This window comes from Myxococcus sp. CA039A (genome assembly GCF_013336645.1).
GTDB classification, from domain to species: Bacteria; Myxococcota; Myxococcia; order Myxococcales; family Myxococcaceae; genus Myxococcus; species Myxococcus llanfairpwllgwyngyllgogerychwyrndrobwllllantysiliogogogochensis.
Map to the genome: position 1 here is coordinate 1 of NZ_JABUMQ010000059.1, position 40,499 is coordinate 40,499.

A 40,499-nucleotide genomic window follows, 5' to 3' on the forward strand; every position below is an offset into this window, starting at 1 on the left:
GGGCGGGTGGGCTACCGCGTGGTGGCGCAGCTGAGGGAGATGGAGAAGGACGTGGTGGTGGTGGAGAAGCGCGAGGACGCGGCCTTCGTCTCCGCCCTGCGGGACGAGAACGTGCCGCTGCTCATCGACGACACGCGCAGCCCGCTGTGCCTGCCGCGCACCAACGTGAAGGACGCGTCCGCCATCGTCTGCGCGACGGACGATGACCTGGCCAACCTCAACATCGCGCTGGATGCACGGAGGATGAACCCGAACATCCGCGTCGTCATCCGGCTGTTCGACGAGGACCTGAGCGGCAAGGTGCGCGACACCTTCAAGGCGGAGGCGCTCTCCAGCTCGTCGCTCGCCGCGCCCGCCATGGCGCTGGCGGCCCTGGACCCGCGCATCATCCACTCGTTCCACCTGGGCAAGCACCTGATGGTGGTGTCCAACTTCGAGGCGCGAGAGGGCCTGCCCGGCCTGACCATCTCCGACATCCGGGACAGGTTCGGCGGGCTGGCGCTGTCGCTGCTTCGCGGCAGTCACGAGCGGCTGCACCCGGTGGGCGAGGAGGTCATCCGCCCCGGTGACATCCTGGCCATCCAGGCGTCGTATCCGGAGTACCGCCGCCTGCGCGCCTTCGCGTGCGAGGCGGAGCCGCCCACCTGGTCCCACCAGGACCCGCCTCCGCTCCCGGGGCAGCGCAAGGTGGGCTGAGTCCCGGCGTCACACCGTCCTCGCTGTCGCGGGGCGGGTGGCGCTGGTGGACGCGAGCGCGGCGCCGCCGTGCTCCAGCGCCGAGGGAAGCGCGAGGGCTCGAGTGAGCAGGGCCGCGAGGGGCTCCCACTCGACGAGGAAGCCGTCGTGGCCGTAGAGGCTGGACAGCTCCGCGTGCTCCGCATGACGTCCGAGCGCGCGCAGTCGCCGGGCCAGGGCCTCCATGTGCTCGGGGAAGAAGAGCTGGTCCCTGTCGATGCCCACGCACAGGGCGCTCGCGCGGATGCGCTCCAGTCCACCGTGCGGCGCACGGGCGAGGTCGTGGTGGTCCATGGCGCCCAACTGCGCGAGGTAGGCGCGCGCGTCGAAGCGGGCCTCCAGCTTGCGCCCCTGGTGCTCCAGGTAGCTCTGCACGGGGTAGAGCGCGCGGGAGGACCACGTGGGTGGACGCTGCTGACTGGCTTCGAGTCCGGGCTCGGCGCGGTAGGTGAGCATCGCGAGCTGTCGTGCCAGCTCGAGGCCGCGGTGGGGTGCCTCGGGGAAGCCGGGGTCCAGGAGCAGCGCCTGCCGCGCGACGTGGTTGAGGCCCACCACCCATGAGGACGCGGCTTCGGCGGTGGCGATGGGGGCCATGCGCGCGAAGCGCTCGGGAGCGAGGGCGGCGAGGCAGAGGACAATCATCCCACCCAGCGAGCCGCCGGTGACGAGGTCCACCTCCTGGATGCCCAACGCGTCGAGCGCGAGGAGGATGCTGCGGGCCTGGTCCCACGGCGTGACGGTGGCGGGAAGGTGTTGCTCGTCTTGTCGGAGGTCCCCCTTGGCGAGTGTGGGCGCGGGGCCGAAGCGCGTGTCGTCCGCGCGGCGGGGGAAGCCTTCGTCGGCGGGGCCCGTGGTGCCGTAGCAGGAGCCGAGGTTGTTGAAGCACAACAGCCGCACGCGCGTCGGGTCCAATGCGCGGCCAGGGCCGATGACGGGCTCCCACCAGCCGCCTTCGCCTCCCGCGCGCATGTCTCCGGTGAGCGCGTGCACGAGCAGCACGGTGGGCACGCGCGCGGAGGGGCAGGTGGTGCTTCGACGGCGTACGCGTTCGACGGCGTGGTGTTGCTCGGCGAGGGTGCGACGGACGACGCGCGGCGAGGTGGCCTGGGCTTCTTCGTCCGGGAGGAGCCGGGCGCGTGCGTGGAGCCACGGCAGGTCGTCCTCGGGGCCCCACCACCAGCCGCGCACGAGGTGGGGTGTGAGGCGGGCGCCTGCTTCCAGCGTCAGGTCCGGCGTGGTCACTTCAAAGAGGCGCGGCGTGGGCGCGCAGGGGAGGGAGGCCAAGGGAGACTCCGGACAAGCGGGTGTCGTCGCGGGCGCGCGGGGGCGTCCGGGAGGGAACGAGGTTCAGCTCGGGCGTGACGGGCTTCGCTCGGCTCCTACGGGGTGGAGCGAGGGCGCTGAAGGAGGGCCAGAAACGACGAAGCCCACCGACCCTCGCGGGGTGGGTGGGCTCGGTGGCTCGCCAGGGTCGGATGGACGTCAGCCGACACGGGCGGGCGGGAGCCCACCTGTCATCGACATTCGACGCATGGCGAGAAGGGACGTCATCGCCGCTAGGGATAAACGCTCGCCCCACGCGAGTCAAGCCGACCCACCGTGCCAGGGCGCGGCGTGAGAGGCGTGTGACACTCGCAGCGCCACGGTGTCGTGGGATTCCACGACGGCGCGGGAATCCCTCTCACGGGTTCGTGACGTGGGCGTTCGCGGTGTACGGGGCGAGCGCGCCGATGTGGCCGGGGCGGGCCTTCACGCGCGCGAGCCAGGCGGACACGGCGGGGAAGTCCCCCAGGTCCAGGCCCACGTCAGGGGCGACGTGGGTATAGGCATACAGGCCGATGTCGGCGACGGTGGGGCGCTCGCCCACGAGGAAGGTGTGGTGCTGGAGGTGGCGCTCCAGGGACTTGAGGGCGTTGCGGCCCGCCTCGATGCGCAGCAGGAATGTCTCCGGGTGGCGAGGGGCTCGGCCCGTGAGCTTCCAGAAGCGCGCGGTGCCGATGTTGGGCTCCACGGCGTTCTGCTCGAAGAAGAGCCACTGGTGGACCTGCGCGCGCTCAAAGGCATCTTGAGGGAGCAGCGGGGTGCCCTCGGCGAGGAAGAGGAGGATGGCGTTGGATTCGGCGAGGAAGCGCCCCGGTTCGGGCTCCAGGACGGGGATGCGGCCATCCGGGTTCTTGTGGCGGAGGAAGTCCTCCGTGCGGCTCTCGCCCGCGAAGATGTCCACGGGGACCAGCTCGTAGGGCCTGTCGAGCCAGGACAAGAGGAGGCGCAGCTTGTAGCCGTTGGCGGAAGGCGCGTAGTCGTAGAGGCGCATGCGAGGCTCCGGGTGGGGGCTGATGGGTGGCAGCGTAGGCCCCTGCCTCCAGGCGAGCGACCCGGTCCTTGCGGCCCGTGGCGTTCCGAGAGGGCGCAAGAACCGGGTTGAAGGGGCGGGGTCCGGGGGCCATACCGAGGGGAGGACACACCTTTCAACCAGGAGCCGGGACATGGCGACCAGCGACTACGCCCGAATCGAGCAGGCGATTCTCTATCTCGATGCGCATGCGCGCGAGCAGCCGTCCCTGGACGACGTCGCGGCGCACGTGGGGCTCAGCCCCTTCCACTTCCAGCGCCTCTTCACCCGCTGGGCGGGCATCAGCCCGAAGCGCTTCCTCCAGGTGCACACCCTCAGCTCGGCGCGTCGGCTGCTGGCCGAGCGGCGCAGCGTGCTCGACACGTCGTTCGCCGTGGGACTGTCGGGAGGTGGGCGACTGCACGAGCTCTTCGTCACGCTGACGGCGATGACGCCGGGGGAGTTCAAGCTCGGGGGCGAGGGGCTCACGGTGCACCACGGAGTGCATGTGTCGCCCTTCGGAGAGTGCCTGATTGCCGTGTGTGAGCGGGGCATCTGCGGACTGCACTTCCTCACGGGGGCGTCGGAAGCGCAGGCGCTGGCGGAGCTGCGAGCACAGTGGCCGAAGGCGACCTTCGTGGAGTCCATTCGGGAGACGGCGCCGTGGGTGGAGCGCATCTTCCCCGAGGCGCCGCCGAGTGGGCGCACGCCGCTGTCGGTGCTGGTGAAGGGGACGCCGTTCCAGGTGCAGGTGTGGCAGGCGCTGCTGCGCGTGGCGCCGGGAGAGGTGGCGACGTACGAGGACCTCGCCCGGGCCATTGGCAAGCCGAAGGCGGTGCGCGCGGTGGGCACGGCGGTGGGAGGCAACTCCGTGGCGTTGCTGATTCCCTGCCACCGCGTGCTGCGCAAGACGGGCGTCTTCGGGGACTACCGCTGGGGACCCGCGCGCAAGCAGGTGATGCTCGCGTGGGAGTCGCTGCGGTACGGGGCGGAGAACGAGGACGGCGAGCTCCGCGTCGAGGCCGCCCGGTCCGAACTGGCTTGAGTCGACGGGGAGCTAGGCGGCTTCGTCGAGCGGCAGCTTCTCCGCGAGCTCCTCGATGAAGTCGTCGATGACGTAGGGCACCGATGCGTCGCGCTCGGGGCCCTTCCGCGAGGGATGGTCGAACTCACCGGCGAGATGGCCAACGACCTCATGTCCGAGATGCGAGGCCAGCTCCGAAGGGCTCATCGAGTCGAAGGCGTCCACGTACGTATAGACGTCGTTGGTTTCCGGAATGCGCCACCCGCGAACGGATGACAGCTTCTTCCAGATGGGCCGCTGCACGAGCTCGTAGTCGAAGAAGACGAGTCGCGGCACGGCGAGGGCACCCAGCGGCGGCGTGGGTTGCCCCCAGATGAGCCGGTTGAGAATCTGCTCGTTCGTGAGTCCTTCGTTCCAGGTGTAGGCGGAGTGCTCCAGGACCCGGCGACGGAACGACTGGGAGTTCACGATGCGCTCGAGGATGTCGAGGGCCTCGCGCAGTCTGGCTCCGCGAGAAGCGTCGATGTTCACCTGCCGCTTGACCTGAAAACGCACCATGTTTCCTCCTGGGTTCTTTCAGCGAGAGGGCTCAGCCCAGCGCCGCGAGCGCCGAGACCTTGGCGATGATTTCGGGCGCCGAATGCACCAGGCTGGCAATCAAGGTGATCCACCCGATGACGCCCGTGGCCGCGCTTGCGACCAGTCGGATGACCAGTGACAGGACGGCCCCCGCCAGCCCCAGCGCGGCCGTCACCCGCTCCAGGCGCCGCAAGAGGCTTCGCGCCTCCTCCAACGGAGCCTCCTGGTCGATGAGCAGGACGGTGTCGCAGTCCATGTTGAGCCGGCAGCCCATGTTCAGCCGTGGGGCAGGGGGGAGCAGCTCTCCGCCCAGGAAGATGCCGATGCCGTCCACGAAGGCCGTGGCGGCTCGGCTCACCGCGCCGAGCACCTCGTTGGCGACGCGGAAGAGTGAGCGAAAGACATTGCGCGCCAGGGTCCTGACGAAGTCACCGACGGCCTCGAAGATGGTCGACAGGGACTGTCCGAGTCGCACGACCTGCCGCTTCAGCCATTTGAAGGTGCGCTTGATGCCGTCCCAGAGAAAGAAGTCCGAGTTGTCGACCTCGCTCGTCCAGTAGTCCTGGAGCTCGGCTTCGTTGGCCCGGACGAAGCCGAGGATGTCGTCGCGAGAGACATCCTCTTCGCGCTGCTGGCGTGCGAAGTCCTCGAACAGCTCCGGGGTGACCTGGTGGGTGGCGCTCTCCATGGCGGCCACGGTGAGGGGCCTCTTCGGATTGTTTCGCCAGTAGAGGTCCAGCGCCTTGAGCATCTTCTGCTGGGTGGCGGGCTCCCGAATGTCGCCCAGGGGATAGCCGTTCAGCCACAGCTCGTTGCGCGCGAGTCGCAGGAGAAAACGCCGTGCGGCGGAGAGGTTCTGTTCGGACAGTGCCAGCCCCTCCAGCGCCTGACGCACGGGAGGGGCGGCCTTCGCCACCTTGTCCACGAGGGCATCGTGAGACAGCACCAGCTCCATGGCCTGGCGCTCGGAGATGTTGCTGGAGGGGATGAGTCCCAGCTCGGCGGCGACGGCGCGGAAACGGGCGAGCTGGATGCGCAGGTTGTTCGTGTCGCTCGGGTCGACGGGGACGTTGGGGCGCAGGCCCAGCGTCGTCAGGCGGAGCTGGACGGCGCGCACGAGCACGGGACGCGCCATTCCACCGACGGGGTACCACTTGTCGATCTGGAGCGGGTCCTCCAGCGTGACGAACTCCTGGAGCGCATCCCACGTGGCCTGCTCGATGGTGGCGCCACTCGCCTCCAGCCCGATGTCCCTGCGAAAGACGTTGAGCCCCTTGAGGAGCTCCGCATTCATCTTGTCGCTCGTGGGGTCTCCCACGGCGTAGCCGAGGTGGCTCAGGCGCAGACGGACGGCGCGCACCACGAGCTGGTACCGCTCGTAGTTGGCTCCCTGCGACGAGGGCGTCAGGGCGGAGAGCGGGACGAGCCCCGTTCGCTGCTCCAGAATCTGGAGGTTCTCTTCCAGGTTCAATGCGTTCGCGAGGGGCTCTTCCCCACCGGCTCTCAGCGGCACGCCCTGCGCCGCGGAGAGTCTGCGGGGGCCATTGAACAGGGCCGCGACATGACCCTGTGTCGTCGATGGAGGCGGCATGTGGGAGCTCGGCCGGGGGCTCAGGTCTTGGAGACAATCTCCTTGAGGGTGTCGGCGAAGAAGTCCACGACGGCCTTCCGGGCAGCGAGGCTGGTCTCCACGGACTTGCGGTGCACGTCCAGCAGCTCCTGAAGCCGGGGAATGTCCTGCTCATCCGTCTGGAAGAGCTTCGTGTCTCCGTCGAACTTGATTTGAGTCGCCGCGACCAGCTTGATGACTGCTTCTGTCGTCACTCCGTTGACTGTCTTGGGCAGCGCGCTCTGCGTCAGGCTGTCCCAATTGATGACAGGATTGCCTTTGCTGTCGTTCTGGATGACGTGTTTGACCTGGCCTGTGTAGGTGATGACCTCCAGCGTCACGAGGTCATCGACCGCAGCATTGAGCTTCTCGAGCGCTTGCCTGAGTCCCATGTGTTTTCCCCCAATAAAGCTCGCGTCGACTCGCGGAGCCTGATGCTGGGATTCTACAGCGAGTCCGAACAGCGCCGTCAAGGCGAGGACTCAGGGGGCTTGTAGCGCACGGGTCGCGAAAGACCTTTCCGGTGGCCCGCATGGCGTTGAGCCGAGGGTGGGGATTTTCGCGGGCTTGTCTGTATTTGGAGTCCGTCGACGGGCGCGTTCTTGGGTGCGGTCGGACCCCATGAGGTGTCAGGATGGAACGGCTTCGTCATGGCGTTCCTGGCCCTTCCTCCGCATGCCGCGCTCTCTCCCCTGGTGATGGGGTACTGGTTCATCGAGGACCTGGAGGGTTCGTACGAGGGCAAGCCCATCCGGACGACGCCTCACGCGGGCGCCGTGCTGACGCTCAACTTCGGTCGGCCCTGTGCGAGTGAGTTCGCCGCGGGAGCGCCCCGCGCCTCGCTGCTGGGCATCCAGAGTCATCCCCGGAACTGGAGCTCCGGAGAGGGCTGCTCCTTCGTGATGGTGATGCTGCGACCACCGGGGCTCGCGCGTCTCTTTCCCGCCTTGGGGAAGGACAGCCGCGACGACATGTTGGAACTCGGTGGCGTCCTGGGGGATGGCGCCGCGCGGCGGCTCTGCGATGACCTCGCCGCCGCGTGGGCTCCACGTCGTGTCGCCGCGCGCCTGGATGACTGGTTGCTGCGACGCTTGTCCGCGAGCCGTGCCCTTGTCGGTGTGAGCCAGTTGGGACATGCCTGGGCGACCCTGCTGCGGACTTCGCGTGTGGACGAGGCCGCGAGAGAGGTGTCTGTGTCCAGACGGCAGCTCGAGCGCTGGTTCAGCCTGTACGCGGGGCACACGCCCAAGCAACTGCTCGGGCTCGACCGGATTCAATCCAGTCTCCACGCGGCCCAGACAGGGAAGGGAGACCCGCTCCAGGGCTTCAGCGACCAGGCCCATCAGATTCGACAGTGGCGTCGTCACCTGGGGATGACGCCAGGAAGGTACTCGCGCGCTTCGAAGTCGATTCTCGCCGAGTACTTCGCCCAGGCCCGGGATGCCGCACCCGAAGGACTGGCCCACTTCTTCTGACGGATGCTCTCTCGCTCCACCGTGGCAAGTGCGGGGGCTTGTCGCATTCGTTCAATACGCTCGCGGGACGGCGCTCCAGACTGTCTTTCCTCTGGATGAGAGAGGAGCCAGCGCGATGGGGCAGGGGACGTTCGTCGAGTATCGAGAAGGCGGGACTGACTGTGAGGCGTACGTCACCTGGGACTCGCGAAGCGATGCCCGTCGACCTTGCGTCCTGCTCGCTCACGCGTGGGATGGGCTGAACGCCCCGATGCGGGAGAAGGCGGAGGAGCTCGCGGCGCTCGGCTACGTGTGCTTTGCCCTGGACGTCTATGGCAAGGGCGTGAGGGGAGGCGTGGCCGATGACAACTCTCGCCTGATGGCGCCGTTCATGGCGGACCGCGCGCTCTTGCGCAGGAGGCTGTTGGCGGGATTCGAAGCGGCGCTCCGTCATCCCCTCGTGGATGCCGACCGGGTCGCCATCATCGGCTACTGCTTCGGTGGCCTGTGCGCCTTGGATCTCGCGAGGAGCGCCGTGCCGGGCCTGAAGGCCGCGGTGAGTTTCCATGGAGTCCTCAAGCCACCGCGGCTCGAGCCTCAGGAGCCCATCTCCGCCAAGGTCCTCATCCTCCATGGCTGGGAAGACCCGACCGGACCGTCTCCCGACGTGCTGGCAGTGGCACGCGAGCTGACCGAGGCCGGAGCCGACTGGCAGCTTCATGCCCATGGCCACGCCATGCACGCCTTCACCTATCCGGGGTTGCACAACCCCCAGGCGGGGCTCCAGTACCACCCGGCCGCGGCGAGGCGCTCCTGGGCCGCCATGCGGACCTTCCTCGACGAAGTCTTCGAGCCCTCGCCACGGTAGCTCCTGCCGTGGGGCCATGAGCGGCTCACGGAGCGAGGAGCCCGGCGGCAGGACTTGCTTCGCCGACCCTGGGCGCTCGCTTCGCTATTCAGTCGGTGCTTGCTGGAAGGACTTCCCACTCGGTCCGCTCAGGACATCCGGGCGACGAGCTTGAGTGGCAGGTTGCGCAGGAAGAATCCCACCACGGTCCACGGCCAGCCGGGGACGTAGGCGCTCACCGGCTCGCGCTCAATCGCCTTCACCAGCGCACGAGAGCCCGTCGCGGAGTCCACGGCGAAAGGCAGGTTCTTCGCCCCCGCGTTCAGCTCCGTGTGGATGTACCCGGGATAAATCGTCGACACCTTGATGGGCGTGTTCATCAGCTCCGCGCGAATGCCCTCCGTCAGCGTCGCGAGGCCCGCCTTCGTCGCCGCGTACACGGTGAGATGCCGAGGCAGCCCTCGCATCGCGCTCATGGACGAGATGGTGACGAGGTGTCCCTGGCCCTGCTTGCGCAGGATGCCCACGGCCGCTTCGCACTGCGCGACCGCGGCCACGAAGTTCGTCTGCGCCGTCTTCGCGTTGGTGGCGAAGTTCCCGGTGCCAATCCGCTTCCCCACGCCGATGCCCGCGTTGATGATGATGCGGTCCAGGCTGCCGAGGTCCTTCGCGAACGCCTCGAAGACCTCGAACACCTGCTCGTGCTCGTTCACATCCAGCGCGCGCACGGAGATGTGCAGGTCCGGATGCTTCGCCAGCAGCTCCGAGCGCAGCGCCTCCAGCCGGTCCGTGCGCCGGGCACACAGCGCGAGGTTGCGCCCCCGCGCCGCGAACTCGCGGGCCATGCCCTCACCCAGTCCGGAGCTGGCGCCGGTAATCAGGATGTTCTTGCGCATGGCGGTGTTCCTCAGCGGTAGGTGATGAGGGCGCGCTGAGGGCCCTCGAAGTGGGCGTGCTCGTTGAGCGTCGACATGTAGCGGCCCCGGTCACTGTAGATGACCTTGGTGATGCCACAGTTGGCGAGCGTCCAGTTCAACCGGAACGCGTGCTCATCTGGAATCTGGAGCAGGTGCTGGCAGATGGCCGTGACCGGGCCGCCCGAGGTGAACACCAGCGCTGTCTTCGACGGCCCCAGACCCTGGATGAGCGCGTCCAGCGCTCGCACACAGCGCTCCCGGAACTTGGGCCAGGGCTCCGTGTACTCCGCGTCGTGTTTCCCGGCGACCCAGCGCCCCACGGCTTGGGTGAAGAGTTCCTGGAACGCCCGGCGCGGGTCCGCTGCTCCCAGGAGGTCCTCCGCCAGGGCCGCGTGATTCGCGTAGCGCGGCGTGTGCCGGGCCACGAGTTCGTCGTGGTCGAACTCGTTGAATCCCGGCGTGCGCGTGGGCAGGAGGCTCGTGCCCATCGCGGTGAGGCACGTCTCCGCCGTCTGCCGGTGGCGGGTGAGCGTGCCGGTGACGACCGCGTCCACGGTCAGCCGTGGCTTGAGCGCCTCACCGAGTACTCGCGCCTGGATGTAGCCCGTCTCGGAGAGCTGGTCATAGTTCTCCGCGCCGAAGGACGCCTGACCATGACGGATGAGATACACGACGCCCATCAGCGGCCACCCTTCCGGATGAGGCGCTTGCAGCGCCAGTCGAAGTACGTCACCAGCGACCAGAAGTTCTTGAACGCCGGATTGCGCGTCTGCTTGTGGTGATAGCGGTAATAGATTTGCTGGATGATGCCGGCGAGCCGGAAGATTCCGAAGACCTCATAGAACGTCCAGTTGGCGGGCTTCAGGCCGGAGCGCTGGAGGTAGTAGTCGACGACCTCCTGGCGGCGCAGCATGCCGGGCACGTGCGTGGGCTGGCGCCGCGTGGCGCGCATGAAGAAGTCGTCATCGGCCTGGACCCAGTAGGCCAGCGCGCTGCCCAGGTCCATCAGCGGGTCGCCCAGCGTAGCCATCTCCCAGTCGAGCACGCCGATGACATGCGTGGGGTCTCCCGGGTCCAACACCACGTTGTCGAAGCGCCAGTCATTGTGGATGACGCAGGTGGCGACGTCGTCGGGGATGTGGTCCTTGAGCCAGGCGCGCACGTACTTGAAGCTCGGCACGTTCCACGTCCGGGCCTTCTCGTAGCGGTCCGACCAACCCTCCACCTGGCGCCTCGGGTAGCCGGCCCCTTTGCCGAGCGACGACAGGCCCACGGCCTGGGCGTCCACGGCGTGCAGCTCCAGCAGCCGGTCAACGACGTTGAGGCAGAGCTTGCGCGTCTCCGCGGGGCTGAGGTTCATGCCCCGGGGCATGTTGGCGCGAGGGATGATGCCCTCGATGCGCTCCATGACGTAGAAGTCCGCGCCGATGATGGCGGGGTCCTGGCACAGGCCCACCATCTCCGGCACCCACGGGTAGGTGGGCTTGAGCGCCTTCTGCACGCGGAACTCGCGCGACATGTCGTGCGCGGACTTCGCCTTCGTTCCCGCGGGCGGCCGGCGAAGGATGAGGTCTCGGTTCGGGTACTTGAGGCGGTACGTCCAGTTGGACGCGCCCCCCGAGAACTGCGTCACCGTGGGCGAGCCCTCGAGCGTGGGTACCTGCTGCTTGAGCCAGGCATCGACGGCGGCGACGTTCAGCTCCTCACCGGCGCGGATGGAGCCGGGTGCGTCGAGCGAAGTGGAAGGCGTGGCGTGGGTTGCCATGGTGGGTCACTTCCTGGAGAAGCCGCGCTTGGCCAGTTCGATTCGGGCGATGACGCCCTTGTGCACCTCGTCCGGACCGTCCGCGAGCCGCAGCGTGCGCGCCTGTCCGAAGAAGCCCGCGAGCGCCGTGTCATTGGACACGCCCGCGCCGCCGTGAATCTGGATGGCGTCGTCGACGATGCGCTGGAGCATGCTCGGGGCGACGACCTTGATGGCGGAAATCTCGGTCATCGCGCCCAGGGGGCCCACCTGGTCCATCTTCCACGCGGCGTAGAGCGTGAGCAGGCGGGCCTGGTCGATGGCGATGCGGGCCTCGGCCACGCGCTCGCGGTTGCCACCCAGGTTCATGATGGGCTTGCCGAAGGCCGTGCGGTTCATGCCCCGGTCAATCATCAACTCGAGCGCCCGCTCCGCCGCGCCGACACAGCGCATGCAGTGGTGGATGCGGCCGGGGCCCAGTCTGCCCTGGGCAATCTCGAAGCCCATGCCCGGACCGCCGATGATGTTGGAGAGCGGCACGCGCACGTTGTCGAAGCGCACCTCGCCGTGGCCGTGGGGCGCGTCGTACTCGCCGAAGACGGGCAGCATGCGCTTGATGGTGACGCCCGGCGCGTCCAGGGGCACGAGCACCATGGAGTGCTGGTGGTGACGGTCGCCCCCGGCGTCGGGCGTGCGCGCCATGAAGATGGTGACCTTGGCGTTGGGGTGCCCCAGGCCGGTGGACCACCACTTGGTGCCGTTGAGGATGACCTCGTCGCCTTCGACGACGGCGGTGGCCTCCATGTTGGTGGCGTCCGAGGAGGCCACTCCAGGCTCCGTCATGCAGAACACCGAGCGGATTTCACCCGCGAGCAGCGGCTTGAGCCAGCGCTCCTGCTGGGCGGGGGTGCCGTACTTCCACAGCACCTCCATGTTGCCGGTGTCGGGGGCGTTGCAGTTGAAGACCTCGGGGGCCATCAGGCTGCGCCCGGTCTCCTCGGCGATGGGGGCGTATTCGAGCGTGGTGAGGCCCGGGGCCAGCTTCTCGTCCGGGAGGAAGAGGTTCCAGAGTCCCTTCGCCTTGGCGAGGGCCTTGAGGTCTTCCATGACGGAGGACACCGGCCACGTTTTCCAGTCACCGCCACGGGAGGCCTCCATGACCTCCTGGTAGTAGCGCTCCTCGGCGGGCTCGATGTGCTCGCGCATGAACTGCTTCACGCGCTCCAGGTAGTCCTTGGCCTTGGCGCTCGGCTCGAAGTTCACGGTGCAGCCTCCTCTCACGAGAGGAGGCCATCCTTGGCACCCGTCTCTTGTTGAATCCACTGAATGTTGGTCATGTGTCGTCATGAGCCCAGTTCACGATTCAGCGCGACGGCAGGGGGCCCCCGACCTCAACCTCTTCAGGGTGTTCGACGTCGTCTACCGGGAGCGCAACCTGACGCGCGCGGCGGAGGTGCTGTTCCTCAGCCAGTCCGCGGTGAGCCATGCGCTGACGCGCCTGCGCGAGCAATTGGGGGCTCCCTTATTCGTCCGGGAGGGGCGCGGGGTGGCGCCCACGCCGCTGGCGGAGCGACTGGCACCGGAGATTCGCGAGGCGCTGGCCCTGCTGCAGCAGGCGGTGCATCACACCCGGGGCTTCGAGCCCACGCGGGACGTGGGCACCTTCACGCTGGCGATGAGCGACATGCTGGAGCCGTCCATCGTCCCCCGGCTCGTGGCTCGGCTCCGGGAGCACAGTCCCAAGGCCCGCATCAGCAGTGTGCGGCTGGAGCGGACGCGGCTGGAGCGAGACCTCGCCTCCGGCAAGTTGGACCTGGCCATCGACGTGGAGCAACCCACCAGCGCTCAGTTGCGGCACACGGCCTTTACCCATGACGCGTTCTGCGTGGTGAGCCGCAAGCGCAGGCGATTGGACGTGGCGGCGTACATGGGCGCGCGACATGTCACGGTGTCCTCGCGGCGCACGGGGTTGGCGGTGGAGGACCTGGTGCTCAGCCGTCTGGGATACCAGCGCGAGGTGACGGTGCGCTGCCGGCACTACGAGACGGCCTGCCGCATCGTGTCCGGCTCAGACTTGATGTTGACGATGCCCCGGCGCCGCGCGGAGGAGATCAACGCGGAGCTCGACAACCACCTGTTGCCCATGCCGCTCGCGCTGCCCCGACTGGAGCTGCACCTGTACTGGCACCGCTCCGAGGACAGCGAACCGCGCAGTCAGTGGTTGCGAGCGGAGCTTCAATCCCTGGCGAAGGTGTTGATGGACGCGAGGCGTGGCGCGTGAGTGGATGACGGCTTACTCCGCTTCGAACGTCGCGAGGTCGACCGTCGCGGCGCGCAGTTGTTCGACGACCCGGGGTTCGGGCCACGCGACGGTGCGATAGCGCGTCGGCCACAGGTCCGGCACCAGCTCAAAGCACTCGGGCGCCAAGCGCCTCGCCAGGGGGAAGGACACGATGAAGGGGGCCCCCTCGTCGTCGTCGATGCTCACCAGGTCCGCTTCGGGAAGCAGCATGTCCTGGTCCTTGATCCACATCGTCCAGGCGAGGGGATACCCATCCGTGTTGCGGGTGTTGAGCGTGAAGTCGGAGAGGAGCGTGTCCACGCCCTCCGCCTCATGCCAGGCCTGGAGGCTCTCCTTCTGGAGTTCGTACTCCCTCAGCGCGAACAACGCGTGTCCGTGGCGCACGCGTCGCGCGAGCTCATTATTGCCACGGCGGAGATAGGGAGCCACGCGGCCCGCGCTGTCCAGGGTGTAGAGCGCGGGTGAGATGGCGTGTGGGTTGGACTCGAACTCCAACTGCGCCTGCTCGCACAACTGGGTGACCCTGGCTTCATCCTGACCACCAGTGACGATGAGTCTGGAGCGTGTGGGAACGCTGATGACGGGACGTCCGCTGACCTTGCCAGCGCAAGACGCGAGGAAGCCAGGGTCCAGCAGCCGCGAGGATTCGTAGACGTCATCTTCTGAGTCAGCGACACGGGCGAGGTTGGCGAAGGCGGCCGCGAAGGCCTCCTCCTCGGAGATCTCCCACCTCGCCAGGTGCTCATGCCACATATGCGAGGTGGAGTTGGGCAGCTCCATCACCAGCAGCACCCGCAGGAAAGGGATGGGACGTCGCTCCACCAGGGCGTTGGCCACCTCCCTCGAGGCCCTGGGCCCAAAAGAGGCCGGGCGAACCACGGGCATCACCTTCTCCCGGACGTCCGCCCAGGAGTCCGGGAGCGACGCTGGCATCGTGAGGGCGGTGAAGAACTGCCGGACATGGTGGGAGCGCTCTTCCGGCGTCATGTCTTGCGTGGCCAGCAAGAGGCTCTCCAGGTTCATCCGGGTGGAGGAACCATTCACCCGGAACCCCACGGCAAACTCATCCACCACTCGTTTGACGCTGAGCACATAGGGGAGGGAGTACAACACCGCCTCCACCTCGAGCAGCAGCACCTCACGGGTGCGCGAGGTCGCGGAGGCTTTCTTCTCCAACCCCAGAAGTCTTTTGAAGAACTCCATGGGCGGAGGGTTATAGCGCACCGGACTCCATCCGCGGCCACAGGAGCCAATCACTGTCGATGCCAGGCTCCGTCATGGGGGCTGGTCGGACGACCAGGGGGCGTCGGACCTGCCTGGGAGCAGCTTCATCCCGCGGAGCTTCCGGAACCAACCCCAATCACCCTCCTTCATTTCGAAGACCTCCCCCGTCCACTCCCCCAGCACGACCTGCGCACAGCCGGCCAGCTCCACCTCCGCATAGGCGACAGCCGCCTTCGAGCATCGCTCCCCGAGCACGGACAGGTCGGTCACGAGAGAGATGAGCTTGTGGCAGGGGCCCGTGCCCAGACCCCCATCCGACGCCAGCTGGCCCCGTCCGTCGCGGCCCCTCTCCGAACCTCACCCCTGCGATGCAGGAGCTGAAGCGCATCGGCTGAACTCTCTCACGCGACAACTACCTTGACGCTCACCGGCAGCGGCCTCAGCCATGCGCGAGTTCGCCGCTCGGCTGATGCCACTACCGTGAGCACCCGAGGTCACGCCTCGATGTCGAACGCGAGTGACGCGCGCTCACCGGGCTCCACGTGCAGCAGGCCCTCACCGGTGGCCAGTGCTCCGGCAGCAGCCGTCCACGGCTCCACGCAGACGAAGTCCTTGCCGCGAAGGGTCCACACCACCAGCATCTTGAACTCCGGGCTCCACGACAGGTGCACGGGCCTCAAGCCCGGTCCACGTCCCAGAATCGTCCCCGGGCCCGAGTGGTCCCTCAGGTGCAGGTCCACCTCGTCCAGCGTCAGGTCGAACCCGGTGAAGGGCACCTCGCGCTTGTTCCGGTTGTCCCACGCGTGTGTCGCGTCCGTGTCCACCGTGGCCACGGCCTTCGCCGCGTCCGGCACCCGGAAGTACGGATGGAAGCCCAGGTGCAGGGGCAGGGGACGCGTGTCGCGGTTCTCCACGTCGAAGTCCAACGTGAGCCGCGTGCCCACCAGGGAGAAGGTGAGCTGCGCGTCGAAGGCCCACGGGAACTGGCGCAGCGTCTCCTCGGTGGAGGACAGCCCCAGCACCAGCAGCGAGTCCTCCGCCTGGCGCACGGTCCACGGCAGCCTGCGCGCGAAGCCGTGCTGCGACATCGTGAAGGACTTGCGGTCCGCGGGGTACGTGTCACCCGGAAGGGGCCCGGCGATGGGGAACAGCACGGGGATGCCACCGCGCACGTTCTTCGCCGGGTCCGCCACGGTGGCCTCGTCGAGGTAGAGCACCTCGTCGCCGTCCACCGTCATCCTCGAGACGAGGGCCCCGCGTGAAGGAATCACCTCCACGCGGCACCCACCGTCCACCAACGCGTACGTCTCCAACCCGGCGATGCCGGGGAACACTCGGCTCATACGAGCCTAGATACCCCCATCGTGGGGGTCGCTGTCCATGAAGGGATACGGCACCTTCACGGGCGGCGCGAAGTTCTCCTTCACCGTGCGAGGGCTGGTCCACCGGATGAGGTTGAGCAGCGAGCCCGCCTTGTCGTTGGTGCCCGACGCGCGCGAGCCGCCGAAGGGCTGCTGGCCCACCACCGCGCCCGTGGGCTTGTCGTTGATGTAGATGTTGCCCGCGGCGTGGCGCAGCTCGCTCATCGCCGTGTCGATGGCCTTCCTGTCACGGCCGAAGATGGCGCCCGTCAGCGCATACGTCGCGCTCTGGTCCACCTCGCGCAGCGTCTCCACGTACTTCGCGTCGGGATACACATACACGCCGACCAGCGGCGCGAAGATTTCCTCGCGCAGGATGCGGTGACGCGGGTTGGTGAGCTGCACCAGCGTGGGCTTGACGAACCAGCCTTCCTTCCGGTCCGCCTCGCCGCCCGCGACGATGCTCGCCTCGCCGTCCTGCTTCGCCAGGTCGATGTACGAGGAGACCTTCTTGAAGGACTTCTCGTCGATGACGGCGCCCATGAAGTTGCGGAAGTCCGTCACGTCGCCCATGCGGATGTCGCCGATGAGCCCCTGGAGGCGGGACTTGAGCTTGGGCCACAGGGACTCGGGCACGTAGACGCGGCTGGCCGCCGAGCACTTCTGCCCCTGGTACTCGAAGCCGCCCCGGACGATGGCCACCGCGAGCGCGTCCACGTCGTCCGCCGCCGACGCGTGCGCCACGATGAAGTCCTTGCCGCCCGTCTCTCCCACCAGTCGCGGGTACTGCTTGTACCTGCCGATGTTCTCTCCCACCGTCTTCCACATGGAGTTGAACGTCGGCGTGGAGCCGGTGAAGTGGATGCCGCCCAGATGCGGGCTCGCCAACGTCGGATTGCCCACCGTGGGGCCGTCGCCGTTGAGCATGTTGATGACGCCGTCGGGCAGGCCCGCCTCGCGCAGCAGCTCCATGAAGTACCAGGCGCTCAGCGCGGCCGTGGAGGACGGCTTGAACAGCACCACGTTGCCCATGATGGCGGGCGCGGTGCAGAGGTTCATCGCGATGGACGTGAAGTTGAACGGCGCCACCGCGAACACGAAGCCGTCCAGCGGACGGTAGTCCAGCATGTTCCACGTCTGCGGCGAGGACTCCGGCTGGATGGCGAGAATCTGCTCGGCGAAGTGGACGTTGTAGCGCAGGAAGTCGATGGCCTCGCACGCCGCGTCGATCTCCGCCTGGTGGGCCGTCTTGGACTGACCCAGCATGGTGGACGCGTTGATGAGCGGGCGGTAGCGCGTGGCGAGCAGCTCCGCGGCGCGCAGGAAGATGGCGGCGCGCGAGGTGAACGACATGCGCGCCCAGTCCTCCTTCACGGCCAGGGCGGCCTGGATGGCCTGCTCCACGTGGCTGGCGTCCGCCTCGTGCAGCGTGGCCAGCACATGCGAGTGCCGGTGCGGCATGCGGACGGTGTCCGTCTTGCCGCTGCGCACCTGCTTGCCGCCGATGAGCAGCGGGATGTCAATCTGCTCACCGGCCATGCGCTTGAGTGTGGCCTGGAGTTCACGGCGCTCGGGAGCACCGGGCGCGTAGGGCAGGATGGGCTCGTTTCGGGGAGCCGGGACGCGGGGGATGGCGTTGATCACGCGGAAGACCTCGGGACGGGGCGAAGAAAAAGGGCGGGCGAGCATTAACCAACCCGCTCCACCGGGGAAGCGTGGAAGCGGGCCGTCGTCAGCGCCCGGACACCCGCTGTCAACCCCCAGGCAGGCCGGGTATTTCCCACCACCCCGCCTGGCGGCTCATACCGCGCGAGGGGGGCACATTGACCGCGCGACACAGCGCGCGGTTACGATGGGGCATGCGCATCCCGCCCCCGAGCCCCGTGATGCCGCCTGTTCCTGGCCTCGTCGCCCTGGAAGAGGCGCTCCGGAAGGACCTCGAGCGGTTGGAGTATCCCCGGCGCTCCTGGGTGCTCCCTCGCCGCACCCGCGCCGGCAAGGCCGTGCTGGATGTCCTCATCATCGGCGGAGGGCAGAGCGGCCTCACCGCCGCCTTCGGGTTGATGCGCGAGAAGGTGACGAACCTGCTCGTCGTCGATGACGGAGAGCAGGACCTCGCCGGACCGTGGAAGACCTTCGCGCGCATGCACACGCTGCGCACGCCCAAGCACCTCACCGGCCCCGACCACAACCTCCCCAACCTCTGCTTCCAGTCCTGGTTCGAGGCCCAGTACGGCGAGGCCGCCTGGACCTCCCTGGAGCGCATCCCCAAGGAGCTGTGGGCGGACTTCCTCGGGTGGTATCGGCGCACGCTGGGCATCCCCGTGCGCTGCCGCTCGCGCGCGGGTGCGCTGACGTGGAGCGCGGAGGACGACTGCTTCCAGGTGCCGCTGGAGGACCTGCGCACCGGGCAGGTCGAGGTCCTCCCTGCGCGAAAAATCGTGCTGGCCACGGGCATCGACGGCTCGGGACGCTGGGAAGTCCCGGCGGTGGTGGCGGGGCTGCCGCGCGAGTTGTACGCGCAGACGCGCGAGGACATCGACTTCGAGGCGCTCCGGGGGCGCAAGCTGGGCGTGCTCGGCGCGGGGGCCTCCGCGTTCGACAACGCCTCCGTCGCGCTGGAGCACGGCGCGGGCGAGGTGCACCTCTTCTACCGGCGCAAGACGCTGCCCACCGTCAACCCGTATCGCTGGGCGGAGTTCGTCGGCTTCCTCAAGCACCATGCGGACCTGCCGGACGCGGACAAGTGGCGCTTCATCCATCGCATCTTCGAGATGGGGCAACTGCCTCCCGCCGACACGTACCGCCGCGCCCGCGCGTATCCCCAGTTCCACCTGCACGCGGAGAGCCCGTGGGTGGGCGCCGAGGAAGTGGACGGGCAGGTCCGCGTCACCACGCCGCGGGGGCACTACACCTTCGACAAGCTCATCGTCGGCAGCGGCACCGTGACGGACCTCTCGCTACGGCCGGAGCTGGCGAACCTGCACCAGGACATCGCGCTCTGGAAGGACCGCTTCACGCCGCCCTCGGGCCAGGCGCACACGGACCTGCTGCGTCATCCGTACCTGGGGCCTGGCTTCGAGTTGCAGGAGAAGCACCCGGGCCGCGCGCCGCATCTGGCGTCCATCTTCAACTACACCTTCGGGTGTCTGCTCTCGCTGGGCTTCGGTGGCGCGAGCATCTCTGGCATGAAGTACAGCCTGCCTCGACTGACGGCGGGCGTGACGCGGCAGCTCTACGTGGATGACCGGGACGCGTTCTTCAGCGCCCTGGAGTGCTTCGACGAGAAGGAATTCGAACCATGAGCAGTGGTGAGTTCGGGCTGCGCAGCCGTCGCGTCCTCGCGGCGGGAGGGATGCGTGAGGCCGTGGTGGTGGTGACGGACGGTCGGGTGGAGAAGGTGGCGGGGCCGGGAGAGGCCCTCGGCGCCCTGACGGTGACGGACGTGGGCAATCACGTGGTGATGCCCGGCGTGGTGGACTGCCACGCGCACATCAACGAGCCCGGCCGCACGGAGTGGGAAGGCTTCGCGACGGCCACGCGCGCGGCGGCGGCCGGAGGCATCACCACCGTCGTGGACATGCCGCTCAACTCGCTGCCGCCCACCACCACGCTGGAGGCGCTGAAGCTCAAGGCGAGCGCGGCGCGTGAGTCCAGTCAGGTGGACCACGGCTTCTGGGGCGGCGTGATTCCAGGCAACGCGAACGAGCTGGAGGCGCTCATCGACGCGGGGGTCGCGGGCTTCAAGTGTTTCCTGTGTCCCTCCGGCGTGGACGAGTTTCCCCCGGCGGACCGCGCGGTGCTCGACGTGGCGATGCCGATTCTCGCGCGGCGGGGCATTCCGCTCATCGTCCACGCGGAGCTGGAGTCTCCGCTGGCGGAGGCGGACGCGGGCGGCCCTCGCACGTACCGCGCCTATCTGGAGTCCCGGCCTCGACGCTGGGAGCAGGATGCCATCCGGATGATGGTGGAGCTGGCGCGTCAGCACCGCTGCCGGGTCCACATCGTCCATCTGTCGTCGGCGGATGCGCTGCCGTTGCTGGCGGACGCGCGCCGGGAGGGTCTGGATGTCTCGGTGGAGACGTGTCCGCACTACCTCAGCTTCACCGCCGAGGAAATCGAAGACGGGGCGACGCACTTCAAGTGCGCGCCACCCATCCGCGAGGCTGAGAACCGTGAGCGGCTCTGGGCCGGGCTGGCGCGGGGCGACATCGAGCTGGTCGTGTCGGACCACTCGCCCTGCACGCCGGCGCTGAAGCTCCTGGAGCGTGGCGACTTCAGCGCGGCGTGGGGCGGAATCGCGTCGCTCCAGCTCAGCCTGCCGGCCGTGTGGACGGAGGCGCGCAAGCGAGGACATGGCCTGGAGACGCTGGCGCGCTGGATGTGTGAAGCCCCGGCCCGGCTGGTGGGACTGCATGGCACGAAGGGGACGCTCGCGCCCGGCGCGGACGCGGACCTGCTGGTGTTCGACCCCGAGGCCACCTTCATCGTGGAGCCCACGCGGCTCCAGCACCGTCATCCCCTGACGCCGTACGCGGGCCGCACGCTCTCGGGGGTGGTGGAGACGACGTTCCTGCGCGGGACGAAAATCTACGAGCGAGGACAGCCGTTCCCTCGCCCGAGTGGAACCTGGGTGCGTCGCCCGTCCTCGGCGCGCATCGCCGCTTGAAGCCTCTGGAGAGTACACACCATGCATGCACCGGAAGAGGGGAAGCTGCGCGTCGGCTTCACCGAGCTCATCGATTTGGCCGCGGAGAAGGTTGGCGGCAAGGCCCTGCTGGCCAGTGACGAGTTCTTCGCCGGCAAGGAGAACCTGCTCAAGCCCGGCCGGGGCGTCTTCATCCCCGACAAGTACACCGAGCAGGGCAAGTGGATGGACGGCTGGGAGTCGCGCCGCAAGCGCGTGCCCGGCCACGACTGGTGCATCCTCCAGCTCGGCCTGCCCGGCGTGCTGCGTGGCGTGGACGTCGACACCAACCATTTCGTGGGCAACTTCCCCGAGTACGCCTCCGTGGACGCGCTGGAGGTCGAAGGCTCGCCCTCCGCGCAGTCGCTGGTGGACGCGAAGTGGACGCGCATCCTTCCGCAGCTCCGGCTGCAGGGCGGCTCGCGCAACCTCTTCCCCATCCTGAGCGAGCAGCGCTGGACGCACCTGCGCCTCAACATCTACCCGGACGGCGGCGTGGCGCGTTTTCGCGTCCATGGCGAGGTGCGGCCGGACCTGACGCGGCTGACGCATGCGAATGGCTCGGTGGACCTGGCGGCGGCGGAGAACGGCGGCACGGTGTCCGCGTGCAACGATGCCTTCTTCGGGCCGAAGGACAACCTCATCCTGCCGGGTCGCGCCGCGAACATGGGCGAGGGCTGGGAGACGCGCCGCAAGCGCCTGCTGCCGGGCTTCGACTGGATTGTGGTGAAGCTGGCCGTCCCCGGCTCCGTGGAGCGCGTGGAGGTGGACACCGCGCACTACAAGGGCAACTTCCCGGAGAGCGCATCCCTGGAGGGCATCACTCTGCGCGAGCCGGTGGTGGACTTCGCCAACGCGCATGACCTCGTCTGGACGGAGCTGCTGCCGCGCACGAAGCTGCAGGCGGACCACCGGCATGACTTCGAGTCCGAGCTGAAGGCGAAGGGGCCCTTCACCCACGTGCGGCTGAAAATCTTCCCCGACGGTGGTGTCAGCCGGCTGCGCGTCCACGGGCGGCCGGCATGAGCGCGCTGCACCGGCTCAACACGCTGGCCCCCGAGGCGGCCAGGGAGGAACTCTTGCGCTGCTGTGGCTCCTCGCGCTGGGTGGAGGCCATGGTGCGCGCGCGGCCCTTCCGTGACGTGGAGCACGTGTTGTCGGAGGCCGGGTGGTTGTGGGAGCAGACGGGGCCCGACGACTGGCAGGAGGCCTTCAAGCACCACCCGCGCATCGGGGATGTGTCCTCGCTGCGCGCGAAGTTCGCGTCCACCGCCACCTGGTCCTCGCAGGAGCAGGGCGGGGTGAACGGCGCCGCCGAGGCGGTGATTCAGGGCCTGGCTGACGGGAACAAGGCCTACGAGGAACGCTTCGGCTTCATCTTCCTGGTCTGCGCGACGGGCAAGAGCGCGGAGGAGATGCTGGGGCTTTTGCGCGCGCGCCTGGGCAATCCTCCGGACGAGGAGCTGCGCATCGCCGCTGGCGAGCAGGCGAAAATCACCCGCATCCGATTGGAGAAGCTGCTGGCGTCATGAGCACACTTTCCACCCATGTCCTCGACACGCACCGCGGCCGTCCAGCCGCTGGTGTCCCCATTGCCCTGGAAGTCCAGGTGTCCTCCGGCGAGTGGAAGGAGCTGGCTCGCGGCGTCACCAATGACGATGGCCGCGTGCGCGACTTCCTGCCCGCCGGCGCGCGCGTCGAGCCCGGCGTGTACCGGATGTCGTTCGACACCGGGACGTACTTCCGCTTGCTTGGCGTGAAGGGGTTCTACCCGTCGGTGTCGGTGGTGTTCGAGCTGGCCGCGCCCGACGAGCACTACCACGTGCCCTTGCTGCTCAGCCCCTTCGGCTACTCCACGTACCGGGGGAGCTGAGGGGCTTCAGGCCTTGTTGGCGGCCTGCGCGGAGGCAGCGGCCTGGACGGGGCTGCTTCCGCGCCGCAGCAGGGCGTGGATTTCGGCGATGAGCAGCGCCGGCTTCACGGGCTTGACGAGATACGCGTCGGGCACGGGCAGGCTCGGGTCGCTGTCCGAGCGGGGCGCGTAGCCACTGACGAAGACGACGGGGATGTGCTGGAGCGCGGGCTCCTGGCGGCAGCGGCGGCACAGCTCGTAGCCGTCCATGCCCTCCATGTTCACATCCGAGAGGAGCAGGTCCGGCGGCTGGCTCAACGCCAACGCCAGCCCGGCCTCGCCATTGGCCGCCACGGCGCAGTCGAAGTCGCCGGACAGCAGGAGGCGCAGCGTCTCGCGCATCGTCCAGGAGTTTTCGACGATGAGGACCTTGGGCTTCACGATGCTCGGGCTCCTCCGGTGATGGTATCGGGCCCCGTGGGAGACGGCCTCGGGTGGAGCATCACCGCTCGGCGCCCGCCGTAGCAAGGGGTCCTCCCTCACCCCCAGACCCAGGTACAAGGTGGATGCCGACAGGTGCTCCCGGAGCGGTGCGTCGAGGGCAACTCCCCGGGTGGCGGAGCTTCACCAGTCCACGTCGGGATGCCTCCAGGTCTGAGCCTGGTCGCCGCACGCGCGCGGGGACCTGCTCGGACGTGCACGCATCATCCCGCTCCACGCGCACGTGGTCCCGTGGGTAGCCCAGAGGGCGCGGAGATTGGATGCGTGGCCACCATGCTTCATGCCCGCGCGTCGTGTGGGTGTCGCCTGTCCGACGGGCGCGCGGAACTGACGGTGCGCTGGACTCGTGTTGGCGAATATCAGGCGGCCTGGTTCGGACGGCGGAGGAAATGGGTTTCCTCCGTTCCAACGGAGTGTGTCCGATACATGGAAACGTGATATTCCATCGACTTCTGGATTCTGCCGACCTTCCGGTCCCGCCTTCGTGAGCGACGAAGAGAAGACAACCGTCCTTGACGAGCGCAGCCCTCCTCCGAGCTCCTGGGGGGACCGCATCCGCACGCCCGTCACCCTGCCAGGAGACGCGGCCGGAGCGCGCCGCTCGCTGGAAGTGGGGATGGTGGTGACGGGGCGCTACCGGGTGGAGGGACTGCTCGGTGAAGGCGGCATGGGCCGCATCTGGCTGGCGGAGGACCTGCACGAGAAGCGCCGGGTGGCGCTCAAGGAGATGCAGGTCCCCGCGGGGCTGACGGCGGGGAAGACGGAGGAGCTGGTGCTGATGTTCCGGCACGAGTTCTTCGCGATGAAGAAGCTCCAGCACCCGGGCACGTTGAAGGTGTTCGACTGGGGCATGACGGAGGCCGGCAACCGCTTCATCACGATGGAGGTGGTGGACGGGCAGGACCTGAGCACGCTGGCGCGCGAGGCACCGCTGGACACGCGCACGCTGTACCGGGTCCTGCTGCAGATGGCGCAGGTGCTCGCGTTCATCCACTCGCGCCTGTACGTGCACTGCGACATCAAGGCGAGCAACGTGCGCATCACCCGCTCCGGCGCGGTGAAGCTGATGGACTTCGGGGTGATGCACCAATTGGGCACCCCGAGCCCCGGCAAGCTCAAGGGCACGCTCGAGTATCTGGCCCCCGAGTGGCAGCGCGGCGCGAGCATCGACGGGCGCGCGGACCTCTACTCGCTGGGCGTCATGGCGTACTACCTGGTGACGCGCAGGCTGCCCTTCAAGCGCAACACCCCGGCGGCGCTGTTGGCGGACCACCTGACGCGGCCGCCGCCTCGTCCCTCCACGCTGTGTCCGGTGGACCCGCAGTTGGAGGAAATCATCCTGCTGTTGCTGGCGAAGGACCCGCGCGAGCGCTTCCAGGACGCGAGCGAGCTGATGGAGGCGCTCTGCCACGCCAGCGGTGAGCCGATGCCGGAGGAGCCCCTGTCGGCGCGCTCCAGCTACCTGCACGTGCCGGAGGTCGTCGGGCGCGCGGCGGAGCTGGAGGCGCTGATGAACGGGCTCGCGGAGGCGGACTGGGGACAGTCGCGCGCGGTGCTCCTGGGCGCGCCCGCGGGCGTGGGCAAGACGCGGCTGCTCCAGGAGTTCGAGCTGCAGGCGAAGCTCGCGGAGCTGCCCTTTGGCCGGGGACAGTGTCGCGCGGAGGGGCAGGCGCCGCTGACGCCGATTGCCCAGGCGCTGCGCGCGCTGATGCCGCACACGCCGACGGAGGTGATGGAGCGGCTGTCCCCGCGCCTGTCTCGGCTGTTGCCCTCGCTGTCGTCGGCGGAGTCCGCGGGCGTGGCGCAGGTGCCCGGCGAGGAGAAGCTGGGGTTCTTCGGGGCGCTGGCGGAGTGGGTCCAGGCGCTCGGCAAGCGGATGACGTTCGTGCTGTGCTTCGAGGACCTCCACTGGGCGGACACCGCCTCGCTGGAGGTGCTCAACGTGCTGATTCGCGCGCTGCAGGGCACGCGCGGCATGGTGGTGGGCACGTTCCGCTCGGGAGAGCTGAGCCGGCTGAGCCTGGCGTTCCAGACGGTGGACGAGAAGCTCACCTGGCGCATGGACCTGGAGCCGCTGGCCGCCGAGCACGTGGGCACGCTGGTGGGCCTGGCGCTGCCGGGCCTGCAGGTCCCCGAGGGCTTCGTCGCGCGGCTGCACGAGACGACGGGGGGCAACGCCTTCTTCGCCACCGAGTGTCTGCGCGCGCTGGTGGAGGAGGGCGCGCTGACGCGCGTGGGCGGCCGGTGGACGGCGGAGGCGGGGCTGGACACCCGGCCCCTGCCGGAGAGCATCCAGGCCGTGGTGCTGGAGCGGTTGTCGTCCGCGCCCGTGGAGCAGGTGTCGCTCTTGCGCAGGTTGGCTCCGGCGGGACGAAGCCTGGAGCTGCCCATGGTGCGGGCGCTGGCGGAGCTGCCGGAGTCGGAGCTGTTCGCCGTCCTGGACGGCATCGTCGAGCGGCAGTTCCTCCAGGAGGAAGAGGGCCGGTACGTCTTCACGCACGACACCGTGCACCAGGCCATCTACGACAGCACCCAGGACGAGGAGCGGCGGGCCGCGCATGCGCGGGTGGCGCTGGCGCTCCAGACGCTCTACTCGCAGCGGCCGGACCTGTCCCGCACGGTGGGCTGGCACTACCTGCGCTCGTCGGAGCCGGAGCTGGCCATTGGCCCGTTGCTGGACGCGGGCCGCGCGGCCATGGAGGCGCAGGCGCTGCTGGAGGCGACGCTGTTGTTGAAGGAGGCGTCCACGCTGCTGGAGGCCGCGCCGGACTTCCCAGGACGCGACAGGCTGCTGTTGCGCATCTGGGTGACGCTGGTGGAGGTGGGCTACGCGAGCGACCCGCCCAGCTCCCTGGCCTTCTCGGAAAAGCTCTTCGCACACTGGGCGGCGACGGTGGACCTGGTGGAGGGCCGCAGGCTCGCGCTGGCGCAGTTGGACGCGGCGTGCGCGGCGCCGGAGGATGAACGGCCCGCGCGGCTGCGTGAGTTGTTCCGCGAGCGCGCGGCGGACGCGCAGTCGTCGCCCGAGGACATCTTCTGGAAGCAGGCGGAGCTGCGCATCCTCCAGGCGATGGCGCTGGCCATCGTCGGGCGCACGAAGGACCTGGACGTGCTGCTGGAGCGCGTGCGGGCGGAGCAGCCCGAGGTGTCGCCGTACCGTGCGGGCGCGTTGCTGGCTCCGGCGGTGCTCAGCGCGTACACGGGTCGCTCGGCGGGCGTGGTCGAGGCGCAGTTCGAGCAGCTCGCCCGGCTGCGGGGGATGCGCGAGGTGATGGGCCGGCTGCCGAGGCGCCTGGCGTGGGCGCTGGGCATGGGCGGCTACATGATGAACATGAACCTCGCGTTGCGCGGCGAACCGCTGGACGCCCAGGCGACGCGGGACGGCTACGCTGTGGCGGAGGCCCACGGCTTCACCGACGTGCGCGCGTTCCACCTGTTCTCCGTGGTGACTCGCGCGGCGTTCACGGGAGACGGCGCGGCCTTCGTCCCGGCCTTCACCGAGAAGACGGACCTGGTGCGCAGGCTGGGCAACCCCCGGTTGATGGAGCGCAACCTGGCCATCTTCACGCCGCCCTACTACCTGGAGCGCGGCGAGCACGAGCATGTGGCCGCCGTGGTGGCGCGCGCGGAGTCGCTGGCGCGGGTGCTCCCGGAGGACCGGTGGTTGCAGTGCCACGTGCAGACGTATCAGGCGTGTCGGGACGTGCTCTTCGAGGACGCGGCGGCGGTGCGTCAGTCGTTGCCCCGGGCCCTGAGCTCGGCGCGCGAGGGTGGCATCCGGATGGAGACGCTGCTGCGCGTCTACCAGTCCCGCTTCGAGCGGGAGCAGGGGAACCTGGAGGCCGCGCGCGAGGCGGCACAGACGGCGCTCTCCCGCGCGGTGGACCCGGTGCTGGCGAATCCCTGGGATGAAGTGCTGGCGCGGCGCGCGATGGCCGTGCTGCTGCCGGGCGAGGAAGGGTTCACGCACCTGCGTCGTGCGCTGGCGCTGGCGGAGCTGACGGGCAACGTGCTGCAGGTGGGGCTCGTGCATCTGGCGCTCGCGGAGCGTGCGGTGTCCGCGGACGCGGCCGTCGTGGAGCTGGAGGCGGCGGAATCGGCCTTCACGGAGGCGCGGGCGTCCAACCTGCTCGCGCAGGCGACGTCGCTGCGAGGTGCGCTCCAGCGGAGCGCGGAGTCCCGGCAGAGCGCCTGAACGTGGGTCGAGGCGACGTCGCTGCGAGGTGCGCTCCAGCGGAGCGCGGAGTCTCGGCAGAGCGCCCTGAGCGCGGGTCGAGGCGACGTCGCTGCGAGGGGCGCTCCAGCGGAGCGCGGAGTCCCGGCAGAGCGCCCTGAGCGCGGGTCGAGGCGACGTCGCCTTCGAGCGCGCTTCAGCGCGGAGGCGACACAGTGTGCCTGAGGGAACTCCCGCGTTGGTGCGTGAGCCCTCCCCCATGTGTGAGGTGTTCGGGGACCCCGAGGCGCACTTGAGAAGTCGCTCTTTCCGCCAGCCTCCCCCGAGAACGCGGTGCGCGAGGGCGTTAGAGTTCCGCCCATGGCCCTCGCACCCCTGCGCTTCTGTTTCGACTATCTGTCTCCCTACGCCTATCTCGCGTGGACGCGCATGCCCGCGCTCGCCGCCCGCCATGGTCGCGTGGTGGAGCCCGTGCCGGTGCTGCTCGCCGCCGTCCTCAACGCCACCGGCAACATCGGCCCGGCCGAGGTTCCCGCCAAGCGTGGCTACGTCTTCAAGCACACCTTCCGCATCGCTCACGAGCTGGGCGTACCCTTCGGTCCACCCCCCACGCACCCCTTCGTCCCGCTGCTCCCCCTGCGCGTGACGGCCGCGGTGGACGACCTGGAGGCGCGCGGCCGGCTGGTGTCCGCCCTCTACGCGGAGGTCTGGGGCGGAGGGAAGGGCGCCGAGTCGCCTGAGCAGGTGGCCGTGGCCATCCAGGCCGCCGGGCTGGACGCCCCCACGCTGCTCGCCGCCGCCCAGCGGCAGGACATCAAGGACCGTGTGCGCCGGAACACGGACGAGGCCATCGCCGCGGGTGCGTTCGGCGTGCCCACCATCTTCGCGGACGGGGAGCTGTTCTTCGGCGTGGACTCGCTGGGCCACCTGGAGCGCTTCCTCCGGGGCGAGGACCCGCTGGCGTTGGTGGACCTGGCCCGGTGGAAGGATTTGCCGGCCACCGCGTCCCGACGCTGAAGGGGGGCCCTGGGAGCGCCGGTTTCCGCTAGGGTGCCCCGGGTGGATGGGCCGTTGGTCGCCCGCCACGTTCCCAGGTGCTCACCGCATGAACGTTCTCGCCGAGCTGGGCATCGTCGTCGCTGGCCTCGTGCTCGCCATCGTCCTGCTGGCGCTCAACTTCTGGCGCGCCATCCTCTTCCTGTTCCCCCACAGCGTCCGCGTGGAGCCGGAGGCCCCGGCCGACCAGATGGACATCCCCTTGGAGCTGGCCCAACTGGCCATCCAGCTCCAGGGCCTGGGCTTCGTGGCGCTCGGCAGTCACGAGGAGAAGCCCCGCCTGCGGAAGGCCACGCTCTCCTACGACTGGGCCCACCCCATCGAGAGGGTCTTCGCCACCATCTACCAGACCCCGGACGGCGAGCCCCGGCTCTACTTCCTCACCCCCCTGGCGCCGGAAGGCTTCGTCATCACCGCCGGTTATCGCCGCCCCGCCCTGGACGTCCCCGGGGTGTACCGGAGCGGTTCACTGGCGGACGCTTCGCCCGAGCGCCTGCTGCGCGCCCACCTGCGCCGCATGGAGGGCGTCGCGCCCGCCGGGGACTTCTCCTGGGAAGGTCGGGTGGAGGCCGGGCGTTCCTGGTACCGCGGGCTCGGCCGGAAGGAGATACGTCGGCAGAACCTGCAAGGGCTGTTGTGGACGGTGATGGCGCTTGCCATCGTCGCCAGCGCCTTCCTGGGGCGGCGCGCGTCCTGAATCCCCGCCACCCCGTCACTGCGCGCGTGCACCGCGCGCCCCTTGAGAGTAGGTAGACGAGCACCATGAAGAGCGTGTCCAAGACCGAGGAAATCTTCTTTCTTTCCGGCAAGCGCACCCCGTTTGGGACTTATGGCGGCAGCCTGAAGGACCTCAGCGCCACCGACCTCGCCGTGGAATCGGCGAAGGCCGCCTTCGCCCAGGCGAAGGTGTCCCCGGAGCTCGTGCAGCACGTCGTGTACGGCAACGTGGTGCAGACGAGCGCGGATGCCATCTATCTGCCCCGCCACGTGGGCCTGCGCACGGGCGTTCCCATCGCCGTGCCCGCGCTGGGCGTCAACCGGCTGTGTGGCTCCGGCTTCCAGGCCTTCACCACCGCCGCGGAGCTGATGCTCACCGAGCAGGCGAGCTGCGTGCTCGCCGGTGGCACCGAGTCCATGAGCCAGGCGCCCCACGTCATCCGGGGCGCGCGCTGGGGCCTGCCCCTGGGCAAGGGCAACCTGGAGGACATGCTCTGGACGGCGCTGACGGACAGCTACACCGGCCAGCCCATGGCCATGACGGCCGAGCAGCTCGCGATGGACTACTCGCTCACGCAGGAGCAGGTGGACGAGTACGCGGTGCTCACCCAGAAGCGCTTCGCCGCCGCGCAGGAGGCGGGCCGCTTCCAGGACGAAATCGCGCCCGTCACGCTCAAGGGCAAGAAGGGCGACACCGTCTTCGCCAGGGACGAGCACAACCGTCCGGAGACGACGGTGGAGGGGCTGCGCAAGCTGCCCAAGGTCTTCAAGAAGGACGGCGTGGTGCACGCGGGCGCCGCCAGCGGCATCTGCGACGGCGCGGGCAGCATGGTGATGGCCACGCGGAGCTTCGTGGAGAAGCATGGCTTGAAGCCCATCGCCCGGCTGGTGAACTGGGGCGTGTCCGGGTGTGACCCCAAGGTGATGGGTATCGGTCCCGCGCCCGCCATCCGCCAGCTGCTGGAGCGCGCGCAGGCGAAGCTCGCCGACGTGGACCTGTTCGAGGTGAACGAGGCCTTCGCGCCGCAGTACCTGGCGGTGGAGAAGGAGCTGGGCCTGCCGCGCGAGCAGACCAACGTCAATGGCGGCGCCATCGCCGTGGGGCACCCGCTGGGCGCTTCTGGCGCGCGCATCACCACCACGCTCGTCTATGAGCTCAAGCGCCGTGGTGGACGCTATGGTATCGGCTCCGCCTGCATTGGCGGCGGCCAGGGCATCGCGGTGCTGGTCGAGGCGCTCTGATGCCTGCACACGACTTCCAACCGGGACGCGAGATGAGCAACGAGGTGGACGCGAAGACGGCCCGTGAGCGGGCCAAGGCCATCGCCGAGCAGCGCCGCGCGGAGCGCCGCAACCGCAAGCGCAAGTGCGTGGTGTGCGGCGTGGAGGAGAGCGACAAGACGCCGCTCACCGCCCACCCGGAAGGCATTGGCCCGGCCTGCAAGGACGAGGTCTCCTGCCAGAGCCGCAGGGCCGCCGCGGGGCGGTGAACTTCCTGGGGCCTCGCGTCAGTGGACGCGCGAGGCTCCTGGCCCGCAAAGCGCCGGTGTCGGCTGCGCGACTGTGGGAGATGTGCCCCTGGACGTGGGGCCGGGCCTGGGTGGCCCAAATTCGCCCGAGGCCGGTAAATCGGGCCCGTTTCTTGATAGCGGAATCGTCTCGGGGTAAACGTCCAGAATCTCAGCTTGAGACTTGAGACGAGGGTCGGAATGGGCGTTACGAGCTTCACGGGAGTCAAGGTGTTCTCCACCACGCTCGCGCGTGATCGCGAGAACATGGGTGAGAACATCACCAAGTGGCTCAAGGAGAATTTGAACAACGTCGACGTGGTGGACAAGGTGGTGACCCAGTCCTCGGACAAGGAGTTCCACTGTCTGACCATCACGATTTTCTACCGCGCGAAGGCCTGACTCGTCGGCCAGCAACGCGCGGAGTCGATGTGCGAGGGCGCTCTCCCGGGACCGGGTGGGGCGCCCTTCGTCGTTTGGGGTTGCGAAGCGGAGAGGGTTCCACCACCTTTGGTCGGCTGTTGAGCCCGTAGTGGAGGATTGAATGCGACCGATGCGCAGCTTCGGCGGCAGGGGTGGCGGAGGCTGGGGCCTGCCCGGTCTGGAGTCCATGTCGTCCAAGCTGGCGGTGGGGCTGGTCGCGGGGTCCGTCCTGTACCTGCTGCTGCGCTACCAGGGGTCCACGCAGGGCGTGTTGCTGCTGCTGTCGCCCAACACCGTCTTCGGCAACCTCTTCCTCTGGCAGCCGCTCACCTACGGCTTCATCGAGAGCGAGCCCATCAGCATCCTCTTCGGAGCGCTGCTGCTGTGGAGCATTGGCGGCTCGCTGGAGAGCTCCTGGGGCTCGAAGCGGCTGCTCATGGTGGCGGTGGGCTGCACGGCGCTCGCGGGCTACGTGCTCGGCGTGGTGGGCCTCTTCATGCCGCTGCCCATGGGGTATCAGGGCGGCTGGGTGATGGGCACGGTGCTCTGGGTCGCCTACGGCCTGTCGATGGGCCGGGGGCAGACGAACTTCTGGGGCATCCCGCTGTCGGGCAACGCGTTCGCCGGCATTGGCGCGGGCTTCGTCGTGCTGCGCATCCTCACGGCGGGCCTGGCCAGCCAGCTGCCGCACGTCATCGCGATGGTGCTGGTGTTCGCCTACGTGCGCGGCGCCAGCCCCAAGCGGTTCATGCTGCACTTCCAGCACTGGCGTCTGCAGCGTCAGCTGCGAGGCAGGTCCAAGCACCTGAACGTGGTGCCCAAGGACAAGGACCGGCCGGACCGGGATCAGTTCCTCAACTGACCCCCGTCGTGCCGTGCCTCAGTGGGCCGCCTCCGGGTGGCCGTACTGCTTGAGCTTCCGGTAGAGCGTGGCCACGCCGATGTCGAGCTGCTCGGCGGTGCGCGCCCGGTTGCCCGCGTTCTGCGCCAGCACCGCGAGGATGTAGTCCTTCTCCATGTCCTCGAGCCGGCGCGGGTTGCCGGCGGGGATGAGGCTGGGCGGCGCGGCGCGCACTTCCTCGGGCAGGTCATCGCGCTCCACGCGGCTGCCCTCGCACAGGGCCACCGCGCGCTCCAGCGCGTTGCCCAGCTCGCGCACGTTGCCCGGCCAGTCGTAGCGCAAAAGCTGGTCCGCCGCGTCGGGCGCGAGTCCGGACACCTTGCGGCCCAGTCGCTCCGCGGCCTCGGCGAGCAGCAGCCGGGCCAGGGGCAGGATGTCCTCGCGCCGCTCACGCAGCGGAGGGATGCGCAGCTCGATGACGCGCAGGCGGTAGTAGAGGTCCTGGCGGAAGCGGCCCGTGCGCACCTCCTCGCTCAAGTCGCGGTTGGTGGCGGCCACCACGCGCACGTCCACCTTGCGGCTGGTGTTCTCGCCCACGCGCCGGACTTCCTTCTCCTGGAGCGCGCGCAAAAGCTTGGCCTGCATGGAGGCCGGCACCTCGCCCACCTCGTCCAGGAAGAGGGTGCCGCCGTGCGCGGCCTCGAAGAGTCCGGGCCTGTCGTTCGTCGCGCCGGTGAAGGCGCCGCGCGCATGGCCGAACAGCTCGCTCTCCAGCAGGCTCTCCGTGACGGCCGCGCAGTTGACGGCGATGAAGGCCTTGTGCGCGCGCGTGGACTCGTCGTGGATGAGGCGGGCGATGCGCTCCTTGCCCACGCCACTCTCTCCGGTGACGAGCACCGTGGAGTCCACCTTCGCCGCGCGGCGCCCCAGGTTGATGACGCGCAGCATGGCCTCCGCGCGCGCCACCATGCCCGCCGGGTCCTCCGTCACGCCCGCGCGCGCCAGCGACTGCCGCTTCGCGCGCAGCTTGCGCTCGGCCTGCTTCAGCGCGTCCGTCACCTGGCCCAGCACGCCCTCCATGCACTGCGTCTCATAGAAGCGCAGCACCTCCTTGCACTCGGTGCTCCACTCCTCGGAAGGACGGCCGACGATGTGGCACGCCGCGTCCCCCTGGCCCACGCAGCGCACCTCCGTGCAGTAGATTTCCCGCCCGTTGACGTAGCTCATGTAGCCGGACGCGAAGCCGGTGAGGCTCCAGCACACTGGATGGTCCGCGCGGCCCAGGTGCAGCAGGTGCTGCTCGGCTTCATACGAGTCGCGCCACTGCGCCTCGGCGAAGGGCTCCGGGCCCTCCTCGGGCTTGCGCTCCACGCGCTCCACCCGCACCTGCCCTTGCAGCGTGTGCAGCCGTCCGCCCGCGCGGCGCCACAGCGACTCGTCCTTCCACGGCACCGCGCCCTTCATCGCCTCCGCGGTGCGCCAGCCGTGCGCGTAGCCCAGCCGCGTGAAGATGCCGCGCGCGGCCGTCACCCCCATCAGCTCCACCAGCTCCTTGCGCAACAGCCCCAGCGCCACCGGGTCCATGAGGAGCACCCGCTGCCCCGCGAAGTGGATGAGTCCGCCCCCCGGCTCGAAGGACAGCAGCTCCCCCAGCTCCAACGCGTCGAATGGCCCCGCCACGGTGTCCCGCTCCCTTCCAAAGTGATGTCTCTCTCTATCGTTTTGAGAGGTTCCGCGCACGCAAGGATGTTGAGAAGTCGTTATTTCAAGGGGTTGGAATGAGCTGGGCCCTGGTCCTGGGGTTGCAGTAGAAGGCCCCCATCATGGGAGACGGACTGGACAGGCGGGAGGTCTTGCAGGGCGCGGCGGCGGCCGGCGTGGCGGGCGTCCTGGGCGCTGGCTCGAAGGGCGGGCGGGCTGCCGCGCTCTTCGTGTCGCACGGCTCGCCCATGGTGGCGCTGGACGCGGATGCGTATCCGCGCGCGCTGAAGACCTTTGGCGACGGCGTGGCGACGGCGCGGGCCGTCGTCGTGGTGTCCGCGCACTGGGAGACGCCGGGCGAGGTGCGCGTCACCGCGAGCGCGAAGCCTCCGCTCGTCTATGACTTCTCCGGCTTTCCGGAGGCGCTGTACCGGCTGCGGTACGCGGCGCCGGGCGCACCGGACGTGGCCTCCGACGTGGTGGCCCGATTGGGCGCGGCGGGGCTGAAGGCTGTCGCGGATACGGAGCGCGGCCTGGACCACGGTGCGTGGGTACCGCTGCTTCATACGTTTCCACAGGCAACGTTGCCGGTGGTGCAGGTGTCGATGCCGCTGGGCGCGAGCGCGGCGGACGTGGCGAAGATGGGCGAGGCCTTGCGGCCGCTGCGCGCCGAAGGCGTGCTGTTGATGGGAAGTGGTGGCATCGTCCACAACCTGCGCCGTGTGAATTTCCATCAGAAGGATGCGTCCCCGGAGCCGTGGGCGCAGTCCTTCGACACCTGGGTGGCGCAGAAGCTGGAGGCGCGGGATTTCGTGGGCCTCCAGTCATGGTTGGATGCACCGAATGCGAAGCTCGCGCATCCGAGAGCCGAGCATTTGTTGCCGCTGTACTTCGTCCTCGGAGCGGCCCTCCCCGAAGACCGTCTCACTTCAGTTTTCGAGGGCTTCCATCACGGAACCTTGTCCATGCGCAGCTTCGCGCTGCGCGCCTGAACCCGTAGTTCATCGAGGAGCACACCCCTATGAAGACGACCCTGAAGAGCGCGATTGCCCTGCTGGTGGCCCTGCCGTCCCTCGCCCTGGCTTCCACGTGGGACGTTGACACGGCCCACTCCGGCGCCGAGTTCTCCGTGAAGCACATGATGGTGACGAACGTGAAGGGCTCCTTCGGCAACGTGAAGGGCACCATCAACCTGGACGACAAGGACATCACCAAGTCCACCGTCGAGGCCACCATCGACGCGACGACCATCAACACGAACAACGCCAAGCGCGATGAGCACCTGAAGGCGCCGGACTTCTTTGACACGGCGAAGTTCCCGACCATCACCTTCAAGTCCACGAAGGTGGAGAAGGCGGGCGAGGGCAAGCTGAAGGTCACCGGCAACCTGACCATGCACGGCGTCACCAAGCCCGTCGTCCTGGACGTCACGGGCCCGACGAAGGAGTCGAAGGACCCCTGGGGCAACACCCGCACGGGCGTGGAGGCCACCACGAAGCTGAACCGCAAGGACTTCGGCCTGACCTACAACCAGGCGCTGGAGACGGGCGGCGTGGCGGTCGGTGAGGAAGTCACCGTGAACCTGGACCTGGCTCTGACGAAGAAGGCGGACGCCGCGGCTCCTGCCCCGGCGAAGAAGTAGTCGTCGCTTCGTTCATCGACGCTGAATGAAAGAGGGGCTCCCACGGTGGTGGGGGCCCCTCTGTCGTTTCAGGGTGTGCCGCGTGCCTGCCGTGTGGCGCTCAGCCCTCGGCGACGGCCTGCACGCTGGAGCGGTAGATGAAGATGCGGGCGGTGTTGGTGCGCTGGTCCGCGGGGACGACGAAGAAGCCGGGCGTCGTTCCCTTGAAGTCCTGCGAGAAGCCGGCGACCTGGCGTCCGTCGTTGAAGGTGACGCGAATCTTCTGGCCCTCGGCCTGGGGCTGACGCGCGCCCGCGGCGAGCATGAAGAAGATGGCCTTCACGCGCTTGCCGGGAATCTGCTCCGGCGCGTAGCCGCTCTGCTGCTCCAGGGAGATGACCTCGTCGAGCAGGTCCGCGTCGCGGATGGTGCCGCGCTTCACCTGTCCTTCGACGGTGTGGATGATGACGCGATGCTCACCTTCGATGAACGAGGTGATGGGCTCGGTGTGCATCGGCGGGGTGACCGCGAAGAGCGGCTCCCGTGAGGCGGCGAGTGTCTGCGTGCGCTCGGCCAGGGACGCGGAGGCCCGCGCGGTGGGGAGCGGGCTGGCCGTGTAGGGATTCGGCTGGGCCGGTGCGGGGCTTCTGAGCGCGGAGCTCAGCGCCGCCGCGGCCACGGCGGTGGCGGCGAGTGGAGGCGTGGCCTCGGGAGGCTCGACGGCTTCTTCCACCAGTTCGATTTCGGCGAGGTCCTGCTCGAGTTCGACGGGGACCTCCTCCTCTTCGAGGGGCGCGGGCGGCGTGTCGAGGCCGGACTCGGTGGAGGAGAAGTCGTTCACCGGGGCGCCGAACGGATGCGCTTCCTGGGCCTGCCAAGGCGTGGTGGCCGGGGGAGGGGACTCCTCGGACCAGGAGGCGTCTTCGGTTTGGACCTGCTCGGTGGGGAGCGCGTCCTCGGAGGACAGCTCGACCATGGGCTCCACGTCGACGGACGCGTTGCTCCACTCGGTCTGTTGGGCGGTGGCCTCGGCGTAGTGGCCTTCGTGGGCTGTGGGCTCACTGCTCCACGTCGAGGTCGGAGTGGCGGAGTCGGGAGAGCCGCTCCACTCGGACTGGGGGACGGGCTGCTGCTCGGACCACTCGGCGGTGGGCTCGGGCTCCGCTGAGACCCACTCGGGTTGGAGTTCGACGGGAGCGGCTTCGGCCGTGTTCCAGGCGGACGAGGGTTGCGTGCCGGGCGCGGCCCACCCGGCCTGCGCGGGGGCCACTTCCTCCGGGGTTCCAGACCACTCGGACTGGACTGCGTCGGAGGGGAGTTCCTCTGGGGTGGCCCACTCGGGCTGAGCGGTGGCGGTGGCTGCGTCGCCCGTGGTGGCGGACCAGTCCGTCTGGACCGCGTCGGCGGGGAGTTCTTCCGTGGTGGCCCACTCGGACTGCGACGCGGGAGTGCCGGCTGCGTCCGTGGTGGCCCACTCAGCCTGGACCGCGTCGGCGGGGAGTTCTTCCGTGGTGGCCCACTCAGACTGAGCGGTGGCGGTGGCTACCTCGCTCGTGGATGCAGACCAGTCGGTCTGGACGGCGTCGGCGGGGAGTTCCTCCGTCGCGGCCCACTCGGCTTGTGCTTCCGTCGAGGCGGCGTGCTCTCCCGGAGTCTCCGTCGTGGCCCATTCGGCCTGGACGGCGTCGGGTGCGAGCTCTTCGGCCGTGGCCGCCCACTCAGGCTGGGCCGTGGCAACCGGCTCGCCTGTGGACTCCGCGGACCACTCTGATTGAACAGCGTCGGGAGCTAGCTCCTCCATCGCGGCCCATTCAGGCTGCGCGGTGGCGGTGGCGGTGTCACCCGTGGACGCGGACCATTCGGCCTGGACCGCGTCGGCGGGGAGTTCTTCCGTGGCGGCCCACTCGGGCTGCGCGGTGGCGGTGGGTGCTTCGCCCGTGGATGTGGTCCACTCGGTCTGCACCGCTTCGGGCGCAATCTCTTCCGTCGTGGCGGCCCACTCGGGCTGCGCGGTGGCAACCGCTGCGTCGCCGGTGGCTGCGGCCCACTCGGTCTGGACGGCGTCGGCGGGGAGTTCCTCCGTCGCGGCCCACTCAGGCTGAGCAGGGGTGGCTTCGCCAGGAGAGGTGGCCCACTCGGCCTGGACGGCGTCGGCGGGGAGTTCTTCCGTTGTGGCCCACTCGGGCTGCTGAGCGGGAGTGCCGGTTGTGTCCGTGGTGGCCCACTCGGCCTGGACAGCGTCGGCGGGGAGTTCTTCCGTGGTGGCCCACTCAGGCTGGGGTGCGGGAGTGCCAGTTGCGTCCGTGGTGGCCCACTCTGCCTGGACCGCGTCGGCGGGGAGTTCTTCCGTCGTGGCCCATTCGGGCTGCGCAGGGGTGGCTTCGCCAGTGGACGTGGCCCACTCGGTCTGGACCGCGTCGGCGGGGAGTTCCTCCGTCGCGGCCCACTCGGGCTGAGCGGTGGCGGGGGCTGCGTCACTCGTTGCTGCAGACCACTCGGTCTGGACTGCGTCGGCAGGGAGTTCTTCCGTCGCGGCCCACTCGGGCTGCGGAGCGGGAGTGCCGGTTGCGTCCGTGGTGGCCCACTCGGCCTGGACGGCGTCGGCGGGGAGTTCCTCCGCTGCGGCCCACTCGGGCTGAGCGGTGGCAACTGCTGCGTCGCTCGTGGTGGCGGACCATTCGGTCTGGACTGCGTCGGCGGGGAGTTCTTCCGTCGCGGCCCACTCAGGCTGAGCGGTGGCTGCGTCGCCGGTGGTGGCGGACCATTCGGTCTGGACTGCGTCGGCGGGGAGTTCTTCCGTCGCGGCCCACTCAGGCTGAGCAGGGGCGGCTTCGCCAGAAGCAGTGGCCCACTCGGCCTGGACTGCGTCGGCGGGGAGTTCTTCCGTGGCGGCCCATTCGGGCTGAGCAGGGGCGGCTTCGCCAGGGGAGGTGGCCCACTCAGTCTGGACAGCGTCGGCGGGGAGTTCTTCCGTGGCGGCCCATTCGGGCTGAGCAGGGGCGGCTTCGCCAGGGGAGGTGGCCCACTCAGTCTGGACCGCGTCGGCGGGGAGTTCTTCCGTCGCGGCCCACTCGGGCTGCGGAGCGGGAGTGCCGGTTGCGTCCGTGGTGGCCCACTCGGTCTGGACTGCGTCGGCGGGGAGTTCCTCGGTCGCGGCCCACTCGGGCTGCGGAGCGGGAGTGCCGGTTGCGTCCGTGGTGGCCCACTCGGTCTGGACTGCGTCGGCGGGGAGCTCCTCGGTCGCGGCCCACTCGGGCTGCGGAGCAGGAGTGCCGGTTGCGTCCGTGGTGGCCCATTCGGCCTGGACTGCGTCGGCGGGGAGTTCTTCCGTCGCGGCCCACTCAGGCTGAGCGGTGGCGGTGGCTGCGTCGCCGGTGGTGGCGGACCACTCGGTCTGGACCGCGTCGGCGGGGAGTTCCTCCGTCGCGGCCCACTCGGGCTGTGCCTCGGTCGTCGACCACTCCGACTGAGCGGCCTCGGGCGCGAGCTCCGTCGGCGCTGCCCATGCCTGCTCGGCATGGCCTTGCTCGGCCGTGGATGCGGCAGCCCACTCGGATTGGAGCTCGATGCCCTCGGAACTCGCCGGGGCGGAGTCCCCCGTGGACGCGTCGGAGGACACCCACTCGGGTTGCAGCTCGATGGGCGCGCCCTCTTCCGTTGCTCCGACATGCTCCGAAGCGAGGCTCGCGCTGCTCGCCAGGGGCTCCAGGTCACCCGACTGCGTGCCCCATTCGCCCTCGCCGGAGGCGTCGGCCGGAAGGTCCAGTCCTCGCTCATCCGAAGTCGAGAACTGTCCAGGATCGAGGAACTCGCCAGCACTCGCGAGAGGCACGGCCTCCTCGGGATTGCCACTCAGGTCGAATCCATCCTGCGAAGCCGCCGCACTGAGCGACGCCGCTGTCCCCGTGAAGTCGGTCGCCGCGTCGGTGTCGACCTCGATGGTGTCGGCCTGGAGATCGGGCCCGACCTGCACAGCGCGAAGCTCCAGTGAAGGCACCGTGTCCGTGCTGAAGGGCGACTCCACGGCAGACGAGGCTTCCGCCTCCACGCCAAGGTCCCCCACCTCGAAGGTAGGGGGCTCACCCTGAGCCGTCGTCTCCTCGAAGGAGGCGGCGCTCAATCCTTCCTCGGTGCTCACCGGCTCGGCGGAGAGGAAGTCCTCGGACGCTCCTTCGGTGCTCACATCGCCGCCATCGAGCGCAATCTCCTCGACGGCGGGCGAAGTGGCGACGTCGGAGTCTCCCTGTGCGCTCTCTACCGACGGCGAGGCGTCCCAGTTGCTGGAAGTCGCGTCGAGAGACAGCTCCCCGGCATGCGACTCCGGAGCCGTCGCCGCGAACTCCTCCGCCGAAGCGGGCTCGAGCATGTCGGACGCATCGAGCGAAATCTCCGCGCCAGCGGCATCGTGAGCCGCCGCCGTGGAATCCTCGGTGCCAGCCTCCCGCGGCGAGAAGGTGGACTCGCCCACGCCAGGGTCCTCGGAGGACTCGTAGGCCGAGTCGCTCAAGATGCCCGTGTCCTGGGCGGCGAAGTCCAGGTCCGCTCCCGCGTCGTGCGCGGCAGCGTCGCTCGCCGAAAGCTCCTCCGTCACATCGCTCGAGTCGAGCGACATGGGCTCGGCGTTCTCCATCGCCCCGACGTCGATGACGTCATTGGCGTCGGCGAGGTCCGTCGCGGACGACTCCATCGGGTCCACGGCCAGGGGCGCGGAGGCCCAGGCTTCGTCGAGGGACGAAGGGGAATGTTCCTCGGCCAGCATCGGCTCGCTGTCCGCCGTGGCGTCGAGCAGTTCGACCTCCGAGGAGGGAACCTCCACCTCGGACTCGGAGGCGGTGAGCGTCGTTTCCTCGGAAGGCTGTGCCGCGAGGAGCGAGGACGTCGAGGGCTCCTCGGCCGATTCGACCTCCAGGGAGATGTCGGCGAAGGACGACTCGAGCGAGGTCTCCGGCTCACGTCGCGGAGCGGCCTGCTCCACCTGCGTGTCGAGCTCTCCGAAGTCCTCTTCCGCGGCCAGCTGTGATGCCTCGTTCGGCGCGACGTCCTGGTGGCTCAGCGGCGGCTGTCCGCTCTCGAGGTCGTCGGTGGCGTCCTCGAACGCGTCCGTGGTGGGCACATCCGTTTCCGAGACCTCCAGCACGTCCTCGAACGACGAGGCGTCGGACGTGGCCACGGTCGGCGCACCAGCAGGGGGCGTGGGACTCGGGGCCATCCACGGGGCCGGCTCACTCAGGGCGGGGATGTCGATGTCGTCCGCGCTGAGGGCCAGGTTCTCCGGCTCCGGGGCGGGAGG

Annotated in this window: 35 protein-coding genes; 19 read left to right on the forward strand and 16 right to left on the reverse strand. The window is 69.1% G+C overall.

All coding sequences use genetic code 11. The annotated features are described in order from the left end of the window. Nucleotides 1-696, forward strand: a 696-nt coding sequence (locus HR086_RS12590; protein ID WP_174465740.1) for a TrkA family potassium uptake protein, incomplete at its 5' end; no start/stop codon positions are given. Nucleotides 697-705: 9 nt separating this feature from the next. Here the strand turns inward: HR086_RS12590 and HR086_RS12595 are convergent. Both HR086_RS12595 and HR086_RS12600 read right to left on the reverse strand, forming a co-directional pair. Next, on the reverse strand, nucleotides 706-2,019 hold the full coding sequence (locus HR086_RS12595; protein WP_174465741.1) for an alpha/beta fold hydrolase: 1,314 nt from the start codon (nucleotides 2,017-2,019) through the stop codon (nucleotides 706-708). A 397-nt stretch (nucleotides 2,020-2,416) separates the two neighbouring features. After that, a complete protein-coding gene (locus HR086_RS12600) occupies nucleotides 2,417-3,049 on the reverse strand; it encodes a glutathione S-transferase family protein (RefSeq protein ID WP_174465742.1) in 633 nt (210 codons plus the stop codon). A gap of 172 nt (nucleotides 3,050-3,221) precedes the next feature. On the opposite strand from HR086_RS12600, the gene HR086_RS12605 reads away from it, so the two are divergent. Beyond that, a complete protein-coding gene (locus HR086_RS12605; protein WP_141640750.1) occupies nucleotides 3,222-4,112 on the forward strand; it encodes a bifunctional transcriptional activator/DNA repair enzyme AdaA in 891 nt (296 codons plus the stop codon). Nucleotides 4,113-4,124: 12 nt separating this feature from the next. Here HR086_RS12605 and HR086_RS12610 read toward each other — a convergent pair whose 3' ends face one another. The 3 genes from HR086_RS12610 to HR086_RS12620 are packed head-to-tail and all read right to left on the reverse strand — an operon-like array spanning nucleotide 4,125 to nucleotide 6,671. Beyond that, the gene (locus HR086_RS12610) at nucleotides 4,125-4,649 is read right to left on the reverse strand and encodes a hypothetical protein (protein ID WP_141640749.1); all 525 of its coding nucleotides are present in this window, start codon (nucleotides 4,647-4,649) and stop codon (nucleotides 4,125-4,127) included. A gap of 31 nt (nucleotides 4,650-4,680) precedes the next feature. Then, on the reverse strand, nucleotides 4,681-6,261 hold the full coding sequence (locus HR086_RS12615) for a hypothetical protein (RefSeq protein ID WP_174463247.1): 1,581 nt from the start codon (nucleotides 6,259-6,261) through the stop codon (nucleotides 4,681-4,683). Between the two features lie 20 nt (nucleotides 6,262-6,281). Continuing rightward, entirely contained in the window at nucleotides 6,282-6,671 is a 390-nt protein-coding gene (locus tag HR086_RS12620; protein ID WP_174457524.1) for a hypothetical protein, read from the reverse strand. 258 nt (nucleotides 6,672-6,929) lie between these two features. On the opposite strand from HR086_RS12620, the gene HR086_RS12625 reads away from it, so the two are divergent. Then, nucleotides 6,930-7,754: a helix-turn-helix domain-containing protein gene (locus tag HR086_RS12625; protein ID WP_174465743.1), complete on the forward strand. Its 825-nt coding sequence runs from the start codon at nucleotides 6,930-6,932 to the stop codon at nucleotides 7,752-7,754. A gap of 115 nt (nucleotides 7,755-7,869) precedes the next feature. Beyond that, nucleotides 7,870-8,601 carry a dienelactone hydrolase family protein gene (locus HR086_RS12630; protein ID WP_141640745.1) on the forward strand — a complete coding sequence of 244 codons (732 nt, stop codon included), beginning with the start codon at nucleotides 7,870-7,872 and terminating at the stop codon, nucleotides 8,599-8,601. A gap of 128 nt (nucleotides 8,602-8,729) precedes the next feature. Here HR086_RS12630 and HR086_RS12635 read toward each other — a convergent pair whose 3' ends face one another. The 4 genes from HR086_RS12635 to HR086_RS12650 are packed head-to-tail and all read right to left on the reverse strand — an operon-like array spanning nucleotide 8,730 to nucleotide 12,504. Continuing rightward, a complete protein-coding gene (locus tag HR086_RS12635; RefSeq protein ID WP_174465744.1) occupies nucleotides 8,730-9,476 on the reverse strand; it encodes an SDR family oxidoreductase in 747 nt (248 codons plus the stop codon). An 11-nt stretch (nucleotides 9,477-9,487) separates the two neighbouring features. Then, on the reverse strand, nucleotides 9,488-10,177 hold the full coding sequence (locus HR086_RS12640) for a histidine phosphatase family protein (RefSeq protein ID WP_174463250.1): 690 nt from the start codon (nucleotides 10,175-10,177) through the stop codon (nucleotides 9,488-9,490). After that, nucleotides 10,177-11,262 (reverse strand): phosphotransferase family protein, encoded by a 1,086-nt coding sequence (locus HR086_RS12645; protein ID WP_174463251.1) that lies wholly within the window; start codon nucleotides 11,260-11,262, stop codon nucleotides 10,177-10,179. Before HR086_RS12645 ends, HR086_RS12640 begins: the two co-directional genes overlap by 1 nt. Nucleotides 11,263-11,268: 6 nt before the next feature. Further along, nucleotides 11,269-12,504: an acyl-CoA dehydrogenase family protein gene (locus HR086_RS12650; protein WP_373564290.1), complete on the reverse strand. Its 1,236-nt coding sequence runs from the start codon at nucleotides 12,502-12,504 to the stop codon at nucleotides 11,269-11,271. An 82-nt stretch (nucleotides 12,505-12,586) separates the two neighbouring features. Between HR086_RS12650 and HR086_RS12655 the strand changes: the two genes are divergently transcribed. Beyond that, entirely contained in the window at nucleotides 12,587-13,522 is a 936-nt protein-coding gene (locus HR086_RS12655) for a LysR family transcriptional regulator (RefSeq protein WP_174463253.1), read from the forward strand. A gap of 12 nt (nucleotides 13,523-13,534) precedes the next feature. Here HR086_RS12655 and HR086_RS12660 read toward each other — a convergent pair whose 3' ends face one another. From HR086_RS12660 to pruA, 4 genes are all read right to left on the reverse strand, one after another. Beyond that, on the reverse strand, nucleotides 13,535-14,767 hold the full coding sequence (locus HR086_RS12660; protein ID WP_174465746.1) for a DUF1444 domain-containing protein: 1,233 nt from the start codon (nucleotides 14,765-14,767) through the stop codon (nucleotides 13,535-13,537). A gap of 51 nt (nucleotides 14,768-14,818) precedes the next feature. Further along, complete coding sequence (locus HR086_RS12665) at nucleotides 14,819-15,037, reverse strand: hypothetical protein (protein WP_174465747.1); 219 nt, start codon at nucleotides 15,035-15,037, stop codon at nucleotides 14,819-14,821. Between the two features lie 224 nt (nucleotides 15,038-15,261). Next, nucleotides 15,262-16,110, reverse strand: coding sequence for an aldose epimerase (locus tag HR086_RS12670; protein WP_141640740.1), 849 nt, complete (start codon nucleotides 16,108-16,110; stop codon nucleotides 15,262-15,264). 6 nt (nucleotides 16,111-16,116) lie between these two features. After that, nucleotides 16,117-17,772 (reverse strand): L-glutamate gamma-semialdehyde dehydrogenase, encoded by a 1,656-nt coding sequence (gene pruA, locus HR086_RS12675; RefSeq protein WP_141640760.1) that lies wholly within the window; start codon nucleotides 17,770-17,772, stop codon nucleotides 16,117-16,119. Between the two features lie 215 nt (nucleotides 17,773-17,987). Between pruA and HR086_RS12680 the strand changes: the two genes are divergently transcribed. From HR086_RS12680 to uraH, 5 genes are read left to right on the forward strand one after another with little or no spacing between them, the layout of a single operon-like run. Then, entirely contained in the window at nucleotides 17,988-19,433 is a 1,446-nt protein-coding gene (locus HR086_RS12680) for an FAD-dependent oxidoreductase (RefSeq protein WP_174457517.1), read from the forward strand. Continuing rightward, a complete protein-coding gene (gene allB, locus HR086_RS12685) occupies nucleotides 19,430-20,797 on the forward strand; it encodes an allantoinase AllB (RefSeq protein WP_174465748.1) in 1,368 nt (455 codons plus the stop codon). The genes HR086_RS12680 and allB overlap by 4 nt, the downstream gene beginning before the upstream one ends. A 21-nt stretch (nucleotides 20,798-20,818) precedes the next feature. Further along, nucleotides 20,819-21,841 carry an allantoicase gene (gene alc / locus HR086_RS12690; protein WP_141640737.1) on the forward strand — a complete coding sequence of 341 codons (1,023 nt, stop codon included), beginning with the start codon at nucleotides 20,819-20,821 and terminating at the stop codon, nucleotides 21,839-21,841. Beyond that, the gene (gene uraD / locus HR086_RS12695) at nucleotides 21,838-22,347 is read left to right on the forward strand and encodes a 2-oxo-4-hydroxy-4-carboxy-5-ureidoimidazoline decarboxylase (protein ID WP_174457514.1); all 510 of its coding nucleotides are present in this window, start codon (nucleotides 21,838-21,840) and stop codon (nucleotides 22,345-22,347) included. The genes alc and uraD overlap by 4 nt, the downstream gene beginning before the upstream one ends. Next, nucleotides 22,344-22,688 (forward strand): hydroxyisourate hydrolase, encoded by a 345-nt coding sequence (uraH, locus tag HR086_RS12700; RefSeq protein ID WP_174457513.1) that lies wholly within the window; start codon nucleotides 22,344-22,346, stop codon nucleotides 22,686-22,688. The genes uraD and uraH overlap by 4 nt, the downstream gene beginning before the upstream one ends. Before the next feature lie 6 nt (nucleotides 22,689-22,694). On the opposite strand, the gene HR086_RS12705 is transcribed toward uraH, so the two are convergent. Continuing rightward, entirely contained in the window at nucleotides 22,695-23,108 is a 414-nt protein-coding gene (locus HR086_RS12705; protein ID WP_141640734.1) for a response regulator, read from the reverse strand. Between the two features lie 676 nt (nucleotides 23,109-23,784). Between HR086_RS12705 and HR086_RS12710 the strand changes: the two genes are divergently transcribed. From HR086_RS12710 to HR086_RS12740, 7 genes are all read left to right on the forward strand, one after another. Then, nucleotides 23,785-27,363 (forward strand): protein kinase, encoded by a 3,579-nt coding sequence (locus HR086_RS12710; RefSeq protein ID WP_217440634.1) that lies wholly within the window; start codon nucleotides 23,785-23,787, stop codon nucleotides 27,361-27,363. Nucleotides 27,364-27,702: 339 nt separating this feature from the next. After that, the gene (locus tag HR086_RS12715; protein WP_174465749.1) at nucleotides 27,703-28,359 is read left to right on the forward strand and encodes a 2-hydroxychromene-2-carboxylate isomerase; all 657 of its coding nucleotides are present in this window, start codon (nucleotides 27,703-27,705) and stop codon (nucleotides 28,357-28,359) included. An 88-nt stretch (nucleotides 28,360-28,447) separates the two neighbouring features. Next, a complete protein-coding gene (locus HR086_RS12720) occupies nucleotides 28,448-29,095 on the forward strand; it encodes a hypothetical protein (RefSeq protein ID WP_174463260.1) in 648 nt (215 codons plus the stop codon). A gap of 65 nt (nucleotides 29,096-29,160) precedes the next feature. After that, the gene (locus HR086_RS12725) at nucleotides 29,161-30,357 is read left to right on the forward strand and encodes an acetyl-CoA C-acetyltransferase (protein ID WP_174457510.1); all 1,197 of its coding nucleotides are present in this window, start codon (nucleotides 29,161-29,163) and stop codon (nucleotides 30,355-30,357) included. Between the two features lie 32 nt (nucleotides 30,358-30,389). After that, a complete protein-coding gene (locus HR086_RS12730) occupies nucleotides 30,390-30,605 on the forward strand; it encodes a hypothetical protein (RefSeq protein WP_141640758.1) in 216 nt (71 codons plus the stop codon). A 219-nt stretch (nucleotides 30,606-30,824) separates the two neighbouring features. Next, nucleotides 30,825-31,025 carry a hypothetical protein gene (locus tag HR086_RS12735; RefSeq protein ID WP_141640730.1) on the forward strand — a complete coding sequence of 67 codons (201 nt, stop codon included), beginning with the start codon at nucleotides 30,825-30,827 and terminating at the stop codon, nucleotides 31,023-31,025. A 142-nt stretch (nucleotides 31,026-31,167) separates the two neighbouring features. Then, nucleotides 31,168-31,908, forward strand: coding sequence for a DUF1751 domain-containing protein (locus tag HR086_RS12740; RefSeq protein ID WP_141640729.1), 741 nt, complete (start codon nucleotides 31,168-31,170; stop codon nucleotides 31,906-31,908). A gap of 18 nt (nucleotides 31,909-31,926) precedes the next feature. Here the strand turns inward: HR086_RS12740 and HR086_RS12745 are convergent, their stop codons facing one another. Further along, entirely contained in the window at nucleotides 31,927-33,567 is a 1,641-nt protein-coding gene (locus tag HR086_RS12745; RefSeq protein WP_141640728.1) for a sigma-54-dependent Fis family transcriptional regulator, read from the reverse strand. A gap of 143 nt (nucleotides 33,568-33,710) precedes the next feature. Between HR086_RS12745 and HR086_RS12750 the strand changes: the two genes are divergently transcribed. Together HR086_RS12750 and HR086_RS12755 are read left to right on the forward strand one after the other, a co-directional pair. Next, nucleotides 33,711-34,580, forward strand: a complete 870-nt coding sequence (locus HR086_RS12750) for a dioxygenase (protein WP_174457508.1) — start codon at nucleotides 33,711-33,713, stop codon at nucleotides 34,578-34,580. A 29-nt stretch (nucleotides 34,581-34,609) separates the two neighbouring features. Continuing rightward, a complete protein-coding gene (locus tag HR086_RS12755) occupies nucleotides 34,610-35,230 on the forward strand; it encodes a YceI family protein (protein ID WP_141640726.1) in 621 nt (206 codons plus the stop codon). Between the two features lie 100 nt (nucleotides 35,231-35,330). On the opposite strand, the gene HR086_RS12760 is transcribed toward HR086_RS12755, so the two are convergent. Next, nucleotides 35,331-40,379, reverse strand: coding sequence for a hypothetical protein (locus HR086_RS12760; RefSeq protein WP_217441782.1), 5,049 nt, complete (start codon nucleotides 40,377-40,379; stop codon nucleotides 35,331-35,333). Nucleotides 40,380-40,499 lie beyond the last annotated feature (120 nt).

Excerpts from the sequence above, each read along its gene's own strand:
- HR086_RS12735 (WP_141640730.1), top strand. The coding sequence starts at position 30,825 with ATGGGCGTTACGAGCTTCACGGGAGTCAAGGTGTTCTCCACCACGCTC.
- allB (WP_174465748.1), top strand. The coding sequence starts at position 19,430 with ATGAGCAGTGGTGAGTTCGGGCTGCGCAGCCGTCGCGTCCTCGCGGCG.
- HR086_RS12610 (WP_141640749.1), bottom strand. The coding sequence starts at position 4,649 with ATGGTGCGTTTTCAGGTCAAGCGGCAGGTGAACATCGACGCTTCTCGC.
- HR086_RS12740 (WP_141640729.1), top strand. The coding sequence starts at position 31,168 with ATGCGACCGATGCGCAGCTTCGGCGGCAGGGGTGGCGGAGGCTGGGGC.
- HR086_RS12725 (WP_174457510.1), top strand. The coding sequence starts at position 29,161 with ATGAAGAGCGTGTCCAAGACCGAGGAAATCTTCTTTCTTTCCGGCAAG.
- HR086_RS12730 (WP_141640758.1), top strand. The coding sequence starts at position 30,390 with ATGAGCAACGAGGTGGACGCGAAGACGGCCCGTGAGCGGGCCAAGGCC.
- HR086_RS12710 (WP_217440634.1), top strand. The coding sequence starts at position 23,785 with ATGGTGGTGACGGGGCGCTACCGGGTGGAGGGACTGCTCGGTGAAGGC.
- HR086_RS12755 (WP_141640726.1), top strand. The coding sequence starts at position 34,610 with ATGAAGACGACCCTGAAGAGCGCGATTGCCCTGCTGGTGGCCCTGCCG.
- HR086_RS12640 (WP_174463250.1), bottom strand. The coding sequence starts at position 10,177 with ATGGGCGTCGTGTATCTCATCCGTCATGGTCAGGCGTCCTTCGGCGCG.
- HR086_RS12670 (WP_141640740.1), bottom strand. The coding sequence starts at position 16,110 with ATGAGCCGAGTGTTCCCCGGCATCGCCGGGTTGGAGACGTACGCGTTG.
- alc (WP_141640737.1), top strand. The coding sequence starts at position 20,819 with ATGCATGCACCGGAAGAGGGGAAGCTGCGCGTCGGCTTCACCGAGCTC.
- HR086_RS12600 (WP_174465742.1), bottom strand. The coding sequence starts at position 3,049 with ATGCGCCTCTACGACTACGCGCCTTCCGCCAACGGCTACAAGCTGCGC.
- HR086_RS12635 (WP_174465744.1), bottom strand. The coding sequence starts at position 9,476 with ATGCGCAAGAACATCCTGATTACCGGCGCCAGCTCCGGACTGGGTGAG.
- uraD (WP_174457514.1), top strand. The coding sequence starts at position 21,838 with ATGAGCGCGCTGCACCGGCTCAACACGCTGGCCCCCGAGGCGGCCAGG.
- HR086_RS12680 (WP_174457517.1), top strand. The coding sequence starts at position 17,988 with ATGCGCATCCCGCCCCCGAGCCCCGTGATGCCGCCTGTTCCTGGCCTC.
- HR086_RS12720 (WP_174463260.1), top strand. The coding sequence starts at position 28,448 with ATGAACGTTCTCGCCGAGCTGGGCATCGTCGTCGCTGGCCTCGTGCTC.
- HR086_RS12645 (WP_174463251.1), bottom strand. The coding sequence starts at position 11,262 with ATGGCAACCCACGCCACGCCTTCCACTTCGCTCGACGCACCCGGCTCC.
- uraH (WP_174457513.1), top strand. The coding sequence starts at position 22,344 with ATGAGCACACTTTCCACCCATGTCCTCGACACGCACCGCGGCCGTCCA.
- HR086_RS12715 (WP_174465749.1), top strand. The coding sequence starts at position 27,703 with ATGGCCCTCGCACCCCTGCGCTTCTGTTTCGACTATCTGTCTCCCTAC.
- HR086_RS12625 (WP_174465743.1), top strand. The coding sequence starts at position 6,930 with ATGGCGTTCCTGGCCCTTCCTCCGCATGCCGCGCTCTCTCCCCTGGTG.
- HR086_RS12615 (WP_174463247.1), bottom strand. The coding sequence starts at position 6,261 with ATGCCGCCTCCATCGACGACACAGGGTCATGTCGCGGCCCTGTTCAAT.
- HR086_RS12620 (WP_174457524.1), bottom strand. The coding sequence starts at position 6,671 with ATGGGACTCAGGCAAGCGCTCGAGAAGCTCAATGCTGCGGTCGATGAC.
- HR086_RS12750 (WP_174457508.1), top strand. The coding sequence starts at position 33,711 with ATGGGAGACGGACTGGACAGGCGGGAGGTCTTGCAGGGCGCGGCGGCG.
- HR086_RS12630 (WP_141640745.1), top strand. The coding sequence starts at position 7,870 with ATGGGGCAGGGGACGTTCGTCGAGTATCGAGAAGGCGGGACTGACTGT.
- HR086_RS12605 (WP_141640750.1), top strand. The coding sequence starts at position 3,222 with ATGGCGACCAGCGACTACGCCCGAATCGAGCAGGCGATTCTCTATCTC.
- HR086_RS12655 (WP_174463253.1), top strand. The coding sequence starts at position 12,587 with ATGAGCCCAGTTCACGATTCAGCGCGACGGCAGGGGGCCCCCGACCTC.